This is a genomic window from Anabaena azotica FACHB-119 (genome assembly GCF_014697625.1).
Taxonomy (GTDB): Bacteria; Cyanobacteriota; Cyanobacteriia; order Cyanobacteriales; family Nostocaceae; genus Trichormus; species Trichormus azoticus_A.
On sequence record NZ_JACJSG010000056.1, the window covers coordinates 1 to 46,768 of the forward strand.

Genomic DNA, 46,768 nt, shown 5'->3' on the forward strand with positions numbered 1-46,768 from the left:
CTGACAGGTGTAGGTTTTTTATTGGTGTTCCAAAAACCTTGGTTTGGGGTGTAAGGGTGTAGGGGTGTAGGGGTGTAGGGGTGGATGAAACAATGATTTTCTCGTTAGTTTTATAGTCCTTACTCACTGCTATATTAAAAACCTACACTTGTGAGACTCCCTCATCTCCCCCCACTCCCTCATCTCCCCCATCTCCCCCACTTTCTACTCCCTACTCCCTACTCTCTCAATGGGAATGTTTAACCAATCACTTAATTCATAAGCTAGCCATTCTAATTCTGTTTCTGATTTAATTTTGGTGTTATCGCCAAGCTCATATTTTTTTGCTCCTGCCCAAATCTCTAATTGTGCGGGTACTTGAATTTTATCGCCGTCACTATCTTTGGCAAAATGTTTTGGTATGTAAATTAGCTTGCTGATACTTTCTCTCGGTGAAGGTTTGGTAAGATGGGACTTAAAGCCGAATAATTCTTTGGTGCAGGTAATTTGTTCGTTATCTAAACGTAGTTTGATATTTCTAAAGAACTCGAAAAGCAACTTGTCACATAAAAAATAGCTAGCATACAAAAAAGGCAGATTGCTTACAAATAAGGAAGTATTAAATGATAAGATTGCCGCTATAGTGAGAAGTACTGGTAAACAGCTCCAGAGGATAATAAATGCAACCAGAAATAACACTGATAACAGATTAGCACCTTCAGGAGGAATGACTATTTCCAATGAATGCCGATCTTTGCTGAGTTTAATTTTGCTACCTAGTGGTTTACTGACTGCTAACTTACCAACATCATGTAATTGTGGCTTATGCAAAGCTTTGAGTGCTTCCTGTGCTGAACTGAAGCGCTTTTCTGAACTGGGTTCAGTTATTGACTTTAACCAGCTTGTCAAACCCGGACTGATATTGACTAATTGCTCAAACTGGATGCGAAAATCTTTTTGGGGTAAGTCGGCGGGGTGAGTACCTGTGAGTAAGTAAATTAAGGTCGCCCCTAAACTATAAAGGTCGGATGCAGGTATTGTACGCCCACCAAACTGTTCTGGTGGCATATAGCCGTAGGTTCCTACCACAGTCCTTGTCCCCTCTTCTTTACCCAAGGCTGTCTGTACGGAACCAAAATCTACTAGATAAACTTGACCGACACTATTTCCAGAACGCTCTCCTAACAAAATATTGCTAGGCTTAATATCACGGTGGATTACAGGCGGATATAAACCGTGTAGATATATGAGAATCTCTAAAATTGCAGTGGCTATTTGTTTAACATCAGATTCGGTAAAGATACGCCCAGCTTGTAAGTGTTGCTCTAAAGTTTGGGCGCTTATATAACTCTGTACTAGGGCAAATCCTTTAAGAGTTGGTGAATTTAAGTCAAAATAGTCTAAATAACGAGGAATACTGGGATGAGACAAAGACTTGAGAGTTTCTGCTTCACGCTCAAACAGCTTGAGATCATCCCATTCAAAATCACTACCAAAAGCCACCAGCTTGACAATTACTAACTTACCAGTATTAACATCCTTAGCCAGTACAGTCCGCCGTCCTGCTTTTTTTCCTAATAGCTGTAGAATCTCGTACCGAGTGTTAAAAATTTCTCCAAGCATAAAAATTGCTGTGAAGCTAAGTTGTCCGAATTTTCATTGATTATAGCGTGTCAAATAAAACAAACTCATACCCTTAATATATTGTGTATTCCTATGCCTTCCGAACTTTGGCCTTACGTTACCCCGGGTATTCCCGATGAATTATTCGAGCATTTGCCGGGAATACCCCTGACTCAGCGAGAAATTCGACTGTTGTTAATTTCCCAACTGCGCTTAGAACCTGATTCTGTTTTATGGGATATTGGCGCGGGGACTGGTACAATTCCTGTCGAAGTGGGGCTACTATGTCCAAAAGGAAAAATTATTGCTGTGGAGCGAGATGAAGAGGTAGCAAATTTAATTAAGCGTAATTGCGATCGCTTTGATGTCAAAAATGTGGAAGTTATCGAAGGTAGCGCCCCAGAATGTTTACATGATATCAACATCAGACCTCACCGGGTTTGCATTGAGGGAGGAAGACCGATTCAAGATATCTTGCAAGCAGTGTGGCAGTATTTACCCTCATCAGGTCGAGTCATTGCTACAGCAGCTAACCTAGAAAGCCTGTATGCTATTTCCCAGAGCTTTTCGCAATTACAAGCGCGAAACATCGAGCTGGTGCAATCTGCGGTCAATCGCTTAGAAACCAGAGGATTTTCTCAAACCTTTGCCGCAGTTGATCCCATTTTTATCCTTAGTGGTGAGAAACTAGACTAGGGTTAGGGACTCAATCAATGGACAGTGGACAGTGAACAGTGGAAATAACTTAATAACTGTCAACTGTCAACTGTCAACTGTCAACTGTCAAACCCAATCCCCAAAAACTCGTATGCCTTGGTCTCGGATTATCAGTGGAATTGTTGCGATCGCCCTTGCTTTAACTGCTGTCCTGTTGGGGGGTTGGTATTTTACCATCGTTTTGGCGGTCATTGTTTTTTTAGGACAACAGGAATATTTTGATTTAGTACACACCAGAGGCATTTTGCCAGCCGCAAAAACTACTTTATTCCTCAGTCAAGTTTTACTGGTTACTTGTACTTTGGATAGCAATTTAGTTGATGCGGTCATGCCCATCGCTGGTACTTTTATTTGTTTTTACTTATTATTTCAACCCAAAATGGCAACGATCGCCGATGTTTCGGCATCGATTATGGGACTATTTTATGTGGGTTATTTGCCAAGTTACTGGGTGCGGTTACGGTCAATTGGCAGCGCCTTAGTTAGTAACATACCTTTGGGCGGCTACTGGCCGGGAAGTTTGACAGATATTTTTGACGAGAAAAATTTCGCCTCTCTACCACAAGGATTCAAAATTACAGTGCTGACATTCTTGTGCATTTGGGCAGCAGACATAGGCGCTTATACTATCGGTAAATTCTTCGGCAAAACTCGCTTGTCTGATATCAGCCCTAAAAAAACAGTCGAAGGTGCAGCTTTTGGGATCAGTGCCAGTTTAGCCGTAGCCCTGGCTGGCGCTTACTATCTTCACTTACCCCAATTTCTCATAACTGGGACAATCTTAGGCTTACTAATTGGCTTGGCTAGTCTTTTGGGCGACCTCACCGAATCAATGCTAAAGCGCGATGCTGGCGTTAAGGACTCAGGACAATTGATCCCCGGTCATGGCGGCATTTTAGATCGCACCGATAGCTACATCTTCACAGCACCCCTAGTCTACTACTTCGTCACCCTAATTTTGCCCTTATTTAGTCATTAGTCAGTTGTCAGTTGACAGTTATCAGTTATCAGTTATCAGTTGACAGTTGATAGTTGACAGTTGACAGTTGACAGAAGGCTTCTTCCTTTCCCCTTCCCCCTTCCCCCTTCCCCCTTCCCCAATCACGGATTAACATTGAGTCGTCCACGACAAACTAATTGTCCGGGGATCAGCTTCAGTTCTTGAATATCGACATCTGAACCTAAATCTACGTTGTAGGGATCGCTGCTTTCTATGAGGGTGACTTGGTTTTGTTCAACTCGGATTTGCGATAATTGCAGTTGTTGTCCACTGAGCAAGTCTAAATCCAGGCTAATCTCTAAGGGTATGGGTTCACTTGTGGATGTGAGGATAGCATTCAGTTTTACTTGCTGATGAGCGAGAATAATCTTCTGCCAAATAATAGGCTTGGATTTTGCACAGTATTCTGGTAAAAGAAGATCCAGTAAGTCATTTAATGCAGTCGATAATAGTTCAGATGAGAGGGAACTGTTCAAGTCCGTCTCGTCTATGATCAACTCACCATTTACTGGTACTACGTGCATTAATTGCAGTGGTTTGCCTTTAAGTATTTGGCCTATGTTGACCTGAATATTCTCTGCTGCGAGTTTAATTTGTGTAAGATGGAGATCCTGATAGATGGCATGATTAGCAAAGATGGAAACCCAAGGGATGCAGCCGGAAAGGAGTTGGCGATCGCTAGCTTTTATTTCCACTTGCAAATCAGAGACTTGACTAACTTGCGATCGCAACCACAGTTTTACAGCTGTGGTCAATACGTTCGTAATGATACGAATTCTATTTAAACCTTTTTTGGGGACGTGATTCTCTGGCATTTAACCACTATATAGACAGGTATTTGTTGGGTAATCAACCTAATTTTAAATAAGTCTTAACTGTAACATTTATGGCTACTATCTACAAAATGCCAAGACTATTATTATTTCAAACATCAAATTATCATCAGTAAATTTACATGGAGGCTAGGTTACAAAAAGTTTTATCTCAGTGGGGGATCGCCTCTCGGCGGGAGGCAGAAGAGATGATCAGGCGATCGCGGGTACACATCAACGGTGAAGTAGCTCAACTAGGTCAAAAAGTTGACCCGGAACGTGATACAATTACAGTTGATGGCAAGTCAGTATCTGCTCAAGCTCATCCCCATCTAACATACTTATTATTAAACAAACCCACCGGAGTATTGTCTACTTGCTACGATCCCCAGGGCAGAACAACGGTGTTAGATTTATTGCCAGAAAAATTAAGTAAAGGCTTGGGTCTTCACCCAGTTGGTCGGCTGGACGCAGATTCTACAGGAGCATTAATACTGACGAATGATGGAGATTTAACATATAGGCTGACTCATCCCAGTCATAATATCCCCAAGACCTACGAAGTATTAGTTAAAGGTCATCCTCCCGAAGCAGTGTTAGAAATGTGGCGGCGAGGTGTGCTGTTAGATGGGAGAAAAACCCGTCCAGCCAAAGTAAGCTTGCTAGAAAGTCTGGCTGACAAAAGCCGTTTAGAAATAGTTTTGCAGGAGGGACGCAACCGCCAAATTCGCCGTGTATCCGAACAATTGGGATATCCAGTAGTTAAATTACATCGCATTGCGATCGGTTCAATTCAACTACAAAACTCAAAACAACCCCCATTGCGTCAAGGGAACTATCGCCTGCTTCAAGGTGAAGAAATCCGTAGTTTGCAAGAGCAAGTAAAGCACATACCTAATAAGAGGGGTTAGGGACTGGGAATTGGGGACTGGGGATTGGGGACTGGGGGGAAAGGGAAAAGGGGAAAGGGAAAAGGGGAAAGGGAAAAGGGGAAAGGGAAAAGGGGAAAGGGAAAAGGGGAAAGGGAAAAGGAAGAAGCCTTCTGTCAACTGATAACTGATAACTGATAACTGTCAACTGAGGTAAGGAGTGTAGAAAAGTCATGAAATGGCTAAGAAGAAAGCAGGATGAGCAACCACAACTATCGTTAGAACAACAAAGGGCGGAAAAGTTGGCGGAATTGGGCGCTCAATTGTGGGCTGCCCGACAAGAAAAGAGTTTATCTTTAGAAGAAATGGTCGCTATGACTAAAATTCCCTGGCGACTGTTGCAAGCAATTGAGGAAGGGAATCTCAATGATTTGCCAGAACCAATTTATATTCAAGGTTTAATTAGACAATTTGCTGATGCACTCGGCTTTAATGGTGCGGAATTTTCTAGCGAATTTCCTGTGGTGTCTCCGCAAAAGAAACTTCAACCTGTAGGCGAATCTAAATCAATTAGCCTATTACGCCCTTTTCATCTTTACTTACTATATATATTTGTCATTATCTGCTCTATCAGCAGTTTGTCCCAATTATTGAATCATGCGGCTTTAAAGGCAGATCAAGAAACTACACCATTGATAAATCAAGAAGCTGTAGCCGCCGATGCGCCACCCAAACCAATCAAAACTGAATCTGTAAGTGATATCACCAAAGAAAAGAATAATCAATCAGTACAGGTTGGTGTTACCCTCAAAGCATCATCATGGATTCGGGTAGTAGCTGATGGTAAAACACAATTCGAGGGAACATTACCAGAGGGAACTCATCGAGTTTGGAAAGCCCAAGAACAACTGACAGTGAAAACCACTAATGCTGGTGGTGTGCTAATGAGTGTCAATCAACAAGCGGCCAAGAAAATGGGAGAACTAGGTGAAGAGGAAGAGATTAAGATTGCTGCTAGACCTCAATTGTGAACTACAAGCTAGGCGTATGGGGGTATAGGGGTATAGTTTTTAAATCTACACCCCTATACCCTTAAACCCTTACACCCTTTTTAAACCGTGGAACTCACGTTATAAATAATACGAATTTGAAAAAATAAGGTTCAGCCGTTTCTGCTGTAGGAGGGGAAGTAAGTCCTAAACTTGGGCGTTCGCGTAGCGTGCCGTTAGGCAAAGTCTAAGTTTGGGCATTCCCCCGTGATTACAGAAGCCGACACTGTACTTGGTACTCCAAGTCAGTGTGGGTAGTTCACATTATTACTCTGAATGTTAAATTGATTCTTTCTTTAATTGTTTTTGAAGCTTCTGGTATTTGGTGTTGCCAAAAATGTTGTGTTGAGCCTTTCATAATCAAAAGACTCCCCTGTGTCAAATTGATTGTAATGATATCTTGCACTCCCTTGTGGAAGCAGTGGTGGGCAATGCCCACCCTACGAAATCATATGGGTTTCTGGCTGCGATTTTTGCAATAATATAATGGTGCAAAATCTCAGCCTTTTTAAACCGTCGAATTGACGTTTATTTACCTTGAGGGGCGCGTCCGTAGAGTTTGGTGAGGACTTTGAGGCGATCGCTTAATTCCTGGGTCAATGCTGAGGTATCATAGCGCCATTCCCAATTCCCCGTACCAACGCTAGGGAAATTCATTCGCGCTTCGTTACCCAAACCCAAAATATCCTGTAACGGGAGAATCGCTTGATTAGCTACGGAACTCAACGCCAAGCGAATCAAGTCCCAATGGATACCATCAGGACTAACACAACCCAAATAAAGTAAAAGATTGTGTTTCTCGTAATCGCTGGCTTGATTAAACCAACCTACAGTTGTGTCATTATCGTGAGTCCCCGTATAAACCACGAAATTACTTGTGTAATTAAATGGTAAAAACGGGTTTCCAGGGTCAGAACCAAAGGCGAATTGTAAAACCTTCATCCCTGGAAATTCATATTTATCCCGTAAAGCTTCCACCTCTGGCGTAATTACTCCCAAATCTTCCGCCAACACAGGTAATTTACCCAGTTTTTGTTTAATTACATCGAAGAGTTCTTCCCCTGGTGCTTTCACCCACTTACCATTGATGGCTGTTTCCTCTCCTTGGGGTACAGTCCAAAAAGCCTCAAACCCTCGGAAGTGGTCGATGCGAATTACATCAACATAATCCAGCATCGCCTCAAAACGCTGTACCCACCACTTAAAGTCTTGTTTTTGTAATTCCTCCCAGTTGTAAACCGGGTTGCCCCACAACTGACCAGTAGCACTAAAATAATCTGGTGGAACCCCCGCCATGAGTGCGACTTCACCTGTTTGTTCATCTAGGCAAAATATCTCAGGATTTGCCCAAACGTCAGCACTATCATGGGCTACATAAATGGGGATATCTCCGATAATTTCAATCCCCCGCAGATTGGCGTAACTCTTCAACTCCGACCATTGGCGGAAAAATTCGTACTGAATGAACTTGTAATAGAAAATCTCATCAGTTAGTTGACGCTGTACCCTTTCCAATGCTTCTGGTTGACGTTTGGCTATTGCTGGTTCCCAAGTATACCAACTGGAACTGTTTTGCGTATCCTTGAGCGCCATAAACAAGGCATAATCATCTAACCAATAGGCTTTAGTTGCACAAAACCCTGTAAATTTTTGCTGCTGTATGTCAGATGCTCTTGTTTTAAAATTCTCACAGGCTTTTTTGAGTAGTTGAATTTTGATTGGTGCAACCTGTTCAAAATCAACTTTGTCTGTGGGAAAATTGGGTAAATTAGTTAAATCTTCCTCATCCAGCAAACCCTCATCTCGTAGTTTGTCTGGGCTAATCAGTAGATGATTCCCCGCCAAAGCTGAGTAGCACATATATGGGGAGTTACCGTATCCAGTCGGCCCCAAGGGTAAGACTTGCCAATATTGTTGATAGCTTCTTTCTAGGAAATCGATAAATCTGTAGGCTTCTAAGCCTAAATCCCCAATGCCAAATCGGCCTGGAAACGAGGTAGGATGCAGTAAAACACCGCTTGATCTAATAAAAGGCATATTTCACATCAAATACAGGAGGTGGCGATCGCATCGAATCTATCATGCTAACGTCACCTTGCAAAGCTATCGGGAGATAGGGGAGGGGGAGAGATGGGGGAAACCCACCCCTAACCCCTCCCAAGAGGGGAATATGGAGATGAGGGAGAAAGGCTAATGAAAATTTCTGTTTTGAGTGCGATCGCATTTTGCGAGATTATTGGCGTTATCGCCATTATGGCATTCGTCTTTGATTAGGTTAAAAGATTTAACTACAGAGACACAGACAAGAGTAAAGTACCTTTGACCTGAATTTCTGAGATTATACTGGGTCAGGAGTATTCGGGGATGCTTTATGGATGCGGAAACATTGTTAGAAAAATATGCTGCTGGGAATCGACAATTTCATAACGAAAATCTTAGAGGGTTAGATTTAAAAGGTGCAAATCTGAGCGGAATAGAGCTAAAAGGAGCAGATTTGACAGGAGCAGAGTTAGATAATGCAAATCTAAGTGATGCCTATCTAGAAAATACCAATCTTACTAGGGCATCTATGATAGGTGCAAACTTAAGTAGTTTAAGGAAAAGTTCTAGTTTAAATTTGAGTTGGGCTGACTTGAGTGATGCTGTCTTGACTAAGGCAGATGTCAGTAATGCCAAATTTAGCAACGCTAACCTCAGTAATGCAAATCTAAGTGAAGCAAAACTCAGCAGCGCTAACTTTAGTAATAGTAATCTGAGTAATGCCAACTTAACTAGAGCGTCTTTAGAAAGTACCAATTTTAGTAACGCTAACTTAGATAATGCCAACTTGAGCGATTCTAATTTAAATTATGCAAACTTTACTGACGCATTTTTGAACGAAGCAAAAGTTGTTAGATCCAGCTTAAGTAATGCCAATTTAAGCGGTGCTAACTTGACTGGTGCTGATTTTAGTCAAGTAAATTTATCTACAGCAATACTTAAAAAAGCAACTTTTTTGGAAGCTAAGATTCGCGGTGTTAATCTATCTAACCATGATTTGTCAGGAATGAATTTAACTGGTGCTGACTTGGGTGCAGCATACCTTAAAGGTGTAAATTTGAGAGGCGCTTGTCTTCAAGGCACAAATTTAGATAAAGCCGAACTGCAACAAGTAAATTTAATGAAAGCAAACCTAAGCGGCGCAAGTCTGAGAAAGGTAGATTTAACTGGGGCGAATTTATATGGAGCTAATTTTGCAGATGCAGACCTCACTGGTGCGATAATGCCTGATGGAGAAGTTTACAAGCCCGCCTCTGAGGTAGAAATCGGTAAACAGGAACTAGCCTTAGAAAAAGTGATATTGATGACTCCTCAAGTTATTCGTACTGATAAAGCACCCGCGCCAGTGGGGGCTTATAATCAAGCGATCGCTGCTGGTAAGATGTTATTTGTCGCTGGGCAAATTGCGATCGATCCCCGGTTGGGTGATGTTGTGTACACTGATGATGTCAAAAAACAAACAGAGCAAATATTTATTAATCTAGAAGCTATCTTGACGGCTGCTGGTACTAGCTTTGCTAACGTCATCAAGACCACTGTATTTTTAGCTGATATGAATGATTTTGCCATTGTAAATACAGTTTACGCCAAGTATTTTGATGAGGCTACAGCGCCAGCGCGTGCTTGTGTGGAGGTGTCACGGTTGCCAAAAGATGTGTTAGTAAAAATGGAATGTATTGCTGTGATTCCTGAAAGATAGAATTTGGTCAGTGGTTAGTGGGTGAATAAGGTAGTAGGTAGGGGCGGGTTGACAAATATCTACCATAATTGATGATGGTCTTGGTGAACTCGTTCCTACAACTGACAACTGACAATTAACAATGACTTATAGAAATCCTGCACCTACGGTTGATATCATCATCGAATTGATAGACAGACCGCATAGACCGATAGTATTAATTGAGCGACATAACGAGCCTTTGGGTTGGGCGCTTCCAGGGGGTTTCTTGGACTATGGGGAAGCGGTGGAAGTGGCGGCGCGGCGGGAAGCGCAAGAGGAAACGGGGTTAGAGGTGGAATTAGTAGAACAGTTGTTGGTGTATTCTGATCCTAGCCGTGACCCGCGTCAGCATACAATTAGTATTGTATTTTTGGCAACAGCGACGGGGGAACCAAAGGCGGGGGATGATGCTAAAGGTGTAGGTGTTTTTGAATCTTGGGTCGTCCCTAATAATTTATGTTTTGACCACGATCGCATTTTGCGGGATTATTGGCGTTATCGCCATTATGGCATTCGTCCTCGATTAAGCTCAACAGTTTAAATTCAACAATAGCCAAACACAAGGTTAATCACATCTATGGCTCATCAAATTATTCGTACTGATAAAGCACCTGCACCAGTGGGGCCTTATAATCAAGCGATCGCTGCCTCTGGTAAAATCCTCTTTGTAGCTGGACAAATTGCCCTTGACCCCACCACAGGCGAAGTTGTGGGTGAAGGAGATGTCAAACAGCAAACAGAACAAGTATTTGCTAATGTCCACGCCATCCTGCAAGCTGCTGGTATCAAATTTAGTAATGTAGTCAAAACAACTGTGTTCCTAACTGATATGAATGACTTTGTAGATGTGAATGCAGTTTATGCTAAGTATTTTGACCAAGCTAAAGCGCCAGCGCGTGCTTGTGTGGAGGTGTCACGCTTACCAAAAGATGCGTTGGTAGAAATTGAGTGTATTGCTGTGATTCCTGAAAGATAAAATTGTTGTCAGTGGTCAATAGTCAGTGGCTGGTTCGCCGTTTTCCCTACGCACAGTATGCGGAAGAAGGGACTAGGGGAGAATAACTAATGACTAATGACCAATGACTATAGCAGGGGACAGGTGACAGGGGACAGGTGACAGCTTCAAAAGCTGATTAATATAAGGGTTTTATAATTTATATCATGTCCGCTTAATCACTTATCATATCTTGGGGGTTGGTAATTGCTAATTGCTAATTGCTAATGATAGAAAACAATTACCTATTCGCTATTACCCATTACCGACCCTAGCAACTATATCGTAAATAATTAGCCGGACTTGATATTACCTATGTCCTAACCTCTGTGGCTACTGCTATAATACCAATTCTCTGTAACAATGCACTTAATAAAATTTTGCACCTTTGCATCTTCTCTACGAGACGCTACGCGAAAGCGTCTTTGCGTGAGCTTAACAGATAGCATATCTCTACATACCCACAATGCGGACATACATAAGTTATTTTAAAATAGCAGTTGCCTTATAAATTAGGACATCATTCAATCTTCAAACCTTGACTTTCAAAGACTTTTAACCCTGTTACCTGTCCCCTGCTATATATACAGGACTTACGCAAGTGTCACAATTGGTGGTTGGTGCGTGACGCTACAAGTCTCATTACCATGTTCAAATATTATCGCCAGTCACACACCCTACAAAAAAAATATGCCAGTTGCGTAAGTCCTAATATAGTTAATTTGGTTGGTAATGGGTTATATAATTACCAACCATAAGAATTGTTAAAACTGATGTGATTTAATGGGCGATTTCCTTTAAGGTTTGTAGTAATTGCAGTATTTCATCTACTGAATTGTAGTGTACTAATCCCAGACGTAATAAACCGCCATCGGCTTCTACACCTAGTTTTTCAGTGAGATTTAGGGCATAAAAGTTACCATGCCAAGAGAAGATTCCGCGATCGCCTAATTCTTTAGCTACATCTGCGGGACTTTTCCCTTGCAGTCTTATTGCTACTGTTGGTGTCCGCCAAGCAAAGCGTTGTGGGTCGGTAATACCATATATGGTTAAGCCAGGAATTTCTTGTAAGCCGGAAATTAGCTTATGACTCAATTCTCTTTCATATTGCTGGATGGCTGACATAGCAGCAACTATGGCGGCGCGACGACTGTGATAAGCTGAGGCAATTTCATGTGCTGGTTGTTCGGGTGATGTGAAAAACCGGGGACAGTGGAAATGTTCCAAGCCTTCTTTATCAGCCTCAATTAAGGCAGAAACTAACTCTTGGTCAATTGTGGGGGAAACATGACAACCTAATTTTGCCAAGTAGTTAACCGCCGCTACTACACCCGCCATTCCTTCATAATTGAGGGTTCCGGTTTCCCAACGAGAGGGAACTTCATCGGGTGCTGGTTTGACTTTATAGGGTTGTAGGTTCGCCAGATGTTCTCGCTTACCATATAAAACGCCAACGTGGGGGCCGAAGAATTTGTAGGCGGAACAGGCGAGAAAATCACAACCCAAACCATGCACATTAATCGGCCCATGAGGTGCATAATGGACTGCATCGACATACACCAAAGCACCCACAGCATGAGCTAGTTTGACTATGGTGGCGATATCATTGATTGTACCTACAGCATTGGAAGCATAGGTGACTGCAACTAACTTGGTGCGAGAATTAAGTTGTTGTTCTAAATTGCTCATATCCAAGGTGCAATCATCGACTTGGATATCGACAACGCGAATAGTTGCACCTTGTTCTGCCAAAGCATACCAAGAAGATATGTTAGCGGAATGGTCAAGTCGGGTGACGATAATTTCATCACCTGGTTGTATTGTCTGCCCAATAGCACGGCTTAAGCTAAAGGTGAGTGTGGTCATATTCGCACCGAAAACCACCTCATCATTGTCGCAACCTAAAAAATCTGCGATCGCAGCCCTAGCTGCAATAATTAAAGCATCTGTCCGCGCACTAGTAGCAAAAGCCCCATGTGCGTTAGCATTTGACCTGACTAAATAATCACTGATAGCATCTAAAACAGCACCCGGTACTTGTGTGCCACCAGGCCCATCAAAAAATATTGCTGGTTGTCCGTTGATTTTTTGTGTAAGTGCAGGAAACTGAGAGCGTATCCATTTCAAGTCTAAAGCTTCCATATCAGACTCCTTGGCTAATGGTATTTACCTATACCTTGAGCCACTGCGAAAAATTAATTCTAACTCACTTGTAATGACGCGGACAGATGTAATATTGTGTCTGGTTAAGGGACTGGGGATTGGGGATTGGGGACTGGGGGAGATGGGGGAGATGAGGGAGATGGAGGAGATGAGGGAGTGGGGGGAGAACAACTGACAACTGACAACTGATAACTGATAACTGATAACTGATAACTGATTATGTCTCAAACCTTATCTATTCGTGATGTGCGTCAGTTGGGTATTAACCTGAATCATTGGTATGTGGTGGCGCGTAGTGATGAAGTCACAAGTCAGCCTTTGGGAGTGACAATTTGGCATCAAGCGATCGCACTTTATCGAGACAGTGCAGGACAAATTCACGCTTTAGAAGACCGTTGTCCCCATCGGCAAGTTAAACTTAGTCACGGTCAAGTTATTGGCAATGAATTGGAATGTGCTTATCATGGTTGGCGCTTTAATCATCATGGTGAATGTGCAACTGTTCCATACTTAGCCGAAAATCAGAAACTCCCCAACTGCACAATTCGCCGCTACCCAGTCAAGGAACAAGATGGTTTTATTTGGTTATTTCCTGGTGAGAGTGAACCATCTGTAGAGCCTCTGGGTTTACCAGAATGGGATCATTTGAATTATATTGCTAGTGTGGCAATTATTAACTGTCAGGCTCATTATTCTTATTTAATTGAAAATCTGATGGATATGTATCACGGACATTTACATCAGGATTTACAAGCTTGGGCAGAAGCAGAATTACAAGATATTCAGGAAAATGATGAGCGTGTTGATGCTCATTATCAAGCTCAAAGTTATTATAAAATAGATAAAATTTGGTCTATTTCCCAATTATTTTTCCCAGCTTTGCGGCGCTTACATCCAGAACCTTTGGATGTCAGTTATATTTATCCCCATTGGAAATCTACTTTGGGTAAGGATTTTATAATTTATTGTTTGTTATGTCCGGTAAATGAGACACAGACAAAAGCCTATTTAATTCATTTCACATCCTTAAATGCTTTTTGGCGACTGCATAAATTACCTGTATGGTTTCGGCGCTTTGTCAAAGATAGTTTGTTTAATGCAGCTAAAAAATTCCTTGATGGTTTAGTGATTAAAGATGTGCAGATGATTGAAGAAGAACAACAGGCTTATTTACAAAATCCTCAAAGACGGAATTACGAGTTAAATCGTGCTTTAGTTAGCGTGCAACGATTGATGAAAAATCAAGCATCATAAGATAGGGGTGTAGGGGTGGAAAACTTTTATCTGTAGGGTGCGTCAGCCCCAATAATTTCGTACACATTCAAGGATTTTCCACATCTGACGCACCCTACTGGCTTGGCATTAAAATGTGGTAATAGATTGGGAAAAAATTGAACGCAGATAAACGCAGCGAAAAGTTCTGTAGGAGGGTTAGCCCGACCTAGGAAACTTTTCAAGACAGATAAACGCAGATGAGATAATGGATGTGTTGCCAAGATTTTTTGAATTGGTATGAGATTTTTCGCTAATGGACTATTTTAGGACTTACGCATAAAAACGAAAAATCAAGGGTTTGGGCAAGGGTGTAGGGGTATAGGGGTATAGGGGTGTAAATCTTTAAAACCCTTACACCCTTACACCCTTACCCCCCTACACCCTGTCTCAACAGATAACCTTGGTGCGTAAGTCCTGTATTTTAGTCTTGCCAGGCCACTACGGTAAGCTACGCTAACGCACATAATAGAAATAAAAACTATAATGAACCAGGTAGACTACCTCCGCATTAGCCTAATAGATCGTTGCAATTTTCGTTGTCAGTATTGTATGCCAGAGGGGTCGGAACTAGACTATATCCTCAAGCAACAGTTATTGACTGATGCGGAATTGCTGACTTTAATTCAAGAAGTATTTATCCCCGTTGGTTTTAGCCGCTTTCGGCTGACAGGGGGAGAACCTTTACTGCGTCCCGGTGTTGTGGAATTGGTGAGAGCGATCGCATCTTTACCCCAAACGCAAGACCTTTCCATGACTACCAACGCCTTTTTACTAGCGCCTTTAGCGCAAAACCTTTACAATGCTGGTTTACGACGCATCAATATCAGTTTAGATTCCCTCGACCCACATATATTTGACCAAATTATCGGTAGTCGTGGGCGTTCTCGCTGGCAACAGGTCTGGGATGGTATTCTAGAGGCTCATCGCGTAGGCTTCGACCCGTTAAAGTTGAATGTAGTGGTAATTCCTGGTGTCAATGACCACGAAATTCTTGATTTAGCGGCTTTAACTCTTGATAAACAATGGCACGTGCGGTTTATTGAGTTTATGCCCATCGGTAACGGAGAATTATTTGGCGATCGCGGTTGGGTATCTTCCGCAGAACTCCGCCAACAAATCCGCGATCGCTGGGGCTTGACAGAATCACAAATTCGTGGTGCAGGCCCGGCGGATGTCTTTCAAATCCCTGGCGCAAAAGGGACAATCGGATTTATTAGTCAGATGTCGGAGTGTTTTTGCGATCGCTGTAACCGAATGCGTCTTTCTGCTGACGGTTGGCTACGCCCCTGCTTATTAAATGAAACTGGTCAACTTGACTTGAAAACTTCCTTACGCGCTGGTGTCAGCACAAGTCAATTACGAGAACAGGTGAGACATTTATTAGAAATCAAGCCAGAAATTAACTTCAAAGGACGCGATTCTGGTACTACAGGAACCTATAGCCGCACCATGTCCCAAATTGGCGGTTAGTTATCAGTTATCAGTTATCAGTTATCAGTTATCAGTTATCAGTTATCAGTTATCAGTTATCAGTTATCAGGTTATTTTCACTGTCAACTGTCAACTGTCTACGCGATACTCCCTCGCTTCCTAGCTTCTTTGTAAGAAGTACCGACATTTTTCAAGCCGGCTTTAATCATTTGTTTTTCTAGTAGGGCGAAGAATCGGGTTTTATCGCCGCCTCTGACTACGGCTTGGTTGTGGGCTTCGGCGATCGCCACTGGATAACCATATCCTTTCTGCACCTGTGCTAACATCAATCCTAAAGCTTGGTCAAACATTTCTGTATCTTGAGCTACCCAGGCAGGAACTTCTATCCGTGCGATTTCTGTACCAACATGGACATAGCAAAAGTATATGCTGTGGTCTCCATAAAGCTCTAAAATCCTAGTATTACTCCGCCACAAGGGGCCGCGTTGTCCTGGTTGCAGTTGGGTTGTCCACAATGCTGTATCCCGCAGAGGGTCAAATACTTTACATGGTACTTTTTCTAATTGATTGGGGCAATAACTAGCACAATCAGGTGCAGTATGAGGACAAACCATTAAACGCAAAAAATTCACTGCTTCCACATTCCGGGAGGCGCTAACATAACCCATCAGAGGAATTTGAGCATGACGCATTTGCTGCCAAGCTTCTAAAATTGGGGGTAAGATATGATCTCTTGCATCTTGGGGTAACTGTTCTAAGAACCAGTAGATTAATGAACCATCTACCATTGCGAGAGTGGGGGGAGTGGGGGGAGATGGGGGAGTATCTGAGGTGGATGAATGAGTATTTGAGATAGATGAATCCGCCTCTGAGGTGGATGAATGAGTATTTGAGATAGATGAATCCGCCTCTGAGGTGGATGAACGAGTATCTGAGCTAGATGAATCCGCCTCTGAGCTAGATGAACGAGTATCTGAGGTGGATGAACGAGTATCTGAGGTGGATGAACGAGTATCTGAGGTGGATGAATGAGTATTTGAGATAGATGAATCCGCCTCTGAGGTGGATGAACGAGTATCTGAGGTGGATGAACGAGTATCTGAGGTGGATGAACGAGTATCTGAGATAGATGAATCCGCCTCTGAGGTGGATGAACGAGTATCTGAGCTAGATGAACGAGTATCTGAGGTGGATATTTCTCCTCTGCTCCTCTGCTCCTCTGCTCCTCTGCTCCCCCAGTCCCCAGTCCCCAGTCCCCAGTCCCCAGCGCCCTCATGTGCGTTACAAGCCAGTTCAGCTAAAACAATTGCTTCGCTGGCTGTGCGGCGGAAACTCATCCATTCCTCGGTTCTAATTCCCCACTGGCGGGACATATATAAATCTTCTTGGCGGTAAAATACCTCTGGCAAACTATCGAGTATGGGGTAGCGATTTTGTCCGTAATGTAGAACTACCCTACCGATATTTAACAGGTAACAGTAAGCAATTTCGTGGTGACTGGGGGAGATTTGCGAACCATCGGTGGCGATGACGGTATGTACCTTGGGAGGCGTGGGAATAGCTACACAGGTGTTAAGCGGCTCAAGGGGTGTAGCATTAGCAAAGAGAATGCGATCGCGCCACTTTTCCTGACGTTCAATTAACTCTTGTTGAAAATCGATAGCCTTTTTGAGATGCTGTTGCGCCAACTCTAAACGCTGGCGACTAGCCACAGCCTCTAGGGATAGATGCTGGCTTAAACCCTGCATTTGTCGCGCTAATTTCGTCAGGTCAAGCATAAGTTGTCAGTTATCAGTTATCAGTTATCAGTTATCAGTTGTCAGTTGTCAGTTATCAGGTGATGTTCCCTGTTCATTGTTCACTGATAACTGACACACCTAGTCCCCAGTCCCTCAAACCCACCCTGAAAAATCTTTAACAAATTGAGACAAAGATAATAACTGGATTTGCGGATCGCTTTGGGCTATTTTTCTTTCTGCTTGGGTATTATAGCCCCAGTCTGCCAAGAAAAGCTTAACATCTGCCAAGTCCGTTTGCTGTTGGACTAGCTGTAATGTTTTGAGTCTATCTTCTACAAACCATAAACTCACGGGTTTGTGATCTGCCGCTTGAATTAACTCGCGCAAAATTTCATATTTAGGACGCTTTACTTCTTTACCAAAAATTGCGGCTGCTGGTAAATCTACACCTTCTTGCTTTAATAACTGTTGGACAAAACGTCCCTCTTTGGTGGTGACAATATACAACTTAACTTCACTTGCTAGGGTGATTTTAAGTTTCTCGATTATACCCTGATAAAATCTATGCAGACTCAGCCATCCATCTAAATCGTTAGCAATCCATTTATCACGCAAGCCGTCTAATTTTGTGGCAATTTCTTTTGCTTGTAGATGGCTATCTAATAATATCTTTGGGGTAATATTTCCCCAGTTATGAAGGATATGATCATCAGAATTACCGTCTATTAATGCTTTGATTAAAACAGGCATTTCCCAACCTGTTTCAATTACAGGACGGAGACGATAAAATCTTAAAGCCAAATCATCTGGGGGTGCGTCATTAGCAGACGACCAAATTTGGCAATAAGTACGCCAGGCTACCTCAAAATATTCGATTAGTCCGTCGCAAATTACTCCATCAAAGTCCAGGGCTAAAATTGTGGGATTACTTGCGGTCATTGTTTACAAAATGAATACTGCTGTTGTCAGCTTAACGTATTCATTAATTATTTTCTGTATAAAAGTATCTTAATAAGTTAATTAAATACCCAATATTTGATGAATGTATTTACATTTCTAATCACTCTAATTGCTGCGGATTAACAATTACTATGTTTGGTATAACTACAAAATCACGAGGATTAAATGTTAATAAATGTGTAACTTCATGATAAAGCATTACTGCAACTATACGAGCATCATGAGTCCGCTTACCCATCACTTTGTAAGTTGTAACCAAATCTAACCAATTGACAAAAATATCTGAAGACTCCTCTAACAAAGGGAAGCGATTAAGAAGTTGATCTATTGTGCTTCTTATTTGTTCTACTGTCCATCCTAAACCATTTACTTCAACTGGTCTTGTGGCAACAACCCAAAACTCAACAATAATTTGATCTGTGAGAAAGCACTCATCGCCTTGTGCAAGTAAAAAAGATACCGTGTTTGTTGCTAATTCGTGCTGCACATCACAAGGGTTACACAGACGTATAATAACATTAGTATCAAGCAAGTATTTTGCCATTATTCATAAATGCTATCACGGCTAACGGCTTCATCTGATAGACTTAGACTGTTTTTAGGAAGTTGTGATACCCATTCCTGAAACTCTCTTGCTCGTTCTCTTGGTGTCAGGCTTTGCCACAAAGGGACAGATGAAATTTCTTGTTGTGATTTTAATTCAATAGAGGCTATATAATCAGCGATTTGCTGGAGTTGTTCTTCGTTGAGTTTGTCAATTTCTTTTTTTAGCTTTTCTCTCAGCATATTATTTTCACACTTTATATATACATAAAATTTCATTCATATCATAACATTCTCCTCTGTGCTAAAACCTATTTTTGATAAGTACTAGGTATCAAAACCCCATGTTTGGGACTAAATAATAATGCCAATAGGAATAATCCCGAAACTACTAGAACAATTGCTGGGCCGGAGGGCAAATTGTAGAAGTAGCTGAGGTACATACCGCTAATACTAGAAAATACGCCAATACCTGCACCTAAAAACATGACTTGGTGCAAGCGTTTAACTAATAGATAAGCTGTTGCTCCTGGTGTAATTAATAGTGATAAAACTAAGATTACGCCTACTGCTTTCATGCTGGCGACAATTGTTAAGGCAATTAGCAGCATTAAGCCGAAGTTGAGTTTATTTACTGGTAAGCCTGCGGCTTGTGCGCCTAATGGGTCGAAGGTGTAAAATAATAGTTCTTTGTATAACAAAATAACTACTATTAAAACAATGGCGGCGATAATAGCAGTATCACGTACTTCATCAATGGTAACGCCCAGGATATTACCAAATAAGAAGTGATTCAGGTCGATTTTATTATCTTTTTGAATAACCGTAATTAGGGTTACGCCAAGGGCAAAGAATGCAGAAAATACTATACCCATTGCTGCATCTTCTTTAATTGGCGATCGCGTCCTAATCCATGCGATCGCCATCGTACTCATGACCCCAGCAATAAACGCGCCTACAAAGATATTAGCACCGATCATAAAGGCGATCGCTAATCCCGGCAAGACCGAGTGGCTAATAGCATCACCCAACAGCGCTAATCTTTGCACCATCAGGTAACTACCCACAACCGCACACAATAAACCTACCAAAATTGCAATCACTAGCGATCGCTGCATAAAGCCATATTGCAACGGTTCAATTAAAGCTTCTAACATAATTTAGTCATTAGTCATTAGTCAATAGTCAACAGTCAATAGTCATTAGTCAATAGTCATTAGTCAATAGTCAATAGTCATTAGTTATTAGTCCATAGAAAGGTTAGAGGCTTATTCCTTTCACCCTTTCCCCTTTCCCCTTTTCCCTTTCCCCTTCTCCTTTCCCCTTGCTATGCTGCATCGGAAAAGTACATAACTTTACCACCGTAAGCATGACTAAGGTTTTCTTCTGTCAGAACTTGTTGACGGGAACCTGTGGCGATTAATTCCCGATTTAATAAGATTAAATCATCAAAATGGCTGATAGATTCGCCTAAGTCGTGGTTAACTACTAGGACAATTTTTTGAGAATCTGCTAGTTCGTGAAAGACTTCAAAAATTACTGTTTGGGTTTTTTGATCAATACCTACAAATGGTTCATCAAAACAGAAAATGTCTGCTTGCTGTGCTAAAGCCCTGGCTAAAAATACTCTTTGCTGTTGTCCACCTGATAATTGTCCGATGGGGCGATCGCAATATTCAATCATTCCCACCCTTTGTAGCGCATTTTTCGCAACTTGGCGACTCACCGCCGAGAAACTCCGCAACCAGCCTGTTTTCTTCACCCTTCCCATCATCACCACATCCCAAACTGTGGCGGGGTAACTCCAGTCAATTTGGCTACGTTGGGGAACATAGGCGACTTTCCCCAACTGCTGCATCAAGGGTTTGTCTTGATACAGTACCTTACCACTACTGACGGGAACCAAACCTAACATTGCTTTCATGAGTGTGCTTTTACCTGCGCCGTTAGGGCCGAATATCCCCGTCAGTCGTCCCGGTTTGACAATACAGTTAACATCCCGCAAAGCTTCCTGTGTACGGTAATGTACTCCTAAATGGGAGATATTAATTGCTGCTGTTGCTGTGTAGCTATTAACTGATTCAAAGGTAGAATCACCTGCTAAGGAAAAGTTCGCAATTCGCATAATGTCATTTCCGAGACTGAAAAAATGAAAAGAATATGAAAATACTGTACCTTGAAAAATGAGAGAAATATGAAAATTAATATAACAGTCCGATGAATACAATCACTCACTCAAAAGCCAGATATTGCTGGCAGCCAGTATTAGCAATAGTTTTGGCACTTTTGGTAGATGGATGTGCAGCAGTTAACTCTAACCGAAATAGTCCAGATGCGGGGGGAAAACCGCGAGTAGTTGCGACTAGCACCATCATTGCTGATTTAGCGCAGGAAGTCGGGGGAGAGGAAATTCAGCTAACGGGGATTCTTAAACCAGGGGCTGATCCTCACGTTTACGAACCAGTACCCGCCGATAGTCGGTATTTAGAAGAAGCCGACTTGATTTTATACAACGGCTACAACTTAGAACCAGGGCTGATTAAGTTAATGAATGCTGCTGGAGGTAAGGCGCGGAAGTTAGCAGTGGGAGAAGTCGTCAAGCCGTTACAGTTGGATAAAGGCGGCGCAGTAGTTCCAGATCCTCACGTTTGGGGAAGCGCAGAAAATGCAGCAGCTATGGTTAATAGTATTCGAGATGGCTTAATTGAGTTATCCCCCAAAGACAGAGAGAAATATACTCAGAGGGCTGCACAACTTACAAATGAGTTAAAACAACTCCATAGTTGGATTAATCAACAAATACAGACAATTCCGCCAGATAAACGTAAGCTGGTAACTACACATGATGCTTTTCAATATTATGGACGGGCTTATGGACTTGCGATCGCCGGCACATTAATTGGCATCAGCACCGAAGAACAACCAAGCGCCCAAACAGTGCAAAAATTAGTAGAATCAATTAAAAAAACGGGTGTCCCAGCAATTTTTGCCGAAACTACAATTAATCCTGCCTTAATTAAAACCGTTGCCCAAGAAGCAGGCATAAAATTAGCGCCAAATCAACTGTATTCTGATTCCATTGGTGCTAAAGGAAGTAATGGTGATACTTACATCAAAATGATGGAAGCCAACACCCGCGCCATTGTTGAAGCCTTGGGGGGAAAATATACACCCTTTCAACTAAAGAAATAAACCTTCAATTCGACCTGTATTTCTATAGTTAGAGGTGAAATGAAAATTACAGGAATAAGATATAACCACAGGTATGTAATTTCTGATAAAATAGTAAACTCTTACTGAAGAAAGAACTAATTAAAACTGGGATTTTCTAGATTGGGTGAGTAAACATAAACTTTTAATTTGTGTACTAGCCATGAATAACGAAAAACTAGAAAATCAAAATAATCAATCTGCAGAAATTAGACAACCAGTAAGTCAAGATTGGCATTCTCGTGAAGAACCCACTGCTAAAGAACAGAACCTAACAGCTAACCCAGGCGATAAAATTGACGATAACAAATCTCTGGAAGAAAAAGCCCAACAGGTAGCTGTAGATTCACCAGACATTACAGGCGACCATATTACAGTTCCTACTTACTTCGTTGTAGACTACCCCGATGGTGAGAAGAAAGCACTCCACCACGTAAAAGACGCTGAAGAAATTTCTGATGTAATTCGTCAAGCCAGAGTAGATGAAGACGGAAATCGCATTTGGTGGTAATCCTCTTACAATTCAAAATTAAGAACACCAAGTTTTGTAGGGTGGGCAATGCCCACCATTTGCTTATTGATAAAGTGTAAGATGTCGAATTAAAATTAAGAACATTTAAAAATAGAGAGAAACCATTAACTATCGATGAAGCCGAGGAATGGTTTACAAATATAACTCAATCGAAGTTGCGATCGCCTGATGCCCAAATAGACTTAAAGCAAGAAGTGAAATTAGACAATATGGATAGAAACACAGTCAAAAAATTCGAGAAAGCATATCGTGCTGTTTCTTATCTAGAACATCTTTACATAGACCATGATTTTCGGCTGATTAAAAGCCGAAGAGAAGCTACACAGCGACCAAGTTATACTATTGCTATCCGTTTGTAGTGTGTAATTAGTAGTTATGGTATTTATAAATTATCGGCATTCTCTACTTTTAATACTATTGTTTCTAACTCAGTTTCTAACTGCTCAATAGTTGGTAAATTATCATGTAATTGCTCAGGTAAAGTATCTTGTATTTGGTATGTAGAAACACCAATAGGCTTATCAATATCGCGTAGAGAATATTCTGCTATTATTTTATTTCTACTTTTACACAAAATCAGTCCAATTGTAGGCTGATCATCTGGATGCCTTAATAAATCATCTACCGCACTTACATAAAAATTCATCTTACCAGAAAATTCAGGTTTAAATTCCTCAATCTTAAGGTCAATCACCACAAAACAGCGCAAACGCAGGTGATAAAACAACAAATCAATATAAAAATCCTCGCCACCTACTTCAAGATGGTACTGACTACCAACAAAAGCAAAACCAACGCCTAATTCTAGTAGAAAATCCCGAATGTGATTGATTAATGCACGTTCTAAATCACGCTCTAAAAAATCCTCTCCTAAATTGAGAAAATCAAACTTATAAGGGTCTTTTAATAACTGCTGTGCTAATTCTGATTGTGGCTGAGGTAGTGTGTTGTTAAAGTTAGTAGTTGCTTGACCTTGACGTTGATATAATTTGCTCTCAATTTGATGAACTAAAACATTGCGACTCCAACCATGTTGGATAGTTCGCTGTGCATACCAAAGACGTTCTGTTGTGTCTTCGACAGCATCCAAAATACGGACATTGTGACCCCAAGGAATTTGTGCAACAACCTGTTGCACAATTTGCTCATCCTGGTAAGCTTCAGCCAACGCCCGCATATACTTGAGGTTTCTGGGTGAGAAACCTTTCATCTGTGGGAAAGCTTTCTGTAAGTCAGCAGCCAGTCGAGTAATAACTTTTGCCCCCCAGCCTTGCTGCTGTTGTCGATGTAGAATATCTCGTCCAATTTGCCAGTAAAGCAATACTAATTCTTTATTGACTGCAACTGCTGCCCTTAATTGGGCGCTAGAAATTCTTGTCTTTAATTCAGCTAAAAAATCTTCGTAACCTACAATATCTGATGTACTACTTTTTGCCAGTTTAGGTATATCATCCGTCATAAATACTTTATACAATCGACTCATTCTAACTCTACTGCTAAGTTGACTCAGACGACGACAGTTGAGAAATTAAAGCAAAATAGAAATGTAGCCTGTTGTTTAGCCAACCTTGAATCAAACTAACTCCGTGCGTAATTTGCAAGAAACTCACTTAAACCGCGCCCGCGCCAGCTTGAGACAAGCATTGTCTTGGTATGGATATCTTCGTAAGTCTGGACATTTATCATATAACCCAGAGTTGGCGGGTTTGGTGAAACCAGAAATAGAATTGTTAAATTCTACACTGAGCAAGCTGGACTCTAACATAATTAGAATCGCCGCCTTTGGTTTAGTCAGTCGGGGCAAGTCGGCGGTGTTAAATGCTTTATTGGGCAGTAAAATTTTACAAACAGGCCCCCTCAACGGTGTGACTCAATGGCCCCGTTCTGTACGTTGGCAAGCTGGGGGCAAGGTGATAGTAGAATTAATTGATACACCAGGACTAGATGAAATTCAGGGTGAGTCACGCGCCCAAATGGCGCGGGATGTGGTGCGTCAAGCTGATTTAATTTTATTTGTGGTGTCTGGGGATATTACCCGGACTGAATATCAAGCCCTGCTGGAGTTACGACAGGCGCAGAAACCGCTAATTTTAGTGTTTAACAAAATCGACTTATACCCAGATACAGACCGAGCCGCGATATATAAAAATTTACAACAATTAGGTGCGGGAAATCCTCAAGCCAAGCCGCTACTACCCGATGAAATTGTCATGATAGCGGCGGAACCTGCACCGATGGAAGTCAGGGTGGAATGGCCTGATGGTCAGGTAAGTTATGAATGGGAAACGCCACCGCCACAGGTAGATGAACTTAAGCAGACTATTTTAAATATACTCAATCGGGAAGGCCGATCGCTCCTAGCATTAAATGCACTGATTCAAGCAAGAGATGCAGAAGCGGCGATCGCCCAAAAAACTCTTGACATCCGCCAGCAAGAAGCGGAGGATATCATCTGGCAGTATACCAAATACAAAGCCCTCGCCGTAGGGTTAAATCCCATCGCCTTTTTCGATATTCTGGGTGGAACTATCGCTGATTTGGCTTTAATTCGTTCCCTGGCGCGGTTGTACGGTTTACCGATGACTAGCTACGAAGCCGGGAAAATCTTAAAAACCATCTTCATGAGTTGTGGGGGCTTATTGCTGGGAGAATTGGGTAGTAGCTTCATGTTGGGTTTAGGTAAAAGTACAGCCGCCTTAACCAGTGGCGATAATCCCACCAATATTACAGCCTTTGCTGGAAGTGCGATCGCTCAAGCGGGAATTGCTGGTTATGGCGCATATTCTGTAGGTAAAGCCGCCCAAGTATATCTAGAAAAAGGCTGCACTTGGGGACAATTAGGCGCTAGTACAGTCATTGCAGAAATCCTTTCCCAAGTAGACCAAAATACAATTCTGTATCGGTTGCAACAAGAACTGCATATAAAATATTGAGATTCAATAAAAATTTTGACTAAATAACTACTATTGTTGAGAACTTATCAATTTACATCAAAATCCTCTGATAATCCTGCCCAAATGCTATTTTCCGAGGCAATATAAAAGAGGAGGCAAAAGGCTTAATCAGTTGACAGTTGACAGCTTATTTCCACTGATAACTGATAACTGATAACTGATAACTGACTTTCAAGTGAGGGATTCCCACTAAGAATTGGTCAGAAAATGGCGGTGTTCAACACCATGCTTTTGGGGAAGCCTATCTAAACTAGAAATATAAGTCCTGAAGACAATAACAACTAACACGCATAGCGTAATCAACAGAGGCAACAATATCATGACAGCAATTTATAATGTAGCTCCCAACGCTTTCAACGCTGACAAAGATGAAGCTACAGATTTAGAAAAAGCCATCCTCTCGGCGATCGCAGAAGCTCGTTCTACTTGTGAACTCAACGGCGATGGTTCTCCCAACTGTGCGGTAGCTTGGGACATTGTAGAAGAATTACAAGCTGAAAAGTCTCATCAACTACAAGCCAAAAAACACAAAAATTCTCTAGAATCTTTCTGTGATTTGCATCCAGAAGCTTTAGAATGTCTGATATATGACATTTAATTAATGGCTGATATAAAAATAACTCATATTTCATCAGCCTCGTGATTACGAATTACTAAATTCATCCATAGCTAATTTAGTAATTTGTTGAATAACAATTAGATCCGGTGGTGGTGTTTCGCTTGCCATTTTTAACCATAATAGGTATTCCACATTTCCCGCCGGGCCAGTAATTGGCGACCAAGTTAAACCCTTGTATTTCCAGCCTAATTCCTCAGCCACCAGCCAAACTTGGAAAATAGCATCAGCTTGGTCACGAGGATCACGCACAACACCTTTTTTCCCCACACGAGATTTACCCACTTCAAACTGTGGTTTAACTAATAACACAGCTTCACGGGGAGATTGAGTAAGTCGCCACACCGCAGGCAAAATCTTGGTTAGGGAAATAAACGAAACATCCACCACCGCCAAGTCTGGAACAACATCCCCCTCACCAAATAAATCCCCAGGTTGCAGTTGCCGTAAATTGGTACGTTCGCGCAAAATAACCTGGGGATTATTTCGTAAACCCCAATCGGTTTGTCCATAACCGACATCAATACCGTAGACTAATTTAGCGCCAGCTTGCAGTAGACAGTCAGTAAAACCGCCTGTAGAAATTCCCCCATCTAAGCAAACCCTATCGGTGACGGGGATGGCGAATAATTCTAAAGCCTTGGCGAGTTTTTCACCACCACGGGAAACAAAACGCGATCGCTCTTTTATTTTAATCACAGCCGCAACATCAACCTCTGTCCCAGCCTTATCAATTACCTGTTCATTAACAGTTACTTCCCCCGCCTGAATTAGCCTCTGTGCTAAAGCGCGAGAATTACATAAATTTAACTCTACTAATAAAATATCGAGTCGCTGCTTCACCAATTAACTTGATTCTCCTGTGCGCTTATTTGTCCTAGTTCTGCTGTGTAGCAAACCGGACAGATTCTAAGTCAACATTGAGTTGTTGTGCAATCTGTTCTATATTCATCCCTGTTTTCAATAACAGAGGGACTATAACTTTCAACATTTCAGCTTTCCGTTCTTCCCGACCTTCTTTCCAACCTTGTTTCCAACCCTCTTTCCAACCTTGTTTCCAAGCTTCTTTCCAAGCCTCGGCTTTCGCTTCCCGATAAACCCTCGTTTCTTCTAAACTCATTCCCAACATCGTTTTCACTTCCTCACAGCAAAATTTACGAAAACTTGTAGTCAATCATCCTTGCGCTTACTCATCCTTGTTCTGCTGTGCAGCAAAACGGATAGTTTCTAAGTCAACATTGAGTTGTTGTGCAATCTGTTCTATACTCATCCCTGTTTTTAATAACAGAGGGACAACTGCTTTCAATATTTCTTCTTCAGCCTCAGCTTTCGCTTCCCGATAAACCCTGGTTTCCTCTAAAGTTAGTCCTAGCATCGCTTCCACTTCCTCTTTACTCAACGAAGAAAACTTGTAAACTTCAATCTCCCTTGCGCCTATTTTTCCTGGTTCTGCTGTGCAGCAAGCCGGATAGCTTCTAAATCAACATTGAGTTGTTGTGCAATCTGTTCTATACTCATTCCTGTTTTGAATAACAGAGGGACTATAACTTTCAACATTTCAGCTTCCCGTTCTTCCCGACCTTCTTCTCGGCCTTCTTGGCGACCTTGTTCTCGACCTTCTTCTCGACCCTCGGCTTTCGCTTCCCGATAAACCCTGGTTTCCTCTAAAGTTAGTCCTAGCATCGCTTCCACTTCCTCTCTACTCAACGAAGAAAACTTGTAAACGGCAATTGTCGTGATAATATTTATTATCTCGTTTTTCGGTATTGTGCCAGTTGACTCTAATTGTACTCGCTCAATTAATTGCTTGGCTTGCTCTGCCATCGTTTCATCTGGTGCAATTGTCAACTGCATTAAATTAATACCTATTGGCACAGTATTAGATGTACCTAATTCATCCAAATAAATGCGTTGCACTTGGTCACTGTTTAAAAATATGCGGTGAGTTCTTGTATCACTTGGTTCATTTGAACGTGAGGGAAAAATTACCACACAGTACCAATCATCATATTCAGATTGATTTCGGTTCAAATACATCATCGACTCGGTAAAAAAGCGATGATACAAACCTTCATCTTTCTGAAATTGCACTTCGGCAAAATAGATAACTCTCGGTGTTGTACCCTCTGGAGGTAAAAACACCCCATCAATACGAAAAGAGGTTTCTTTGACCTCAACTGACTCAAATCGATAGTTTTGCGCCGCTTGGGGACGGTGATCAACGAGTTCAAAAATTAACGCCGGAAATCGCTTAAATATTTGGTAATAAATCGAGTCACGTTTCACTAAAAAAACCGTAATTTTGCTGCTTTACAAAGCTTTTCATCATTATAAACTCTTATTCTCTGTGTCTTTGTGCCTCTGTGGTAAAAACAAAAAACCTATGACTTCCCGCCCTGAGCTTGTTACAATCCTGTTATCCCCGTAAACACTCACGCAGACAGCAGCCAGAAAAGCGATCGCTATGCTTCAGTATCCCAATCTCGAACAGGCGCTAAAATATCACTTCGGTTATGATAATTTTCGCCCTGGACAACGGCAAGTTATCGAAGATGCCTTACAAAATCGAGATTTGATGGTAGTGATGCCTACAGGCGGTGGGAAGTCTTTGTGCTTTCAGTTACCTGCATTGATGAAGCAGGGACTAACTATTGTGGTATCACCGTTAATTGCGTTAATGCAAGACCAAGTAGAAGCACTGCGGAATAATAATATCTCAGCTACCTTCCTCAATAGTAGTTTGAATGCCTATCAGGTGCGATCGCGCGAAGAAGCCATCCTCAACGGTAGGGTAAGATTACTCTACGTCGCCCCAGAACGTCTTTTGAGTGAAAGGTTTCTCCCATTCCTTGATTTAGTTAACGAAAAAGTTGGTATATCTATATTTGCGATCGATGAAGCGCATTGTGTTTCTGAATGGGGACATGATTTCCGTCCAGAATATCGCCAGTTAAAATCCCTACGCCAGCGCTACCCCCATATTCCCGTCCTCGCCCTCACCGCCACAGCTACAGATAGGGTACGTGCTGATATCATCCAACAATTGGGGTTAAAACAACCAAGTATTCACCTTGCAAGTTTCAACCGCCAAAACCTTTATTACGAAGTCCGCCCTAAAAGTAAACAAGCCTACGCTGAATTATTAGAATTACTCCGAGATACTGAAGGTTCAGCAATAATTTACTGTTTAACTCGTAAAAAAGTTGAAGAACTGACATTTAAATTGCAAAAAGATAAGATTGCAGCTTTACCTTATCATGCCGGATTACCTGATGAAGAACGTAGTAAAAATCAAACGCGATTTATTCGCGATGATGTGAGAGTAATTGTCGCCACAATTGCCTTTGGGATGGGAATTAATAAACCAGATGTGCGCTTAGTAGTTCACTTTGATATTCCCCGTAATTTGGAAAGTTACTATCAAGAGTCAGGTAGGGCGGGTAGAGATGGGGAACCATCACGCTGTACACTTTTTTTCAGCTTTGGTGATATTAAAACTATTGAATGGAGTATAGACCAAAAAACTGACCCCCAAGAACAGTTGATTGCTAGACAACAACTGCGACAAGTGATAGATTATGCTGAGGGGACAGACTGTCGCCGCACAATTCAATTAGGTTATTTTGGCGAAAGGTTTGCGGGTAATTGTGGTAACTGTGATAATTGCCGTTATCCCAAACCCATGCAAGATTGGACAATTGAAGCCATGAAGTTTTTATCTTGTGTGGCGCGTTGTAAAGAAAGATTTGGGATGCTACACATAATTGATGTGTTGCGAGGGGCGAAAAAAGACAAAATTATCCAATACGAACACGATAAACTTTCTACCTACGGTATAGGTAAAGATAGAACTGTGGATGAATGGCGAATGCTGGGAAGGTCGCTTTTACATCAAGGTTTACTGGAACAAACTAGCGATGGTTATTCAGTTTTAAAATTAAACGCCCTCAGTTGGGAAGTGATGCGGCGACAACGCCAAGTGTTTGTGTCTGTTCCTGTGGTGCAAAAGCTGAGTGTAATACAGGAAAGTCCTAAATTTGAAGAAGCAGAAGCATTATTACAGAGATTGCGATCGCTGCGTAAGCAACTTGCAGATGAACAGTCTGTACCACCTTATGTTATCTTCCACGATTCCACATTGAAATTAATGGTACAGGTGCAACCCCAAACCTTAGTGGAATTTTCCCAACTTTCTGGAGTTGGAAGTCACAAATTAGCCCAATATGGGGAAAAATTTATCGCCGAAATTCGCGCCTACCGTCAAGAAAAATCCTCACACCAAAAACCTGTTAATCTTGCGCCTTCAGCCAGCGTAGTTTCCGACACCGAATTACAGACCTTATCTTTACATCAACAAGGTTTAAGTATCGCCGAAATTGCTCGTAAACGTAAACTCAGCCCTGGAACTATTTCTACTCATTTAGAAAAGCTCATTGAGAAAAACCAACCTGTAGACTTAAATCTACTATTTCCCTTAGAACATCAACAAAAAATTTGGCAAGTTTTAGAAGTACTTGGTGATATTGCGTTGACACCCATTAAGGAACAGTTGGGTGAAGGTTATACCTTTGATGAAATTCGTTTAGTAAGAGAAAAATGGCGGCGACAAAACCGCAAATAATTATTAGTCAATAATGATTATTTCTTTTCTCCCACACCGTAGGAAGCCAAAGCTACATCTTTCTCCTCTTCCCACTTATCGCTGCTTACTCCCCACTCTCCGCTTTCAGGAACTAGATTTATATATTCAGAAATATGAGCATCGTTTGATGCCATAGCAGACTTCTTAGGTAAAATACTTTGAGGTTTTTTACTACTCAAAGTCATAGATAAGAGCTTTGGTAAGGCAACACAGGTAACAGTACTTACTAAGGTAAAAAAGATACCGTCTACTAATCTCATAACATACCTGCCTACGCTCAAGATTGGTTGTAATCTTTTACCTAGTGTGTAACAATATGTGCCTGATTGATTTAAAGTAGTAATTTAAATTTCTTTTGTTATATATAAGGTTAGTCTATATATACTTATATGAACGAAAATAATGCGAGATTCTATACCTAAAGTAATAGGACTTTATCCCTATTTAACAGTTATCAGTTAAAGTTATTCGCCACCACTCGCCGTTAGAACTGATAACTGATTTAATCTCTTTCACAAAATAACAATAAGAGCCAAATTTTCTACTGTAGACAGACAGGATATATAATATAAAATCTACAGATTTATCCGTGTTTATCCGCTTGCATCTGCGTTCAATTATTCTCTACCTATTATTTAACACAGCATCATAATTAATTTAGTATAAATCATAGATATTTAGCCCCTTCCCTTGTAATACCGTTTCCGGGAAAAGACTTATCATTAAGACTGCAAGGGGGCAGGGGGCAGCTCACAAGTGTAGGTTTTTAATATAGCAGTGAGTAAGGATTATAAAACTAACGAGAAAATCATTGTTTTATTCACCCCTACACCCCTACACCCCTACACCCTTACACCCCAAACCAAGGTTTTTGGAACACCAATAAAAAACCTACACCTGTCAGGCAGGGGGAGAAAGAGTTTTCACCTTTTTGCACAGATGCACCGAATTACAACTAATTAGGCGGACATGATATCAGCCCTGACAAGAGTTCCCTATCACCTGTCCCCTACTATAATTAGGCTGGGATTATGCAGAGATTACAAGCTGAAAATATCCATCAATTTGCAGAACATTTGGCACAGAAATGGGGACTAAACTTACAGAATTGGCTCCCAGTTAAAGAATAAGTAGTACAGTAGGGGAAACTGGTAATTCCCGTACCGCTATTGGGCGATGTTGCACCCTCAGCTACTGTTTTGGTATGTTTACTTTTAGCAAGAGAGAGAGTCCATGCTAGAAGTTTCGGCAATGCTAAACAAGCAATAACGTTGATCAGCGTTAGTAAGAAAGCATCTAGTAACCCCATAGGTAATCACCCCCATTGCATAATTAGGTGGTCTCTGTTGGTCTTTACTAATTAGATTTAGTAACTCATAACCTCAAAACCATCAGTTTTGAGTTATATAAAATAACTTTAGCATAAGTTTTTATCAATAGAACCGTGGAGGTCAAGAAACTGTATATACCAATGTGGTGTAGAAACGGAAAAGCGCTATTCTAGCGTAGTAGCAGAATTAGTTAAAAAAAATATTTGATTTGAGGTGATGTGTTATGACAAATAACCCACAAGAGAATTTGTTACTAGCTGGTCTTTCCAAAGCAGATAGTCAAGAAATACTACGTTTAGTAGATTATACAAATATCCAATCTTTACCAGAAATTTGGCCTATAGCGGCGAAGAGATTCAGTGATACTGTTGCCTTGTATAACCCCCATGCTAAACCGCCAGTAGAGATTACCTATCAGCAACTAGCTCAGAATATACAACTATTTGCATCGGGATTGCAAGCATTGGGAGTCAAAGCAGGCGATCGCATTTCTCTCATAGCTGATAATAGCCCTTATTGGTTCATTGCTGACCAAGGTATTATGACGGCTGGCGCAGTTGATGCGGTGCGTAGTTCCCAAGCTGAAAAGGAAGAATTACTATATATTGTGGGTCATAGCGGTAGCACCGCCCTGGTACTTGAAGACCTGAAGACCTTTAATAAACTGCAAGATCGACTTGCAGACCTAGCAATTCACCTAGTAGTTTTACTGACTAACGAAGCACCACCAACAGCACAAGACTTCAAAGTATTAAACCTTAAGCAATTGATGGAAGTTGGACAAAACCATAATTTTGTCCCAGTCCCACAGAAACGCGAAAATCTAGCAACATTAATTTATACTTCTGGGACTACGGGAAAACCCAAAGGTGTAATGCTCAGTTATAGCAATCTCTTACACCAAGTCACAACGTTCCGAGTCATCATTCAACCACATGTAGGGGATACCGTCTTAAGTATTTTACCTACTTGGCACAGCTACGAACGAGCTGTAGAGTATTATCTACTATCTCAAGGTAGCTCTCAAGTTTATACAAATTTGCGCTCAGTTAAAGCTGACCTGAAACAATATAAACCTAACTACATGGTTGCTGTACCGCGTCTTTGGGAATCAATTTATGAAGGCGTGCAGAAACAGTTCCGTGAACAACCAGCAAATAAACAACGCCTGATTAAATTCTTATTGGGCATGAGTGAAAAATATATTAAAGCCAAAAGAATTGCTGAAAATACAAGCCTAGACCATCTCCACGCTTCATCTATCAACCGATTTGTCGCTAAATTAATATCATTGACTTTATTACCCTTCCATGCTTTAGGAGAAAAATTAGTTTACAGCAAGGTACGGGAAGCTACAGGCGGAAAAATTAAACAAGTAATTAGCGGTGGCGGTGCATTACCAAGACACATAGATACCTTTTTTGAAATCATTGGCGTGCAGATTTTGCAAGGCTATGGTTTAACAGAAACATCACCTGTGACCAACGTGCGCCGTCCTTGGCGGAATTTTATTGGCACATCCGGACAACCAATTCCTGGTACAGAAGTTAAAATCGTAGACCCTGAGACTCGCCAGCCTTTACCAGTTGGGGAACGAGGCTTGGTGTTATTAAAAGGGCCACAAGTCATGCAAGGCTATTACCAAAACCCAGAAGCAACAGCAAAAGTCCTTGACCCGCAAGGCTGGTTTGATAGCGGTGACTTGGGTTGGGTAACACCAGATAACGAACTAGTGCTGACAGGCAGGGCAAAAGATACAATCGTGCTAACCAATGGGGAAAATATCGAACCCCAGCCTATCGAGGATGCTTGTTTGCGATCGCCCTACATCGACCAGATTATGCTAGTAGGACAAGACCAACGTAGCCTCGGCGCTTTAATTGTCCCCAACATCGAAGCCTTGGAAAAGTGGGCCCAAAGCCAAAATCTTGTCTTGAGTCTAGAGGATGATAAATTAACATCCTCCTCCAGTGAAAAAATTAACCTGGAGAGTAAAATGATCCAGGGTTTATTTCGGCAAGAATTGACTCGGGAAGTGCAGAACCGTCCAGGTTATCGCCCAGATGACCGTATTGGGCCGTTTAAACTGATTCTGGAGCCATTTTCCATTGACAATGGCTTAATGACACAGACGCTGAAAATTCGGCGACACGTTGTCGCAGAACGCTACCGCGATATGATCAACGCCATGTTTGCCTGATAATTCCACACAAACTATTTAGAGTGAACGCGAATTTTTATGACAGATGTCTCCAACCCTCAATTGCTTTTGAAGCGCGTCGTTAACGTTAAAGTTATCGTCACCCCCCTCTGGAAAGAGGAAGTGCAACAGCAATTGCAAGCACAAATTAACCAAATTGACCAGCAATTGCAACAATTAGATTTAGAAGGACAAAGAGCAATTTCCGCCATTCAAAAGCAAAGCCTCCAGCCACCAGGCCCCCAAACCCTGCAACAAATTGATAATATCCAACTCCAAGTAAATCAAAAGAAAAGCGAATTTTTGGAACAAAAAAATCAAATGCTGCAAAACCTCCAGCAAGTACAATTGCTAGAGTTGGATCAAGAAGTCAATCAATTTCAATTGGAAGGCTTTTTCCGCGTCGAACGGGGCGATAACTTGATTAGCAAAATGCAGGTAGAAATCGTCATCCGCGATGGTGTTGTGGAAGATATTCGTGGCGACGTTTAAACCTTGAAAGGGTGTAAGGGGGTAAGGGTATAGGGGTGTGAGGGTTTTACCAACACCCCAAGACACTCTTACACCCTTGATTTTTCGTTTTCATAGCTCAGTCCTGACAACGTTGAGTTATGTTATTTAAAGGTCGGTTCCCATTTCGACAAGATATTTGGGAACCAACCCAAACTATTTGCCAGATAGGGGGCGAACTGACAAAAAGCGATCGCCCGAAACTGTTCATCTCTAACCGATATCGAATTTCCTCAGATGTATCTTTGCTTTTGAGGATTTGTGTCACCGTGACTAAAGCTTGATTATGTTGGGGATAAGCTACCTCTACCTGGCGCTTACCGCTAGCTGAGGTAAAATCATCCAGAAAGTTTAAAGCCAAAGTTTTAGGGTCACTACCTTGAAGCGGAGAATTAATAGTTTCTAGTGGTATATTTTTATATTGAATGCGTTCTAAGTCATGCGACTCTTCCTGAGAGCTTTCCACGACTGATAATTGCTGTGGCTGGCTACTAGTAGTATCTACAATCAATGTAGGAGTTAGCTGTTGATGCAGATAAGCACCAGCACTCGCAGTAGCCAAAATACTAAGCAGCAAAACCAAAAACAACTTTAATTTTCCTGGCATAGAATTAAACAATTATTGCAACAAAACTAATTCTGTATTCTGGGTTTTCAATTGAACTTAAACTCCCACACCCTATCATCTATCCTGAGATAGCATCTGTGTCAGATTGATGAGTGATCAGCAATACAAATACACATATCTTGAATAGACCTTAACTTGGTTGTGAAGTTCCAGGCACTGGGTAATGGGTAATGGGTAATGGGTAATGGGAAAGATAAATATCTAATACGCCATCACCAATTACCAATTACCAATTACCAATTACCAAAAACACTCGTACCAAGATACAATTCGATCTGGCAAAAGCTGTTAAATTCCTTAAACCCATTGATTCCCAAACCACCCTATGAGCATTCATGAAATCTTCATGCCGGCGTTGAGTTCCACCATGACCGAAGGCAAAATTGTCTCCTGGGTGAAATCGCCAGGGGATAAAGTGGAAAAAGGCGAAACAGTGGTGGTTGTCGAGTCGGACAAGGCAGATATGGATGTAGAAACCTTCTATGAAGGATATCTTGCCCACATCATTGTACAAGCTGGTGATAGCGCACCGGTAGGAGCGGCGATCGCTTACGTCGCCGAAACTGAAGCCGAAATCGAAGCCGCCAAGTCTTTAGGTAGTTCTGGTGGCGCTGCGGCTACCACCACCGCCCCGGAACCAGTTGCAGCCACAGCCGCCGTAGGCGCACCCACCGCCGCCTCACAAAATGGTTCTAACCACCGTGAGGGCAGGCTTGTAGCTTCACCCCGCGCCCGCAAGTTGGCGAAAGAATTGAAAGTTGATTTGACAACTCTCAAAGGTAGCGGCCCCTACGGTCGTATTGTTGCCGATGATATCGAGGCGGTTGTAGGCAAAGTCAAGCAACCAGCCACCCCTCCTGCTGCACCCACACCAACAGTTACCCCAGCCGCGCCCCCACCAGCCCCCCGCACTCCCGCACCAGCGCCTGCACCAGTCGCGGCTGCACCTGGGCAAGTAGTACCATTTAACACCCTGCAAAATGCCGTCATTCGCAACATGGTGGCTAGCCTCGATGTGCCTGTGTTCCGTGTAGGTTACACTATTACCACTGATGGGTTAGACAAACTTTACAAACAAATTAAATCTAAAGGCGTGACCATGACCGCGCTACTAGCGAAAGCTGTAGCGGTGACATTACAAAAACACCCATTGTTAAACGCCAGCTATTCAGACCAAGGTCTGGTATACCATCCCGATATTAATATTGCTGTAGCTGTAGCGATGGATGGTGGCGGTTTAATTACACCAGTGTTAAAAAATGCCGATAAGGTAGATATTTACTCATTATCACGTACCTGGAAATCTTTAGTAGATAAAGCCAGAAGCAAACAACTACAACCAGATGAATACAGTGGTGGGAACTTCACCTTGTCAAATTTGGGAATGTTTGGTGTGGATACATTTGATGCCATCTTACCCCCTGGACAAGGTTCAATTTTAGCGATCGGTGCATCTCGTCCGCAATTGGTAGCCTCAGCCGATGGTTCGTTTGGTATTAAACAACAAATGCAGGTCAATATTACATCCGATCACCGGATTATTTACGGTGCTGATGCGGCAGCATTTTTACAAGACCTAGCTAAGTTGATTGAAACTGATGCTCATTCTTTGACACTGTAAATCAGTGAACAGTTATCAGTGAACAGTGAACAGTGGACAGTTATCAGTGAACAGTGAACAGTGGGAATAACCTGATAACTGATAACTGATAACTGATAACTGACAACTGATAACTGATAACTGATAACTGATAACTGACAACTGATAACTGATAACTGATAACTGATAACTGATAACTGATAACTGATAACTGATAACTGATAACTGATAACTGATAACTGATAACTGCCTTATCATAAGTATTATTACTTGAGCGTATCGAGAGATAGGGCGATGAAACAAAGAAGCCAGATGGAAACAAGATTGGTTCAACCTCTTAGCTGTTTAACACTGAGTGTGATCACATCCATTGGTCTATTGTCTCCTGTTACAGCACAGGAACCGTCGCCCGCGACATTAGCCTGTGAGGCAACTTTGAGTAACGCGGAACAAAAACCGCGACCCAAACAGGTACAGAAACTAGCACAGTTTGCCGATCCTCAACAAGAGCGATCGCAACTTATTCAACAAGCTAATGCCCTATTTGGTCAAGGTGATCTACAAGGTGCAGAAGAAAACCTCTGTCAATTCGTCAAAAAATACTCAGATGATGCTTTTGGACATTTTCAATTAGGCAATGTGTTCTTTCGTGGTAAAAAATTAGAAGCAGCAATCAGTGCTTATCGTGAAGCCATTCGCATCAGACCACAATATGCTGTAGCACACAATGCAGTTGGTATGGTGTATGCTAGTCAGAATCGCTGGAGTGATGCGATCGCTGAATATCAAAAAGCCTTAGAAATTAATCGTGATTATGGCGATGCACTAACTAATTTAGCTTTAGCGTTTTGGCAAACCAATAAAAAAGATGAAGCACTAGCTTCTTTAGAAAAAGCTATCAGCATCTTCAAAAAACAGAATCGAAACGAAAAAGCTAACCAAGTCGAGCAATTATTGCAGAGAATCAAAAACTCTGACGATAATCTCTCATAATTAAAAGTCCTAAGTCTATAGTTATAGGACTTACGCAACTGGCATATTTTTTCTGTAGGGTGTGTGAGGAGCGAAAATATTTGAACGTAGTCATGAGACTTGTAGCGTCACGCACCAACCACCAATTGTGACACTTGCGTAAGTCCTGAGTTAGTTAGGACTTATGCAATTGTCATAATCAAACTAACTGTAGTAGCGTGACCGGGCTAAAATGTGGCATTAGATGGGGAAAAAATCGAACGCAGATGAACGCAGATAAACGCAGATGAACAAGATGATAGATTGTTGGCTAATGCACAAAATTAGTCCGGTCACGCCAGTCCAGTAGTTATGCAAGTTAAATGTGGAACAGCTTAATGGATGGCATCTAGAATTAATCAATGTTTTGATATTATCTACGAAGTTTTACCTGTAATTCATCCTTGATCCGATTGAGAATAGAATTTTCATCCAGGGTAGACAAAATCCTGTTAATTACCGCCTTCGGCCCATCCGGCCCCCATGTTGCGCCATTGGCTAAATATTCTTTGGTCACTTGTCCAATGGCGTAGGAAGACACACCAGCCACCCCGGCTTGGGTAAGTGCGACGGAGATGTAAGGGCCGATGGCGACACCGGCTGTAGCTGTGGCAGAAATCCCTAGTAAAGTTTTTAACCCACTTAATCCCAAATTTGCCAGTAATTCACTGACACCGATACCACCCATACTTAAGGCGATTTTTTGTAATAATTGCACAGCCCCAGCTTCAGTCATGGGGATGCCGTAGAGTTTAGATAAGCCTAGAATCAAAGAAATATCGATGACTATACTGCTCAGTATATCTACTACAGTAACAGGATTGAGAGCGATCGCTACCGCCTTAGTCATCACCGCTTTCCAAATCAACTGATTAGCGTTTTGTTCCCGAATCATCAGTTTACGCTGTACCAGTTGCTCATTCACATTATCAGCGAACAGCATCGTGTTCAGGGCAACTAAAGCCTTACCCTCACGTTGCAAAATTTCTAAAATCTTCACCTTGAGTTCTGCAACTTGGGCGTTACCTGGACGCACCTGTACACCCCTACTCCCATCAGGACGACGCACCGCAGTTTTTACCAGTGGTGACGCAGCCGCCATGACAATTTCTAACGGTGTCAGTAATTCCCGTACCCGTTCATCGCGAATTTTTTGGTAAATAGCCATCCTGTCCGCTTCTGGATATTGATCTACCTTGTTAAATACTAAAATGATGGGTTTACCAGCTTCCCGTAACTGAGAAAGGGCTTCATGTTCAATCTTTGTCATGTCCCCAGAGATGACGAACAGAATTAAATCTGCTTGTTTAGCTATTTGTTCCGCCAAAGCGGTGCGGGTTTCGCCATCAATCTCGTCTAAGCCAGGGGTGTCAATTAATTCGATTTGCGATCGCCCCACAGATGGTAAAGTAACACGCAAAGCCCGCTCAGTTTCCCCAATTAACTCTTCGCTAATAGTCCAATTTACCCGTTGAGCCGCACGAGTTACACCATGCAAAGGCCCGGTTTCAAACACAGCCTCCCCAACCAAAGCATTAAGTAGAGAAGACTTACCCCGTCCTACCATACCAAAAGCAGCAATTTGTACCACCATGCTGTCCAGCTTACCTAACATGGTTTCCAAATCAGCAATTTGGGACTCTAAACCAGCCTTTTCTTGCGAACTGAGGTCAATATTATTTACTAAATTCCGCAGCGCCGACTGTGCTTGTTTATAGTTGAGTTCTGCTTGAATATCTTCAAAACTAAAAATGGCACTATCAAGTTCTTCTTCCCAGTTGGGGGAGTCGCTGTGATGCGGTTCGGGCAATGTGGAAGTCATGTCAGTTTTAGATTTACCTCTTTTTTGATCCTATAGCACACAGCCAGGACTTACGGAGCCAAATTGTCTGTAAAGACTGGGTGTAGGGGTGTAAGAGTTGATAAAATAATTATTTTCTCGTTAATTTTAGAGTCATTACTCACTACTTGGTGAAAAACTTATACTTGTGAGCTATTCCCTACTCCCTCTTAAGGACAGGTTTTTAATAAAGTAATCAGTGAGGACTGTAAAATCCACGACATTATCCCAGTTCCATTCACCCCTACACGCTCACACCCCTACACCCTTATACTTTTACCGAGTTGATCCGAATGCCAAAAGCTGCTATTGCTTTGTATCCTGGTATTGGCATACTACAGCCAGATGCCAAATAGGGCTACCAGTGCGTAAACCACCTCCAGTAAATAAAAGTAAAGTCATGATTAACTCTTCCAAGCAAAATCAACGCTCACAAACCCCCCGTAGGAGTATCTGGTTGCTGATTTTGACTCGTGGTGGTATTACCATAGGTGGAATTTTAATCGTGGCTTTGATGGGGGGTATTTGGCGTTTATGGACTTTTGTGCAGAAAGAGTTAACACCTTTAGCCCAAGAAAGTCTCACCACAACCCTTAATCGTCCGGTAAAATTGGGAAAAGTTACTCACTTCTCCTTAACAGGGGTACAGTTTGCCGCTTCATCTATTCCCCCCACCCCCACAGATCCAGATAAGGCGACAGTCGATGCTGTGGAAGTGGGTTTTAACCCTTTGCAGTTAGTTTTTAATCGCCAGTTGAAACTCAATGTTACATTAGTCAATCCTAATGTTTACGTTGAGCAAGATCAGCAAGGACGCTGGCTTTCCACGACTATATCGCCACCTGGACAGAAGGGAGTCATTAAAACCAATTTAGAAAATATATACTTCCGCAATGGCAAGTTGCTGCTGCTACCGCAAGTGAGAACTGCGGTACTGGGGACTGGGGACTGGGGACTGGGGACTGGGAAAACAGCAGGGGGAACCATAAGTCCTCTCTCTCCCTCATCTCCCTCATCTCCCTCATCTCCCCCATCTCCCCCCACTCCCCTACCTCCCATAGGATTTTCTCAACTAAATGGATCTGCTAAATTACTTGAAAAAAACAAGGTAATTCAGTTTACTGCTAGAGGTACAGCCGATAGTGGCGGCAAGGTGGACATCATTGAGGGGCTAATGCGTCTGAAAACAACAGCTGCTAAAGTGCATCTGCGAGGAGAGGAATTATTAGCTGCTGATATTACTCGCTTGGTGAAGATACCCATAATTTTACAGGCGGGGAGAGTTAACGGTGATTTGCGAATTCAGTTAGCGCCTGGACAAAAAACTCTATTATATGGCAGTGCTGATTTACAAAAAGTGACATTGCAAATTCCCCGCGCACCACAAGCGTTTAATAATACCCAAGGCAATCTTTACTTTCAAGGGACGGAAGTAAAATTAGAAAATATTTTTAGCAATTATGGCAGCATTCCTGTAGTTGCGGCGGGAACAGTTGACACGGTGGCAGGTTTTAAGTTAACAGGGCGTGTAAACCAAGTAAGTGTAGTGGATGCCCAAAAAACGCTGAATTTAAAATTGCCTTTCCCTGTGGCTGGACAATTACAAGCTAACTTACAGGTACTTGGTGCAGCTACTGCGCCTATTCTCTCAGGGACAGTCAACACTATCAAGACTGCCCGCATTGATAAAGTTGATTTTCAAAGTGTTACAAGTAAATTTGCATTTTCGCCGCAGGAACGCTTAGTTACTTTAAGAGATATTCAAGGTAAAACTACGGTAGGTGGAGTAGTTACGGGTGGCGGTAGAGTCTTAGTTGGGGAAAATTCCCAAGTGAATTTGAATTTCACGGCGAAGAATTTAGCAGGGGATGCGATCGCTAAACTCTACAATATCAACAATACTTTTAAAATCGGTAATGTCGCTGCCACTGCCCAAGTTACCGGCGCACCCACCAACGCCAAAACTCTGGTAAACTTTACAGCACCTCAAGCAGCTTATCCCGCTACTGGGCAAGTAATTGTCACCCCAAACCGTCAGTTTAACTTCCGCAACGTAGCTCTCAGCGTCGGTGGTGGTAAGGTGCGGGGATATGGTACTTATATTAATGAACGTTGGCAAGCTGTAGCCGATGCTAGTGGTGTAAATTTGACACCATTTGTCAACCAAAATCAGCTACAAAATATCTCCCTAACAGGGGCAAAATTTAACGGTCGTTTATTTCTGGCGGGTACGACTGCACCCTTTCAAGTCGTCAGCATTCGTACACAAGGCGCAGGAGTGCAAATTGGCGGTGGGACAATTTCCGTCTCTAATCTCCAACTGCAAGACAAAACCTTTGCTGCTAAGTTAGTTGCTAATAATGTGCGACTGGCAAGTATCTTAAAAAATGCACCTCCTGCTTTAACTAATCCTATCACCGGCAGGTTTCAAGTCGCAGGTGACAGAGAAAATTTTAGTCTCAAAACCTTACAAGCTACAGGTGATGCCCGTTTGGGTGTTGGCAGAGGAACGGTAACAGCCTCAAATATTCAATTAGCTGATGGGGTATATCAGGCGCAAGTGCAAGCGAATAACGTACCTGTGCAACGTTTAGCTACTGTACCACAGCAATTTCAAGGTAACTTGACGGGGAAATTTGCGATCGCTGGTTCTACTGAGTCCTTCAGTCCCCAAAACATTCAAGCCACTGGTCAAGCAAGGGTAAATGTGGGTAATGGTACAATTACCGCCGCCAATATTCAATTAGCTAATGGCGTATATCAGGCGCAAGTGCAAGCAAATAATGTACCTGTGCAACGTTTGGCTGCTGTACCACGGCAATTTCAAGGCAACTTGACAGGGAAATTTGCGGTGGCTGGTTCTACTGAGTCCTTCAGTCCCCAAAACATTCAAGCCACTGGTCAAGCAAGGGTAAATGTAGGTAATGGTACAATTACTGCTGCCAATATTCAATTAGCTAATGGGCGTTATCAGGCGCAAGTGCAAGCGAATAATGTACCTGTGCAACGTTTAGCTGCTGTACCCCGGCAGTTTCAAGGTAACTTGACTGGACAATTAAATGTTGCAGGTTCTACAGCATCCTTTAGTCCCCAAACCATTCAAGGCAATGGTCAAGCAAGGGTAAATGTAGGTAATGGTACAATTACCGCCGCCAATATTCAATTAGCTAATGGGCGTTATCAGGCGCAAGTGCAAGCAAATAACGTACCTGTGCAACGTTTCGCTGCTGTACCACCACAATTTCAAGGTAACTTGACTGGACAATTAAATGTTGCAGGTTCTCTTGCATCCTTCAGTCCCCAAACCATCCAAGCCAGGGGTGAAGGACAATTAAATGTGGCGAGTGGGGGTACAATTAATGCGTCGAATATCCAACTAGCCAAAGGTCGTTATCAGGCGGTAGTGGCGGCGACTGGTGTGCAGTTAAATCGGTTTAATCAAAGGTTGCGGGGTCAATTTGGCGGTCAACTGCAACTAGTCGGGAACTTGGGTTCCACAAGATTAGCTGATGTGCGGGCGGCTGGTCAGGTACAATTATCTCAGGGACTTCCGGGTGTGGAGCGTCCCCTGAATGCTGCGATCGCCTGGAATGGTGAAAGGTTAACTATCCAACAAGCCACAGCCCCCGGTTTAAATGTCAGTGGTAACATCTTAGCCAATGCCAACAGACCAGGCATACCCACAATTACCGCTCTCAATCTCAATGTCCAAGCCCAAGACTTTAACCTGCAACAGTTACCAATAACTCTACCAAATCAGGTGGCTGTCGCAGGTAGGGTAGATTTCAACGGTCAAGTTACAGGTAAATTACCTTTACCCAACGTCAACGGACAATTTACCTTAAAAGACCTAGTAGTAGAAAATATAGCCTTTGAACCGTTGTTAACTGGCAATATTCAATCAGCCGCAGGAAGGGGATTGAATTTTAATTTAGCAGGAAAAAGCGATCGCCTCGCCCTCAACTTAGATAGTAATAATCGTCCCCAATCTTTCCTGGTACAATGGCGAGAGGCATTAGCCTCTGGTCAAGCAAGGGGTAATGATTGGGCGCTAAAGGTTGCTAACTTCCCCCTACAACTGCTGAACTTGTCACCACCGCCAAATCTGCGTTTAGGTTCTGGGAGGATAGCTGGGACAGCCACAGGGGATGTGCAGTTTAACCAGCGTACCTTGGCTAGTAATGGAAATATTGCGATCGCTAATCCCGAAATTGGCAGACTTAAAGGTGATGGTTTAACAGCCCAGTTCCGCTACGGTAATGGTACTACCACAATCACCAGTAGCCAATTTACCAAAGGTAAGAGCCGTTATACCTTAGCTGGTAATTTTGGGCAAACTCCCCAAGGCCCCCGCATCCAAGGTCAGCTAAACGTTTCTCAAGGCGAAATTCAAGATGTACTCACAGTAGCGCAAATATTTGATCTTCAAGATTTCCAGCGTAATGGGGCTGAACCCAACTATGGTAGTGCATCGGATCTGAAAACCTATCCTCAAGGTTTATCTAATCAGCCCTTATTCGAGCAAATTAACCGCTTTTCGGAAATTAACGCCTTAAATGACCAAAGAGAACAAGAACGTAATGCTTCACCAATACCAAACCTCGCAGATTTGCGCGGAACCTTTAACGGGGAAGTGGCTATAGACAATACCACCGCCAACGGTTTAGCAGTACAATTTAATTTAAATGGGCAAAACTTCGTCTGGGGTAAAGAATCACAACAGAATCGTTACTACCGTGCCGAGAATATCATCGCTGAAGGTAGTTTTGCCAACGGAGTTTTACAATTACGACCTGTGCGAATTGAGTTACCGAATAGTAGTCTGTTAGCTTTTACAGGTAACATCGGGGGGAATGAACAATCTGGTCAATTGCGGGTGAATAATTTCCCCCTAGAATTACTCAATAACTTTGTCAATCTCCCAATAGGGGTAACAGGAAAACTCAGTGGGACAGCAGCTTTGGCTGGTAGTGTTGCTAACCCCCAATCTAAAGGAGAATTGCAAATCACAGAAGGAAAACTCAACCAAAAACCAGTCGAGTCAGCCGCAGCCAGTTTCAGTTATGCCAATGGGCGCTTGAATTTTGGGAGTACCGTAGCTATTGCTGGGCCGCAACCTGTTAATATTACAGGTAGTATCCCTTATCAGTTGCCTTTTGCCTCCGTCGCACCTGATAGCAATCAAATCACTTTAGATATAAATGTTGAGAATGAAGGACTAGCGCTGTTAAACCTGTTAACTAATCAGGTCGCCTTTGAAGAAGGTCAAGGTCAGGTAGATGTGACAGTCAGGGGAACCAGACAGCAACCAGAAGTTAACGGTATTGCTATTATCAAAGATGCTACTTTTTCTGCTCAAGCCTTGCCAGAAAAAATCAAAGGTGTTACAGGTAAAGTGCTGTTTGATTTTGACCAGATTGTAGTAGATAGTTTGCAAGGCAAATTTAGTCTTGGACAGGTACAAGCGGCGGGAGAGATTCCTATATTTAACAGCGATCGCATAGCTGTGAGCAATCCCCTCACTGTCAACCTTGAGCAGCTCAAATTGAACCTCAAAGGCTTGTATCAAGGTGGTGCTAATGGCAATCTGCAAATCACTGGTTCTGCCCTTAATCCCAAAATTGGTGGTACAGTCAATTTATATGATGGTCAGGTATTGTTAGCAGAATCCAGCGATAATCAACCTGCAAATAGCGCCAATGCCATATCACTAACAAAATTTAACAAACAAAACACAAGCATCAGTGCCAATGCCAACACAAGCTTTAATAATTTAGAACTAGAATTAGGCAACAATGTACAAATTACTCGTCCTCCCCTTCTCAGCTTCCGCGCTGTAGGTAGTTTGAGAGTTAATGGTTCTTTTGCAGACCCCATACCTGTGGGTACTATTAGCTTAACAAAGGGCGGGGTAAACTTATTTACAACTCAGTTTAATCTGGCTAGTGGTTACACACACACTGCCACCTTTAGAGCCAATCAACCCCGCGACCCAGATTTAGATATACAATTACTTGCCAAAGTGTTAGAGGTAATTCCAAATAGCGATTTAAATCGAAATAATGCTGTGGGATTGAGTAATTTAGAAACTGTACGAGTTGAAGCTAATATTAAAGGCCCAGCCAGCCGACTCAATGACAACTTGGAATTAATAAGCAGCCCAGCCCGCAGTGAAACTGAATTAGTCGCTCTATTAGGTGGTGGATTTGTTGATACTCAAGGAAGAGGAGATAGTACATTAGGTTTAATTAATATCGCTGGTTCAGCCGTTTTCGGTAACTTCCAAGGTGCTTTTAACCAAATCGGCAATGCTTTTGGTTTGAGTGAGTTACGAATATTTCCCACCATTATTTCTGAGAATCCAGAGGTTAATAATAACAGTAATAATAGGAGCGGTTCCAGTATAGAATTAGCCGCCGAAGCTGGGGTTGATATTTCTAATAAACTCTCTATTTCTAGCATTAAAATCTTAACGGCAAATGACCCCTTCCAGTGGGGGATTAATTACCGAATCAATGATCAATTCCGTGTCCGTGCTTCCACTAATTTAGAAGATGATAGTCGTGCAGTATTTGAGTATCAAACAAGGTTTTAATATTGGAGTCCGAAAAAGTTGAGATTTTCGATTTTCGATTTATAGCGTTTCTTAATCTGTTGAGGTACTTATCCCTCTTCTGTCACTTTCCGAAATAAGCAAGTAGTAAATAACTGAAATTAGCCAGAAGAGAAAAAAGGTTTAAATTGGTTCATGGTAGAAATTAGGTGATTAAATCCAAGCAA

The 46,768-nt window shown here is 42.1% G+C and carries 40 protein-coding genes; 20 read left to right on the forward strand and 20 right to left on the reverse strand.

The features are described from left to right. Nucleotides 1–204: 204 nt before the first annotated feature. The gene (locus H6G83_RS29125) at nt 205–1,602 is read right to left on the reverse strand and encodes a serine/threonine protein kinase (RefSeq protein ID WP_190478603.1); all 1,398 of its coding nucleotides are present in this window, start codon (nt 1,600–1,602) and stop codon (nt 205–207) included. Nucleotides 1,603–1,695: 93 nt separating this feature from the next. Between H6G83_RS29125 and cbiT the strand changes: the two genes are divergently transcribed. Together cbiT and H6G83_RS29135 are read left to right on the forward strand one after the other, a co-directional pair. Then, nucleotides 1,696–2,298, forward strand: coding sequence for a precorrin-6Y C5,15-methyltransferase subunit CbiT (gene cbiT, locus H6G83_RS29130; RefSeq protein WP_190478605.1), 603 nt, complete (start codon nt 1,696–1,698; stop codon nt 2,296–2,298). 112 nt (nt 2,299–2,410) lie between these two features. Beyond that, nucleotides 2,411–3,298, forward strand: coding sequence for a phosphatidate cytidylyltransferase (locus tag H6G83_RS29135; RefSeq protein WP_190478606.1), 888 nt, complete (start codon nt 2,411–2,413; stop codon nt 3,296–3,298). A 122-nt stretch (nt 3,299–3,420) separates the two neighbouring features. Here H6G83_RS29135 and H6G83_RS29140 read toward each other — a convergent pair whose 3' ends face one another. Then, complete coding sequence (locus H6G83_RS29140) at nt 3,421–4,134, reverse strand: LmeA family phospholipid-binding protein (RefSeq protein WP_190478608.1); 714 nt, start codon at nt 4,132–4,134, stop codon at nt 3,421–3,423. Between the two features lie 140 nt (nt 4,135–4,274). Here H6G83_RS29140 and H6G83_RS29145 point away from each other — a divergent pair, with 140 nt between their 5' ends. Then, nucleotides 4,275–5,042 (forward strand): pseudouridine synthase, encoded by a 768-nt coding sequence (locus tag H6G83_RS29145; RefSeq protein ID WP_190478610.1) that lies wholly within the window; start codon nt 4,275–4,277, stop codon nt 5,040–5,042. Nucleotides 5,043–5,233: 191 nt separating this feature from the next. Further along, nucleotides 5,234–6,031, forward strand: coding sequence for a helix-turn-helix domain-containing protein (locus tag H6G83_RS29150; protein ID WP_190478612.1), 798 nt, complete (start codon nt 5,234–5,236; stop codon nt 6,029–6,031). Between the two features lie 277 nt (nt 6,032–6,308). On the opposite strand, the gene H6G83_RS29155 is transcribed toward H6G83_RS29150, so the two are convergent. Beyond that, nucleotides 6,309–6,488, reverse strand: coding sequence for an alpha-ketoglutarate-dependent dioxygenase AlkB (locus H6G83_RS29155; protein ID WP_313937327.1), 180 nt, complete (start codon nt 6,486–6,488; stop codon nt 6,309–6,311). 89 nt (nt 6,489–6,577) lie between these two features. Then, the gene (gene malQ / locus H6G83_RS29160) at nt 6,578–8,086 is read right to left on the reverse strand and encodes a 4-alpha-glucanotransferase (protein ID WP_190478615.1); all 1,509 of its coding nucleotides are present in this window, start codon (nt 8,084–8,086) and stop codon (nt 6,578–6,580) included. Between the two features lie 334 nt (nt 8,087–8,420). Here malQ and H6G83_RS29165 point away from each other — a divergent pair, with 334 nt between their 5' ends. The 3 genes from H6G83_RS29165 to H6G83_RS29175 all read left to right on the forward strand — a co-directional run bounded on the left by H6G83_RS29165 (nt 8,421) and on the right by H6G83_RS29175 (nt 10,785). Further along, nucleotides 8,421–9,788: a Rid family detoxifying hydrolase gene (locus tag H6G83_RS29165; protein WP_190478617.1), complete on the forward strand. Its 1,368-nt coding sequence runs from the start codon at nt 8,421–8,423 to the stop codon at nt 9,786–9,788. 121 nt (nt 9,789–9,909) lie between these two features. Then, complete coding sequence (locus H6G83_RS29170) at nt 9,910–10,350, forward strand: NUDIX domain-containing protein (RefSeq protein ID WP_190478619.1); 441 nt, start codon at nt 9,910–9,912, stop codon at nt 10,348–10,350. Between the two features lie 36 nt (nt 10,351–10,386). Next, nucleotides 10,387–10,785 (forward strand): RidA family protein, encoded by a 399-nt coding sequence (locus tag H6G83_RS29175; RefSeq protein WP_190478621.1) that lies wholly within the window; start codon nt 10,387–10,389, stop codon nt 10,783–10,785. A 798-nt stretch (nt 10,786–11,583) separates the two neighbouring features. Here the strand turns inward: H6G83_RS29175 and H6G83_RS29180 are convergent. After that, entirely contained in the window at nt 11,584–12,945 is a 1,362-nt protein-coding gene (locus tag H6G83_RS29180; RefSeq protein ID WP_190478623.1) for a cysteine desulfurase-like protein, read from the reverse strand. A 240-nt stretch (nt 12,946–13,185) separates the two neighbouring features. Here H6G83_RS29180 and H6G83_RS29185 point away from each other — a divergent pair, with 240 nt between their 5' ends. Then, entirely contained in the window at nt 13,186–14,220 is a 1,035-nt protein-coding gene (locus tag H6G83_RS29185; protein ID WP_190478625.1) for an aromatic ring-hydroxylating dioxygenase subunit alpha, read from the forward strand. Between the two features lie 504 nt (nt 14,221–14,724). Further along, a complete protein-coding gene (moaA, locus tag H6G83_RS29190) occupies nt 14,725–15,711 on the forward strand; it encodes a GTP 3',8-cyclase MoaA (protein WP_190478627.1) in 987 nt (328 codons plus the stop codon). 98 nt (nt 15,712–15,809) lie between these two features. Here moaA and H6G83_RS35630 read toward each other — a convergent pair whose 3' ends face one another. The 6 genes from H6G83_RS35630 to H6G83_RS29225 all read right to left on the reverse strand — a co-directional run bounded on the left by H6G83_RS35630 (nt 15,810) and on the right by H6G83_RS29225 (nt 21,039). Next, nucleotides 15,810–17,450, reverse strand: coding sequence for a DNA double-strand break repair nuclease NurA (locus H6G83_RS35630; RefSeq protein ID WP_242044909.1), 1,641 nt, complete (start codon nt 17,448–17,450; stop codon nt 15,810–15,812). Nucleotides 17,451–17,564: 114 nt separating this feature from the next. Further along, entirely contained in the window at nt 17,565–18,350 is a 786-nt protein-coding gene (locus H6G83_RS29205) for an HAD family hydrolase (protein ID WP_190478629.1), read from the reverse strand. Nucleotides 18,351–18,471: 121 nt separating this feature from the next. Beyond that, entirely contained in the window at nt 18,472–18,915 is a 444-nt protein-coding gene (locus H6G83_RS29210; RefSeq protein ID WP_190478630.1) for a type II toxin-antitoxin system VapC family toxin, read from the reverse strand. Further along, complete coding sequence (locus H6G83_RS29215; protein ID WP_190478632.1) at nt 18,915–19,157, reverse strand: hypothetical protein; 243 nt, start codon at nt 19,155–19,157, stop codon at nt 18,915–18,917. Before H6G83_RS29215 ends, H6G83_RS29210 begins: the two co-directional genes overlap by 1 nt. Before the next feature lie 68 nt (nt 19,158–19,225). Then, on the reverse strand, nt 19,226–20,071 hold the full coding sequence (locus H6G83_RS29220) for a metal ABC transporter permease (protein WP_190478633.1): 846 nt from the start codon (nt 20,069–20,071) through the stop codon (nt 19,226–19,228). Nucleotides 20,072–20,241: 170 nt separating this feature from the next. Next, entirely contained in the window at nt 20,242–21,039 is a 798-nt protein-coding gene (locus tag H6G83_RS29225; RefSeq protein WP_190478635.1) for a metal ABC transporter ATP-binding protein, read from the reverse strand. A 92-nt stretch (nt 21,040–21,131) separates the two neighbouring features. On the opposite strand from H6G83_RS29225, the gene H6G83_RS29230 reads away from it, so the two are divergent. The 3 genes from H6G83_RS29230 (at nt 21,132) to H6G83_RS29240 (ending at nt 23,015) form a co-directional block, all read left to right on the forward strand. Beyond that, nucleotides 21,132–22,106: a metal ABC transporter substrate-binding protein gene (locus H6G83_RS29230; protein WP_190478638.1), complete on the forward strand. Its 975-nt coding sequence runs from the start codon at nt 21,132–21,134 to the stop codon at nt 22,104–22,106. Nucleotides 22,107–22,287: 181 nt separating this feature from the next. Then, complete coding sequence (locus H6G83_RS29235) at nt 22,288–22,635, forward strand: hypothetical protein (protein ID WP_190478639.1); 348 nt, start codon at nt 22,288–22,290, stop codon at nt 22,633–22,635. A gap of 230 nt (nt 22,636–22,865) precedes the next feature. Beyond that, on the forward strand, nt 22,866–23,015 hold the full coding sequence (locus H6G83_RS29240) for a hypothetical protein (protein ID WP_206759008.1): 150 nt from the start codon (nt 22,866–22,868) through the stop codon (nt 23,013–23,015). A gap of 23 nt (nt 23,016–23,038) precedes the next feature. On the opposite strand, the gene H6G83_RS29245 is transcribed toward H6G83_RS29240, so the two are convergent. After that, complete coding sequence (locus H6G83_RS29245; protein ID WP_242044912.1) at nt 23,039–24,139, reverse strand: PDDEXK nuclease domain-containing protein; 1,101 nt, start codon at nt 24,137–24,139, stop codon at nt 23,039–23,041. A 103-nt stretch (nt 24,140–24,242) separates the two neighbouring features. Between H6G83_RS29245 and H6G83_RS29250 the strand changes: the two genes are divergently transcribed. Then, the gene (locus tag H6G83_RS29250) at nt 24,243–25,589 is read left to right on the forward strand and encodes a GTP-binding protein (protein ID WP_190478672.1); all 1,347 of its coding nucleotides are present in this window, start codon (nt 24,243–24,245) and stop codon (nt 25,587–25,589) included. 340 nt (nt 25,590–25,929) lie between these two features. Beyond that, nucleotides 25,930–26,208, forward strand: coding sequence for a Calvin cycle protein CP12 (locus H6G83_RS29255; RefSeq protein WP_190478646.1), 279 nt, complete (start codon nt 25,930–25,932; stop codon nt 26,206–26,208). A 45-nt stretch (nt 26,209–26,253) separates the two neighbouring features. On the opposite strand, the gene H6G83_RS29260 is transcribed toward H6G83_RS29255, so the two are convergent. The 4 genes from H6G83_RS29260 to H6G83_RS29275 are packed head-to-tail and all read right to left on the reverse strand — an operon-like array spanning nt 26,254 to nt 28,512. Beyond that, complete coding sequence (locus tag H6G83_RS29260) at nt 26,254–27,072, reverse strand: TlyA family RNA methyltransferase (RefSeq protein ID WP_190478648.1); 819 nt, start codon at nt 27,070–27,072, stop codon at nt 26,254–26,256. Between the two features lie 31 nt (nt 27,073–27,103). Further along, a complete protein-coding gene (locus tag H6G83_RS29265) occupies nt 27,104–27,400 on the reverse strand; it encodes an RpnC/YadD family protein (protein WP_242044914.1) in 297 nt (98 codons plus the stop codon). Nucleotides 27,401–27,412: 12 nt separating this feature from the next. Next, nucleotides 27,413–27,601, reverse strand: a complete 189-nt coding sequence (locus H6G83_RS29270) for a hypothetical protein (protein WP_190478649.1) — start codon at nt 27,599–27,601, stop codon at nt 27,413–27,415. A gap of 59 nt (nt 27,602–27,660) precedes the next feature. Next, a complete protein-coding gene (locus H6G83_RS29275; protein WP_190478651.1) occupies nt 27,661–28,512 on the reverse strand; it encodes an Rpn family recombination-promoting nuclease/putative transposase in 852 nt (283 codons plus the stop codon). Between the two features lie 178 nt (nt 28,513–28,690). Here H6G83_RS29275 and recQ point away from each other — a divergent pair, with 178 nt between their 5' ends. Then, nucleotides 28,691–30,847, forward strand: a complete 2,157-nt coding sequence (gene recQ / locus H6G83_RS29280) for a DNA helicase RecQ (protein ID WP_190478653.1) — start codon at nt 28,691–28,693, stop codon at nt 30,845–30,847. Nucleotides 30,848–30,864: 17 nt separating this feature from the next. On the opposite strand, the gene H6G83_RS29285 is transcribed toward recQ, so the two are convergent. Both H6G83_RS29285 and H6G83_RS29290 read right to left on the reverse strand, forming a co-directional pair. Next, nucleotides 30,865–31,128 carry a hypothetical protein gene (locus H6G83_RS29285; RefSeq protein ID WP_190478654.1) on the reverse strand — a complete coding sequence of 88 codons (264 nt, stop codon included), beginning with the start codon at nt 31,126–31,128 and terminating at the stop codon, nt 30,865–30,867. Between the two features lie 800 nt (nt 31,129–31,928). Next, the gene (locus tag H6G83_RS29290) at nt 31,929–32,177 is read right to left on the reverse strand and encodes a hypothetical protein (protein ID WP_190478656.1); all 249 of its coding nucleotides are present in this window, start codon (nt 32,175–32,177) and stop codon (nt 31,929–31,931) included. 245 nt (nt 32,178–32,422) lie between these two features. Between H6G83_RS29290 and H6G83_RS29295 the strand changes: the two genes are divergently transcribed. Beyond that, nucleotides 32,423–34,399: an AMP-dependent synthetase/ligase gene (locus tag H6G83_RS29295; protein WP_190478658.1), complete on the forward strand. Its 1,977-nt coding sequence runs from the start codon at nt 32,423–32,425 to the stop codon at nt 34,397–34,399. Between the two features lie 39 nt (nt 34,400–34,438). Further along, complete coding sequence (locus tag H6G83_RS29300) at nt 34,439–34,891, forward strand: YlqD family protein (RefSeq protein WP_190478660.1); 453 nt, start codon at nt 34,439–34,441, stop codon at nt 34,889–34,891. Between the two features lie 97 nt (nt 34,892–34,988). Here the strand turns inward: H6G83_RS29300 and H6G83_RS29305 are convergent, their stop codons facing one another. Further along, entirely contained in the window at nt 34,989–35,516 is a 528-nt protein-coding gene (locus tag H6G83_RS29305; protein ID WP_190478662.1) for a hypothetical protein, read from the reverse strand. A 346-nt stretch (nt 35,517–35,862) separates the two neighbouring features. Here H6G83_RS29305 and H6G83_RS29310 point away from each other — a divergent pair, with 346 nt between their 5' ends. After that, nucleotides 35,863–37,158 carry a dihydrolipoamide acetyltransferase family protein gene (locus H6G83_RS29310; RefSeq protein ID WP_190478664.1) on the forward strand — a complete coding sequence of 432 codons (1,296 nt, stop codon included), beginning with the start codon at nt 35,863–35,865 and terminating at the stop codon, nt 37,156–37,158. A gap of 273 nt (nt 37,159–37,431) precedes the next feature. Continuing rightward, nucleotides 37,432–38,130 carry a tetratricopeptide repeat protein gene (locus tag H6G83_RS29315; protein ID WP_190478666.1) on the forward strand — a complete coding sequence of 233 codons (699 nt, stop codon included), beginning with the start codon at nt 37,432–37,434 and terminating at the stop codon, nt 38,128–38,130. Nucleotides 38,131–38,521: 391 nt separating this feature from the next. Here H6G83_RS29315 and H6G83_RS29320 read toward each other — a convergent pair whose 3' ends face one another. After that, nucleotides 38,522–39,970, reverse strand: a complete 1,449-nt coding sequence (locus H6G83_RS29320) for a GTP-binding protein (RefSeq protein ID WP_190478668.1) — start codon at nt 39,968–39,970, stop codon at nt 38,522–38,524. 418 nt (nt 39,971–40,388) lie between these two features. On the opposite strand from H6G83_RS29320, the gene H6G83_RS29325 reads away from it, so the two are divergent. Beyond that, entirely contained in the window at nt 40,389–46,583 is a 6,195-nt protein-coding gene (locus tag H6G83_RS29325) for a translocation/assembly module TamB (protein WP_190478670.1), read from the forward strand. The last annotated feature ends 185 nt before the right edge of the window (nt 46,584–46,768 follow it).

Coding starts and splice junctions, on each gene's coding strand:
- cbiT (WP_190478605.1), top strand. CDS start 1,696: ATGCCTTCCGAACTTTGGCCTTACGTTACCCCGGGTATTCCCGATGAA.
- H6G83_RS29305 (WP_190478662.1), bottom strand. CDS start 35,516: ATGCCAGGAAAATTAAAGTTGTTTTTGGTTTTGCTGCTTAGTATTTTG.
- H6G83_RS29295 (WP_190478658.1), top strand. CDS start 32,423: ATGACAAATAACCCACAAGAGAATTTGTTACTAGCTGGTCTTTCCAAA.
- H6G83_RS29125 (WP_190478603.1), bottom strand. CDS start 1,602: ATGCTTGGAGAAATTTTTAACACTCGGTACGAGATTCTACAGCTATTA.
- H6G83_RS29185 (WP_190478625.1), top strand. CDS start 13,186: ATGTCTCAAACCTTATCTATTCGTGATGTGCGTCAGTTGGGTATTAAC.
- H6G83_RS29220 (WP_190478633.1), bottom strand. CDS start 20,071: ATGTTAGAAGCTTTAATTGAACCGTTGCAATATGGCTTTATGCAGCGA.
- H6G83_RS29235 (WP_190478639.1), top strand. CDS start 22,288: ATGAATAACGAAAAACTAGAAAATCAAAATAATCAATCTGCAGAAATT.
- H6G83_RS29205 (WP_190478629.1), bottom strand. CDS start 18,350: ATGACCGCAAGTAATCCCACAATTTTAGCCCTGGACTTTGATGGAGTA.
- H6G83_RS29140 (WP_190478608.1), bottom strand. CDS start 4,134: ATGCCAGAGAATCACGTCCCCAAAAAAGGTTTAAATAGAATTCGTATC.
- H6G83_RS29215 (WP_190478632.1), bottom strand. CDS start 19,157: ATGCTGAGAGAAAAGCTAAAAAAAGAAATTGACAAACTCAACGAAGAA.
- H6G83_RS29240 (WP_206759008.1), top strand. CDS start 22,866: ATGGATAGAAACACAGTCAAAAAATTCGAGAAAGCATATCGTGCTGTT.
- moaA (WP_190478627.1), top strand. CDS start 14,725: ATGAACCAGGTAGACTACCTCCGCATTAGCCTAATAGATCGTTGCAAT.
- H6G83_RS29165 (WP_190478617.1), top strand. CDS start 8,421: ATGGATGCGGAAACATTGTTAGAAAAATATGCTGCTGGGAATCGACAA.
- H6G83_RS29325 (WP_190478670.1), top strand. CDS start 40,389: ATGATTAACTCTTCCAAGCAAAATCAACGCTCACAAACCCCCCGTAGG.
- malQ (WP_190478615.1), bottom strand. CDS start 8,086: ATGCCTTTTATTAGATCAAGCGGTGTTTTACTGCATCCTACCTCGTTT.
- H6G83_RS29270 (WP_190478649.1), bottom strand. CDS start 27,601: ATGCTAGGACTAACTTTAGAGGAAACCAGGGTTTATCGGGAAGCGAAA.
- H6G83_RS29290 (WP_190478656.1), bottom strand. CDS start 32,177: ATGGGGTTACTAGATGCTTTCTTACTAACGCTGATCAACGTTATTGCT.
- H6G83_RS29320 (WP_190478668.1), bottom strand. CDS start 39,970: ATGACTTCCACATTGCCCGAACCGCATCACAGCGACTCCCCCAACTGG.
- recQ (WP_190478653.1), top strand. CDS start 28,691: ATGCTTCAGTATCCCAATCTCGAACAGGCGCTAAAATATCACTTCGGT.
- H6G83_RS29255 (WP_190478646.1), top strand. CDS start 25,930: ATGACAGCAATTTATAATGTAGCTCCCAACGCTTTCAACGCTGACAAA.
- H6G83_RS29170 (WP_190478619.1), top strand. CDS start 9,910: ATGACTTATAGAAATCCTGCACCTACGGTTGATATCATCATCGAATTG.
- H6G83_RS29180 (WP_190478623.1), bottom strand. CDS start 12,945: ATGGAAGCTTTAGACTTGAAATGGATACGCTCTCAGTTTCCTGCACTT.
- H6G83_RS29300 (WP_190478660.1), top strand. CDS start 34,439: ATGACAGATGTCTCCAACCCTCAATTGCTTTTGAAGCGCGTCGTTAAC.
- H6G83_RS35630 (WP_242044909.1), bottom strand. CDS start 17,450: ATGCTTGACCTGACGAAATTAGCGCGACAAATGCAGGGTTTAAGCCAG.
- H6G83_RS29310 (WP_190478664.1), top strand. CDS start 35,863: ATGAGCATTCATGAAATCTTCATGCCGGCGTTGAGTTCCACCATGACC.
- H6G83_RS29315 (WP_190478666.1), top strand. CDS start 37,432: ATGAAACAAAGAAGCCAGATGGAAACAAGATTGGTTCAACCTCTTAGC.
- H6G83_RS29225 (WP_190478635.1), bottom strand. CDS start 21,039: ATGCGAATTGCGAACTTTTCCTTAGCAGGTGATTCTACCTTTGAATCA.
- H6G83_RS29230 (WP_190478638.1), top strand. CDS start 21,132: ATGAATACAATCACTCACTCAAAAGCCAGATATTGCTGGCAGCCAGTA.
- H6G83_RS29135 (WP_190478606.1), top strand. CDS start 2,411: ATGCCTTGGTCTCGGATTATCAGTGGAATTGTTGCGATCGCCCTTGCT.
- H6G83_RS29150 (WP_190478612.1), top strand. CDS start 5,234: ATGAAATGGCTAAGAAGAAAGCAGGATGAGCAACCACAACTATCGTTA.
- H6G83_RS29175 (WP_190478621.1), top strand. CDS start 10,387: ATGGCTCATCAAATTATTCGTACTGATAAAGCACCTGCACCAGTGGGG.
- H6G83_RS29245 (WP_242044912.1), bottom strand. CDS start 24,139: ATGAGTCGATTGTATAAAGTATTTATGACGGATGATATACCTAAACTG.
- H6G83_RS29210 (WP_190478630.1), bottom strand. CDS start 18,915: ATGGCAAAATACTTGCTTGATACTAATGTTATTATACGTCTGTGTAAC.
- H6G83_RS29285 (WP_190478654.1), bottom strand. CDS start 31,128: ATGAGATTAGTAGACGGTATCTTTTTTACCTTAGTAAGTACTGTTACC.
- H6G83_RS29145 (WP_190478610.1), top strand. CDS start 4,275: ATGGAGGCTAGGTTACAAAAAGTTTTATCTCAGTGGGGGATCGCCTCT.